General features: G+C 65.4%; 58 protein-coding genes and 4 tRNA genes (1 of these 62 running past the window's edge). 38 read left to right on the top strand and 24 right to left on the bottom strand.

What is annotated here, in order from left to right; translation table 11 throughout:
- Together E3T46_RS12490 and E3T46_RS12485 are read left to right on the top strand one after the other, a co-directional pair.
- Positions 1–929, top strand: partial view of a plasmid pRiA4b ORF-3 family protein gene (locus E3T46_RS12490; protein ID WP_134578773.1) — the 3' portion only. It extends 604 nt beyond the left edge of the window; only the last 929 of its 1533 coding nucleotides appear in the window; its start codon lies beyond the left edge, outside the window; the stop codon is at positions 927–929.
- A gap of 373 nt (positions 930–1302) precedes the next feature.
- Positions 1303–1872 carry a hypothetical protein gene (locus tag E3T46_RS12485; protein ID WP_134578772.1) on the top strand — a complete coding sequence of 190 codons (570 nt, stop codon included), beginning with the start codon at positions 1303–1305 and terminating at the stop codon, positions 1870–1872.
- Here E3T46_RS12485 and E3T46_RS12480 read toward each other — a convergent pair.
- Positions 1859–2257 (bottom strand): DUF1294 domain-containing protein, encoded by a 399-nt coding sequence (locus E3T46_RS12480; RefSeq protein WP_134578771.1) that lies wholly within the window; start codon positions 2255–2257, stop codon positions 1859–1861. The genes E3T46_RS12485 and E3T46_RS12480 overlap by 14 nt on opposite strands.
- A gap of 53 nt (positions 2258–2310) precedes the next feature.
- Complete coding sequence (locus tag E3T46_RS12475) at positions 2311–3048, bottom strand: flavodoxin family protein (RefSeq protein WP_166790272.1); 738 nt, start codon at positions 3046–3048, stop codon at positions 2311–2313.
- A gap of 150 nt (positions 3049–3198) precedes the next feature.
- Between E3T46_RS12475 and E3T46_RS12470 the strand changes: the two genes are divergently transcribed.
- Both E3T46_RS12470 and E3T46_RS12465 read left to right on the top strand, forming a co-directional pair.
- Positions 3199–3271: transfer RNA gene (locus E3T46_RS12470), tRNA-Arg, on the top strand.
- 589 nt (positions 3272–3860) lie between these two features.
- A complete protein-coding gene (locus E3T46_RS12465) occupies positions 3861–5324 on the top strand; it encodes a cryptochrome/photolyase family protein (RefSeq protein ID WP_134578769.1) in 1464 nt (487 codons plus the stop codon).
- A 3-nt stretch (positions 5325–5327) separates the two neighbouring features.
- Here E3T46_RS12465 and E3T46_RS12460 read toward each other — a convergent pair whose 3' ends face one another.
- From E3T46_RS12460 to upp, 4 genes are all read right to left on the bottom strand, one after another.
- Positions 5328–6026: an SDR family oxidoreductase gene (locus tag E3T46_RS12460; protein ID WP_134578768.1), complete on the bottom strand. Its 699-nt coding sequence runs from the start codon at positions 6024–6026 to the stop codon at positions 5328–5330.
- Between the two features lie 264 nt (positions 6027–6290).
- Positions 6291–6761, bottom strand: a complete 471-nt coding sequence (locus E3T46_RS12455) for a MarR family transcriptional regulator (protein WP_347232618.1) — start codon at positions 6759–6761, stop codon at positions 6291–6293.
- 312 nt (positions 6762–7073) lie between these two features.
- On the bottom strand, positions 7074–7775 hold the full coding sequence (locus E3T46_RS12450) for a winged helix-turn-helix domain-containing protein (RefSeq protein WP_092448442.1): 702 nt from the start codon (positions 7773–7775) through the stop codon (positions 7074–7076).
- Between the two features lie 493 nt (positions 7776–8268).
- Positions 8269–8901 (bottom strand): uracil phosphoribosyltransferase, encoded by a 633-nt coding sequence (gene upp / locus E3T46_RS12445; RefSeq protein ID WP_134444226.1) that lies wholly within the window; start codon positions 8899–8901, stop codon positions 8269–8271.
- Between the two features lie 44 nt (positions 8902–8945).
- Between upp and tadA the strand changes: the two genes are divergently transcribed.
- Entirely contained in the window at positions 8946–9422 is a 477-nt protein-coding gene (tadA, locus tag E3T46_RS12440) for a tRNA adenosine(34) deaminase TadA (protein ID WP_206751484.1), read from the top strand.
- A gap of 3 nt (positions 9423–9425) precedes the next feature.
- Here the strand turns inward: tadA and E3T46_RS12435 are convergent, their stop codons facing one another.
- The gene (locus E3T46_RS12435) at positions 9426–10388 is read right to left on the bottom strand and encodes a cation diffusion facilitator family transporter (protein WP_134578767.1); all 963 of its coding nucleotides are present in this window, start codon (positions 10386–10388) and stop codon (positions 9426–9428) included.
- 92 nt (positions 10389–10480) lie between these two features.
- Between E3T46_RS12435 and proC the strand changes: the two genes are divergently transcribed.
- A complete protein-coding gene (gene proC, locus E3T46_RS12430) occupies positions 10481–11329 on the top strand; it encodes a pyrroline-5-carboxylate reductase (RefSeq protein WP_134578766.1) in 849 nt (282 codons plus the stop codon).
- Positions 11330–11332: 3 nt separating this feature from the next.
- Here the strand turns inward: proC and E3T46_RS12425 are convergent, their stop codons facing one another.
- The 3 genes from E3T46_RS12425 to E3T46_RS12415 all read right to left on the bottom strand — a co-directional run bounded on the left by E3T46_RS12425 (position 11333) and on the right by E3T46_RS12415 (position 15379).
- Positions 11333–13021, bottom strand: a complete 1689-nt coding sequence (locus tag E3T46_RS12425) for a chromosome partitioning protein (RefSeq protein WP_134578765.1) — start codon at positions 13019–13021, stop codon at positions 11333–11335.
- Between the two features lie 156 nt (positions 13022–13177).
- A complete protein-coding gene (locus E3T46_RS12420; RefSeq protein WP_134472390.1) occupies positions 13178–13849 on the bottom strand; it encodes a TrkA family potassium uptake protein in 672 nt (223 codons plus the stop codon).
- Between the two features lie 210 nt (positions 13850–14059).
- Entirely contained in the window at positions 14060–15379 is a 1320-nt protein-coding gene (locus E3T46_RS12415; RefSeq protein ID WP_241980701.1) for a potassium transporter TrkG, read from the bottom strand.
- A gap of 413 nt (positions 15380–15792) precedes the next feature.
- On the opposite strand from E3T46_RS12415, the gene E3T46_RS12410 reads away from it, so the two are divergent.
- From E3T46_RS12410 to E3T46_RS12390, 5 genes are all read left to right on the top strand, one after another.
- Positions 15793–16248 (top strand): metalloregulator ArsR/SmtB family transcription factor, encoded by a 456-nt coding sequence (locus tag E3T46_RS12410; protein WP_092448435.1) that lies wholly within the window; start codon positions 15793–15795, stop codon positions 16246–16248.
- A 132-nt stretch (positions 16249–16380) separates the two neighbouring features.
- A complete protein-coding gene (locus E3T46_RS12405; protein ID WP_003792170.1) occupies positions 16381–16479 on the top strand; it encodes an AURKAIP1/COX24 domain-containing protein in 99 nt (32 codons plus the stop codon).
- Between the two features lie 372 nt (positions 16480–16851).
- On the top strand, positions 16852–18882 hold the full coding sequence (locus E3T46_RS12400) for an Ig-like domain-containing protein (protein ID WP_166790271.1): 2031 nt from the start codon (positions 16852–16854) through the stop codon (positions 18880–18882).
- Positions 18883–18928: 46 nt separating this feature from the next.
- A complete protein-coding gene (locus E3T46_RS12395; RefSeq protein WP_134578762.1) occupies positions 18929–19198 on the top strand; it encodes a glutaredoxin family protein in 270 nt (89 codons plus the stop codon).
- Entirely contained in the window at positions 19195–19494 is a 300-nt protein-coding gene (locus E3T46_RS12390) for a Dabb family protein (RefSeq protein WP_104131639.1), read from the top strand. The genes E3T46_RS12395 and E3T46_RS12390 overlap by 4 nt, the downstream gene beginning before the upstream one ends.
- A 7-nt stretch (positions 19495–19501) precedes the next feature.
- On the opposite strand, the gene aspS is transcribed toward E3T46_RS12390, so the two are convergent.
- Positions 19502–20830: an aspartate--tRNA(Asn) ligase gene (aspS, locus tag E3T46_RS12385; RefSeq protein ID WP_104131640.1), complete on the bottom strand. Its 1329-nt coding sequence runs from the start codon at positions 20828–20830 to the stop codon at positions 19502–19504.
- 167 nt (positions 20831–20997) lie between these two features.
- On the opposite strand from aspS, the gene E3T46_RS12380 reads away from it, so the two are divergent.
- The 5 genes from E3T46_RS12380 (at position 20998) to ccsB (ending at position 25772) form a co-directional block, all read left to right on the top strand.
- Positions 20998–21642 carry a histidine phosphatase family protein gene (locus tag E3T46_RS12380; protein ID WP_134578761.1) on the top strand — a complete coding sequence of 215 codons (645 nt, stop codon included), beginning with the start codon at positions 20998–21000 and terminating at the stop codon, positions 21640–21642.
- Positions 21639–22274: a TlpA disulfide reductase family protein gene (locus tag E3T46_RS12375; RefSeq protein ID WP_134472386.1), complete on the top strand. Its 636-nt coding sequence runs from the start codon at positions 21639–21641 to the stop codon at positions 22272–22274. The genes E3T46_RS12380 and E3T46_RS12375 overlap by 4 nt, the downstream gene beginning before the upstream one ends.
- The gene (locus E3T46_RS12370) at positions 22271–23032 is read left to right on the top strand and encodes a cytochrome c biogenesis protein CcdA (RefSeq protein ID WP_092448428.1); all 762 of its coding nucleotides are present in this window, start codon (positions 22271–22273) and stop codon (positions 23030–23032) included. The genes E3T46_RS12375 and E3T46_RS12370 overlap by 4 nt, the downstream gene beginning before the upstream one ends.
- Complete coding sequence (locus E3T46_RS12365) at positions 23016–24686, top strand: cytochrome c biogenesis protein ResB (RefSeq protein WP_134578802.1); 1671 nt, start codon at positions 23016–23018, stop codon at positions 24684–24686. Before E3T46_RS12370 ends, E3T46_RS12365 begins: the two co-directional genes overlap by 17 nt.
- A 69-nt stretch (positions 24687–24755) precedes the next feature.
- A complete protein-coding gene (ccsB, locus tag E3T46_RS12360) occupies positions 24756–25772 on the top strand; it encodes a c-type cytochrome biogenesis protein CcsB (RefSeq protein WP_092448486.1) in 1017 nt (338 codons plus the stop codon).
- A gap of 84 nt (positions 25773–25856) precedes the next feature.
- On the opposite strand, the gene E3T46_RS12355 is transcribed toward ccsB, so the two are convergent.
- The 4 genes from E3T46_RS12355 to E3T46_RS12340 are packed head-to-tail and all read right to left on the bottom strand — an operon-like array spanning position 25857 to position 28536.
- On the bottom strand, positions 25857–26864 hold the full coding sequence (locus tag E3T46_RS12355) for an o-succinylbenzoate synthase (protein ID WP_241980700.1): 1008 nt from the start codon (positions 26862–26864) through the stop codon (positions 25857–25859).
- Positions 26865–26899: 35 nt separating this feature from the next.
- A complete protein-coding gene (locus E3T46_RS12350; RefSeq protein WP_134444212.1) occupies positions 26900–27157 on the bottom strand; it encodes a hypothetical protein in 258 nt (85 codons plus the stop codon).
- Positions 27154–27486: an ATP-dependent DNA ligase gene (locus tag E3T46_RS12345; RefSeq protein ID WP_134578760.1), complete on the bottom strand. Its 333-nt coding sequence runs from the start codon at positions 27484–27486 to the stop codon at positions 27154–27156. Before E3T46_RS12345 ends, E3T46_RS12350 begins: the two co-directional genes overlap by 4 nt.
- Positions 27487–27528: 42 nt before the next feature.
- A complete protein-coding gene (locus E3T46_RS12340) occupies positions 27529–28536 on the bottom strand; it encodes a sigma-70 family RNA polymerase sigma factor (protein WP_134578759.1) in 1008 nt (335 codons plus the stop codon).
- A gap of 217 nt (positions 28537–28753) precedes the next feature.
- Here E3T46_RS12340 and E3T46_RS12335 point away from each other — a divergent pair, with 217 nt between their 5' ends.
- The 3 genes from E3T46_RS12335 to E3T46_RS12325 all read left to right on the top strand — a co-directional run bounded on the left by E3T46_RS12335 (position 28754) and on the right by E3T46_RS12325 (position 31897).
- Complete coding sequence (locus tag E3T46_RS12335) at positions 28754–29665, top strand: 1,4-dihydroxy-2-naphthoyl-CoA synthase (RefSeq protein ID WP_134578758.1); 912 nt, start codon at positions 28754–28756, stop codon at positions 29663–29665.
- Position 29666: 1 nt separating this feature from the next.
- A complete protein-coding gene (locus tag E3T46_RS12330) occupies positions 29667–30911 on the top strand; it encodes an AMP-binding protein (protein WP_241980699.1) in 1245 nt (414 codons plus the stop codon).
- 77 nt (positions 30912–30988) lie between these two features.
- A complete protein-coding gene (locus E3T46_RS12325) occupies positions 30989–31897 on the top strand; it encodes a 1,4-dihydroxy-2-naphthoate polyprenyltransferase (protein ID WP_241980715.1) in 909 nt (302 codons plus the stop codon).
- Here the strand turns inward: E3T46_RS12325 and E3T46_RS12320 are convergent.
- The gene (locus E3T46_RS12320) at positions 31871–32170 is read right to left on the bottom strand and encodes a DUF4229 domain-containing protein (protein ID WP_134444206.1); all 300 of its coding nucleotides are present in this window, start codon (positions 32168–32170) and stop codon (positions 31871–31873) included. The two genes, E3T46_RS12325 and E3T46_RS12320, sit on opposite strands and share 27 nt — an antisense overlap.
- Before the next feature lie 72 nt (positions 32171–32242).
- Between E3T46_RS12320 and E3T46_RS12315 the strand changes: the two genes are divergently transcribed.
- From E3T46_RS12315 to E3T46_RS12305, 3 genes are all read left to right on the top strand, one after another.
- Positions 32243–32698 (top strand): PLD nuclease N-terminal domain-containing protein, encoded by a 456-nt coding sequence (locus E3T46_RS12315; RefSeq protein WP_134444204.1) that lies wholly within the window; start codon positions 32243–32245, stop codon positions 32696–32698.
- Positions 32691–34394: a 2-succinyl-5-enolpyruvyl-6-hydroxy-3-cyclohexene-1-carboxylic-acid synthase gene (gene menD / locus E3T46_RS12310; RefSeq protein WP_134578757.1), complete on the top strand. Its 1704-nt coding sequence runs from the start codon at positions 32691–32693 to the stop codon at positions 34392–34394. Before E3T46_RS12315 ends, menD begins: the two co-directional genes overlap by 8 nt.
- 480 nt (positions 34395–34874) lie before the next feature.
- Positions 34875–35726, top strand: coding sequence for a hypothetical protein (locus E3T46_RS12305; RefSeq protein ID WP_134578756.1), 852 nt, complete (start codon positions 34875–34877; stop codon positions 35724–35726).
- A gap of 7 nt (positions 35727–35733) precedes the next feature.
- Here the strand turns inward: E3T46_RS12305 and E3T46_RS12300 are convergent, their stop codons facing one another.
- The gene (locus tag E3T46_RS12300; RefSeq protein WP_241980697.1) at positions 35734–36966 is read right to left on the bottom strand and encodes an isochorismate synthase; all 1233 of its coding nucleotides are present in this window, start codon (positions 36964–36966) and stop codon (positions 35734–35736) included.
- A 94-nt stretch (positions 36967–37060) separates the two neighbouring features.
- Here E3T46_RS12300 and ubiE point away from each other — a divergent pair, with 94 nt between their 5' ends.
- Genes ubiE through E3T46_RS12285 form a run of 3 tightly spaced genes read left to right on the top strand, consistent with a single transcriptional unit; the run spans position 37061 to position 40285 of the window.
- Positions 37061–37762: a bifunctional demethylmenaquinone methyltransferase/2-methoxy-6-polyprenyl-1,4-benzoquinol methylase UbiE gene (ubiE, locus tag E3T46_RS12295; RefSeq protein WP_134578755.1), complete on the top strand. Its 702-nt coding sequence runs from the start codon at positions 37061–37063 to the stop codon at positions 37760–37762.
- 22 nt (positions 37763–37784) lie between these two features.
- Complete coding sequence (locus E3T46_RS12290; RefSeq protein ID WP_241980695.1) at positions 37785–38855, top strand: polyprenyl synthetase family protein; 1071 nt, start codon at positions 37785–37787, stop codon at positions 38853–38855.
- Between the two features lie 47 nt (positions 38856–38902).
- Positions 38903–40285 carry an FAD-dependent oxidoreductase gene (locus E3T46_RS12285; RefSeq protein ID WP_092448418.1) on the top strand — a complete coding sequence of 461 codons (1383 nt, stop codon included), beginning with the start codon at positions 38903–38905 and terminating at the stop codon, positions 40283–40285.
- A gap of 292 nt (positions 40286–40577) precedes the next feature.
- Here the strand turns inward: E3T46_RS12285 and E3T46_RS12280 are convergent, their stop codons facing one another.
- On the bottom strand, positions 40578–41066 hold the full coding sequence (locus E3T46_RS12280) for a YajQ family cyclic di-GMP-binding protein (protein ID WP_092448417.1): 489 nt from the start codon (positions 41064–41066) through the stop codon (positions 40578–40580).
- Between the two features lie 181 nt (positions 41067–41247).
- On the opposite strand from E3T46_RS12280, the gene E3T46_RS18025 reads away from it, so the two are divergent.
- The 5 genes from E3T46_RS18025 to E3T46_RS18725 all read left to right on the top strand — a co-directional run bounded on the left by E3T46_RS18025 (position 41248) and on the right by E3T46_RS18725 (position 45511).
- Positions 41248–42402 carry a hypothetical protein gene (locus E3T46_RS18025; RefSeq protein WP_166790270.1) on the top strand — a complete coding sequence of 385 codons (1155 nt, stop codon included), beginning with the start codon at positions 41248–41250 and terminating at the stop codon, positions 42400–42402.
- A 218-nt stretch (positions 42403–42620) separates the two neighbouring features.
- Positions 42621–43064, top strand: coding sequence for a hypothetical protein (locus E3T46_RS18520; protein ID WP_241980693.1), 444 nt, complete (start codon positions 42621–42623; stop codon positions 43062–43064).
- Positions 43065–43167: 103 nt separating this feature from the next.
- Positions 43168–43252: transfer RNA gene (locus E3T46_RS12265), tRNA-Tyr, on the top strand.
- A 64-nt stretch (positions 43253–43316) separates the two neighbouring features.
- The gene (locus tag E3T46_RS12260) at positions 43317–44153 is read left to right on the top strand and encodes an inositol monophosphatase family protein (protein ID WP_134578752.1); all 837 of its coding nucleotides are present in this window, start codon (positions 43317–43319) and stop codon (positions 44151–44153) included.
- A 182-nt stretch (positions 44154–44335) separates the two neighbouring features.
- Positions 44336–45511 carry a M23 family metallopeptidase gene (locus tag E3T46_RS18725; RefSeq protein WP_134578751.1) on the top strand — a complete coding sequence of 392 codons (1176 nt, stop codon included), beginning with the start codon at positions 44336–44338 and terminating at the stop codon, positions 45509–45511.
- On the opposite strand, the gene E3T46_RS12250 is transcribed toward E3T46_RS18725, so the two are convergent.
- Both E3T46_RS12250 and E3T46_RS12245 read right to left on the bottom strand, forming a co-directional pair.
- The gene (locus tag E3T46_RS12250; RefSeq protein WP_198419207.1) at positions 45512–46291 is read right to left on the bottom strand and encodes a GTP pyrophosphokinase family protein; all 780 of its coding nucleotides are present in this window, start codon (positions 46289–46291) and stop codon (positions 45512–45514) included. It lies immediately after the preceding gene.
- Complete coding sequence (locus E3T46_RS12245; RefSeq protein ID WP_134444168.1) at positions 46288–47985, bottom strand: glycoside hydrolase family 13 protein; 1698 nt, start codon at positions 47983–47985, stop codon at positions 46288–46290. Before E3T46_RS12245 ends, E3T46_RS12250 begins: the two co-directional genes overlap by 4 nt.
- A gap of 126 nt (positions 47986–48111) precedes the next feature.
- On the opposite strand from E3T46_RS12245, the gene E3T46_RS12240 reads away from it, so the two are divergent.
- Both E3T46_RS12240 and E3T46_RS12235 read left to right on the top strand, forming a co-directional pair.
- A tRNA-Thr gene (locus E3T46_RS12240) sits at positions 48112–48183 on the top strand.
- A gap of 31 nt (positions 48184–48214) precedes the next feature.
- Positions 48215–48288 (top strand) — tRNA-Met (locus E3T46_RS12235).
- Positions 48289–48849: 561 nt separating this feature from the next.
- Here the strand turns inward: E3T46_RS12235 and E3T46_RS12230 are convergent.
- Positions 48850–49158, bottom strand: a complete 309-nt coding sequence (locus E3T46_RS12230) for a helix-turn-helix transcriptional regulator (protein WP_134578750.1) — start codon at positions 49156–49158, stop codon at positions 48850–48852.
- A 110-nt stretch (positions 49159–49268) separates the two neighbouring features.
- Here E3T46_RS12230 and E3T46_RS18015 point away from each other — a divergent pair, with 110 nt between their 5' ends.
- Both E3T46_RS18015 and E3T46_RS18010 read left to right on the top strand, forming a co-directional pair.
- Complete coding sequence (locus E3T46_RS18015; RefSeq protein WP_166790268.1) at positions 49269–49433, top strand: hypothetical protein; 165 nt, start codon at positions 49269–49271, stop codon at positions 49431–49433.
- Positions 49434–49554: 121 nt separating this feature from the next.
- On the top strand, positions 49555–49719 hold the full coding sequence (locus E3T46_RS18010; protein WP_166787509.1) for a hypothetical protein: 165 nt from the start codon (positions 49555–49557) through the stop codon (positions 49717–49719).
- Between the two features lie 86 nt (positions 49720–49805).
- On the opposite strand, the gene E3T46_RS12225 is transcribed toward E3T46_RS18010, so the two are convergent.
- On the bottom strand, positions 49806–50108 hold the full coding sequence (locus E3T46_RS12225) for an antibiotic biosynthesis monooxygenase (RefSeq protein WP_134578749.1): 303 nt from the start codon (positions 50106–50108) through the stop codon (positions 49806–49808).
- 239 nt (positions 50109–50347) lie between these two features.
- Between E3T46_RS12225 and E3T46_RS12220 the strand changes: the two genes are divergently transcribed.
- A complete protein-coding gene (locus tag E3T46_RS12220; RefSeq protein WP_241980691.1) occupies positions 50348–51244 on the top strand; it encodes a PfkB family carbohydrate kinase in 897 nt (298 codons plus the stop codon).
- A 53-nt stretch (positions 51245–51297) separates the two neighbouring features.
- Here E3T46_RS12220 and E3T46_RS12215 read toward each other — a convergent pair whose 3' ends face one another.
- Together E3T46_RS12215 and E3T46_RS12210 are read right to left on the bottom strand one after the other, a co-directional pair.
- Positions 51298–51918, bottom strand: a complete 621-nt coding sequence (locus E3T46_RS12215) for a HEAT repeat domain-containing protein (RefSeq protein WP_134578748.1) — start codon at positions 51916–51918, stop codon at positions 51298–51300.
- 163 nt (positions 51919–52081) lie between these two features.
- Positions 52082–52543, bottom strand: coding sequence for a GNAT family N-acetyltransferase (locus E3T46_RS12210; RefSeq protein ID WP_166790267.1), 462 nt, complete (start codon positions 52541–52543; stop codon positions 52082–52084).
- A 71-nt stretch (positions 52544–52614) separates the two neighbouring features.
- On the opposite strand from E3T46_RS12210, the gene E3T46_RS12205 reads away from it, so the two are divergent.
- The 3 genes from E3T46_RS12205 to E3T46_RS12195 are packed head-to-tail and all read left to right on the top strand — an operon-like array spanning position 52615 to position 54663.
- A complete protein-coding gene (locus E3T46_RS12205) occupies positions 52615–53061 on the top strand; it encodes a MaoC family dehydratase N-terminal domain-containing protein (protein ID WP_104132140.1) in 447 nt (148 codons plus the stop codon).
- Positions 53058–53495 carry a MaoC family dehydratase gene (locus tag E3T46_RS12200; protein WP_134578746.1) on the top strand — a complete coding sequence of 146 codons (438 nt, stop codon included), beginning with the start codon at positions 53058–53060 and terminating at the stop codon, positions 53493–53495. The genes E3T46_RS12205 and E3T46_RS12200 overlap by 4 nt, the downstream gene beginning before the upstream one ends.
- A 4-nt stretch (positions 53496–53499) precedes the next feature.
- Positions 53500–54663, top strand: coding sequence for a UDP-N-acetylmuramate dehydrogenase (locus tag E3T46_RS12195; protein WP_134578745.1), 1164 nt, complete (start codon positions 53500–53502; stop codon positions 54661–54663).
- Positions 54664–54696 lie beyond the last annotated feature (33 nt).

The raw sequence follows: 54696 nt of genomic DNA, 5'->3' as shown, positions 1-54696 counted from the left end.
GGGAACACCTTCTTGCCGTGGCTGCGGGAACGACGCCACCTGACTACCCGGAGCAACGGGAGATCGCCTTCGAGATGGGCTTGCACCGGTTCGTCGACGAGATCGATCTCGCCGAAATCAACCGGGGTCTGGAACGGCTAGCGGGGTCGGACGCCGCACTCGGCTGGCTGCGCCGCCACAATTCCTCGGGCGGCACGCCTTCCAAGCTGGACATCCTCTTCGCGGGAGTGAGTCCGGACGCGCAGCGTCACCTCGCTGGCTACCTCGCGTCCGCAGACGTGGTGGAGCCGACGCCGATCGATGAGGCCGAGGCCGCGACGGCCACCGCGGTGATCCGGACATTCCTGGGGAACGTGGGCGGCGGAATCCGTTTGACCAGTGCCGGGTATCTCCCTCCCGCGCGCGTCCGGGCGCTGATGGAAGAGCTCGACACGGAGAAGATCTGGCGGGGCGAGGCCAACCGGGAGTCGCAAACCTACCCGCTGCTGTTTCTGCGGGAGACGGCTGCGCAGCTCGGCTTGGTGCGCAAATTCCGGGGCGACCTGCTGCTGACCAAGCGGGGTGCGCAGCTGCGCGATGCTCCGGTGGAGCTGTGGCAATACCTCGCGGCCCGCCTTCCGCTCGAGCGCAGTGATGACGGCCGGGACAGCGCATTGCTCCTCCTGATGCTCGTGGCCGCCGGTGAAGCCGGCTCTTGGGATCGCCTCCGCGAGTCGCTCGATCTGCTCACCTCAATGGTGGGCTGGACTTTTGGCGGGCGAGGGCGCTACGGCAACGACTCCGCGCTGAGCGACGCGTCAGACACCCGACGGGTGCTCGGCTGGGCGGGAACGGGCAGCCTGCTTCCGCCGAGAGGGTCGGTCTCGCACGGACTCGAAACGGATGCCGCACGGCAGCTTGCGCGTGCCGCGCTCACCCGCTGGACGTGAGCCTGAGATTCTCGCGAATCGACCTGCTCAACACCGTCTGGAACGACCCAGCCCGGCCAGGAGGAGCGTTGCAAGGCTGAGGGCGACACTCATGCCTAACCGGATTCCCATGCGTTCACCGCACTCCTCGTACTCCACCGCACGCATCGCCCCTTCGTTCAGGGTGAATGACGGCCCCACCCATCGGGTTGCGGCTTATGTCAGCACCGAGGGCATCGACCAGATGGACGGCAGGACTCACACAATCCGCGCACGGCACGGACCAGTTCCTTCGATAAAATGAAAGTCACCTGCACGAGGAAGTGGTGGCGCAATCATTTGGAACCTGTCCCGGCGTCGTGCTGACGCTCACGCGAACGTCAGAGAACCCGACGTGAACGCTGAGCTGCCCGACCTCGAACGCACCGTCGATGAGGGCCTGCTGATCGCGGTGTCGGCCGTGCGCATGGCGGTGAAGAACGACATCATCGTTGGCGCGCTCCGCGAGCACGACGACTACGATGCCGCGCGGTACGCCGACGATGCCCGCAGTGAGCTGCGCCACCTGGCCCGGCAAAACGAGGAGTACGCACGGCGGGTCAGCCGGATGAGCAAGGACCTCGCGTCAATGAAATGGCGGCTGAGCCTGACCGACGACCAACGACACGACCTCAAGCAGTTCGCCCTGCGCTTGCGGGTGCACGAGCGGCTGGCTCTGGGCCTCGACGCCGTGGCCGATGATGACGACCAGGTGGGACGCATCGTTGCGAGTGCTCAACGGTCCGCGAGTGAAGAGGTCAGCTCGGCCGTCTCATCGAAGCTCATCGAACTGGCCGTCGATCAACGTGAACCCGACTACGCCGAGCATCGTAACGAGCGCCTGGAAGCGTTTGTGCTGATCAACCTGGCCATTTTGAAGGCCAAGCACGAGGCCGAAACCGGGGAAGAATTCAACGAATACTGAACAACTGGCCGAGCACTTCGTCGAATGCCGGTGAGCTCAGTGTGACGAACAGCCCAACGTTGACGACGACCGTGAGCCAGAACGCGCGGCGAAAACGCGTCTTCTGCGTCTTGTGCCGAACAATTTGCTGTGCCATGATTGCGCCCGGCCAACCGCCGACCAATCCCCAGAGCAGAAGCGTTCGCTCCGATACCCGCCGGCGTGCGGTGCGGGCCCGGCGTTTGTCCACGAGGTAGAGCACGAAGCAGACCAGGCTCGCCGCCAGATAGATGCCGGCCACCCACAGCGGCAGCGACCAGTACCAGCCGACGCCCAGACAGACCACCACGAAGCCGGCAATCGCGAGATAGCTGCCGCGGCCCCGGTGAGAGCGGGCGGCAACCATGATCCCATGTTACCTACCCGGTTTCCGGAACTATCGAGTTTCCGAATTGACGGCTACCGATATTCCGGGTTCGGCTCAAACCCGAAGCGTTCGCCGCGGTCCCAGTCCTGGCGCAGGTTGCCGTACGCCGGGATGCCGCCGTTCTGCTTCAGGATCGAGGCGAGGTGCATGAGGTTCCAGCTCATGAACGTTGTGTTGCGGTTGGTGAAGTCGTTCTGCGGACCGCCAGACCCCTCGTCGAGGTAACTCAGGCCTGGACCGATTTCGCCGATCCAGCCGGAATCGGCGGCGGGCGGAATCGAATAGCCAATGTGCTGCAGGCTGTAGAGCAGGTTCGACGTGCAGTGTTTCACACCGTCTTCGTTGCCGGTGATGATCGCGCCGCCGACCTTGCCATAGAAGATGTACTGGCCCTTCTCGTTGAATTCGCCCGAGTGGGCGTAGAGCCGCTCCACGATGCGTTTGGTCACCGAGCCGTTGTCGCCGAGCCAGATCGGCCCGGCCAGCACGAGGATGTCGGCGGCCTGCACCGCTTCGAACAGGGACGGCCAGGCATCCCTTGGCCAGCCGTGTTCGGTCATGTCCGGGTAAACGCCGGTGGCAATGTCATGGTCGATGGCGCGAATCAGGTCGACCTGCACGCCCTGCTCCCGCATGATTCGAGCGCTGAGATCGACGATGCCCTGGGTGTTGCTCACCTCGGGACTGCGTTTCAGGGTGCAATTGATGAAGACGGCGCGCAGGTCGGAGTAGTCAAAGGCTGCCGCATCGGCGCGGCTGGTTTCGTTCACCCGTTTAGTAAACCACTCGACCGGGGCCGACAATAGGGGTTGATTTTGCCGCCGATGGCGCGCCACACCCGGGCGGCGGCGCAGAGAGCTCCCGATAGCTGGTATAGTTTTCAAGTTGTCTCCGGTCGTTAAAGTTCGCGGGATTGACATGCGCTCGTAGCTCAACGGATAGAGCATCTGACTACGGATCAGAAGGTTGGGGGTTCGAATCCCTTCGGGCGCACAGATAAACCCCGTCTCATCAGGCTTTTAGCCTGTTGGGCGGGGTTTTCTCGTTGGGCAAGGTTCCGCTATTGTCCCGCTTTGAACAACGGAGCCAGCGCGTCACGACCCATTTCACGGACTCTGGCCGGGCAATTTAGGTCCGTTTGGTGAGGGCGTCACTGGTGTGCTCGAGCAATTCTGCCACCGTTTCTGATTGCGCGGCGGCGGAAGATGTCAACCTTTAGGAGTCAGTTTCTTGAGCCGGTCATTTCCTTCCTAGACAGAAATGTTTAGAACAGGTGCTTCCAAAACTCGCACAGGTAACTGGCAACTCGACGCTTCATGCGAAAAGGGCCACACCGTGTTCAAAGACCAAATGCACCCGCAAGGTCCCGACAAGTGCCCTTCTGCGGTCACGATGTCTACTAACGGCTGAGGCAGTCGCCCGCCTCTGCATGGATATTCGTATCGCTTCAGGCGCGCAGCATCAGTCCCGTTCGACCGTGCGTCGAGCGGGACTTTTCTTTTCAGGGTCGCCGGACGCCGTCTGCGCCGGACCCGAGCGGCTGGACCGGTAGCTCAAAGCCCATTTTCGGTAAGATCGCGCTATGACCCGGCCTCGCTTTCTTTTCGCTGATCAGCTCGGTCCGCACTACGACGACGGTGGGCCCATTGTGCTGGTCGAGGCGACTGCCGTGCTGGGGCGACGCACGTATCACCGGGCTAAAGCCCACCTCATCCTGAGCGCACTTCGCCACCGCGCGCGGGAGTTGGGTGATCGCGCAGAGTTTCTGCGAGCCGAGCACTACCGGGACGTGCTCAAGGGCCGTGACCTCGAGGTGATCAACCCCACCTCGTGGGGCGCACGCGCGCTGGTCGCAGAATTGGGCGCATCCGTTCTGCCGAGTCGAGGCTTCGTGACGAGCGAGCAGGACTTCGCAGGCTGGGCCGACGGCCGGCCCGCATCCCGGCTCGTGATGGAACAGTTCTACCGCCACGTGCGCACAACCACCGGCACACTCATGCGTGGCCCTGAGCCGGAGGGCGGGCGCTTCAACTTCGATCACGACAATCGACAGCCGCCCCCGAAGCGTGCGGCCAGTCTCGGCCTGCCCGAACCGTGGGCCCCGGTCGAAGACGACATCGACGAGGAGGTGCGCCGAGACCTTGACCGTCTCGTCGCCGAGGGCCGAGTGCACCTGATCGGAGCGGATGGCCCGCGCCGATTTGCGGCCACCCGCGCGGAAGCGCTTGCCGCGCTGGATGATTTCGTCGAAACGCGACTGTCGGACTTCGGGCCCTTCGAGGATGCCTCGCTGATCGGGGACAGCACGATGGCCCACTCGCGGTTGAGTGTCCCGCTCAACCTGGGCCTCCTGCATCCGCAAGAAGTCATCGACGCGGTCGTCCCGGCGTACCACTCCGGTCAGGTTCCGCTGCCCAGCGCCGAAGCCGTGGTGCGCCAAATCATGGGCTGGCGGGACTGGGTCTGGCACCTGTACTGGCACCTCGGCGAGAACTACGTCGCGGAGAGCAACTTTCTTGGAGCCCATGAGCCGCTTCCGCCGGCGTTTCTGGAATTGAACGGTGCAGCCGTCGAAGCGCGGTGCCTGAGTCACGTGCTCGATGAGGTTTCCCGCACCGGGTATGCGCATCATATCCAGCGCCTCATGATTCTGGGCAACTGGTCATTGCAGCGAGGCTACGAACCGTCGGCACTGTCGGATTGGTTTATCAATGCCTTCGTCGACGGAACACCGTGGGTCATGCCGGCCAACGTTGTCGGCATGTCGCAGCACGCCGACGGCGGCATTGTCGCGACGAAGCCCTACGCCGCCGGTGGCGCCTATATCTCGAAGATGACTGATTTCTGCGGGGGCTGTCGGTTCAATCCGAAAATTCGGCTGGGTCCGGAGGCCTGCCCGTTCACGGCCGGATATTGGGCATTCCTGGATCGCGTGGAGCCGCGCATCCGCGGTAATCACCGCATGGCCCAGCCGCTCGCCGGCCTGAGGCGTCTTGTGGACCGCGACGAGGTTGTGGCTCAGGAGCGCACGCGTACGGACTGGTAGGGCCTATCCGGCGAAGGCGGTGCTCGGCAGGTCGCGCTCGCCGGAGATGATCGCGTCGACGACGCGTCGGGCGACATCCGCTGGCTGATAGCCGGTAGGTAGTGGCGGAGCTGACCCCTGGATCGGTCGGGTGGCCAGTCCCGTTTCGGTATGGCCGGGTCGTGCATCAAGAAAGCGGATGCCGTCCCGTCGCATCTCCCGGCCCGCCGCTTGCGCGAAGGCCGCGAGGGCTGCCTTCGAGGCCGAGTATGCCGCCATGTTCGCGGTTGGGCGCTCGCTCACAATGCCGCTGAGCGTGACAAAGAACGGATCACGATGCCCGCCGGATGATTCGGTCAGAGCGGGAAGGGCTGCCCGGAGCAGGCGCATCGGTGCCGTCGCGTTCACCGCCATCAGGGTATCTATTGTTTCGTCAGCGACATCCGCTAAGGGGCCGAACGCTACGACTCCGGCGGCGTTGATGATTCCGTCGAGGCGGCCGTGTGCGGCTAGGGCGGCGGACACGAGCTGTGCGGCCGTGCTCGGATCACTCAGGTCGCCAGTGACCGTCGCTCCAAAGATGCCGAGTTCGGCGAGACGCTCAGCGCTGCGCCCGTGCAGGGTGAGCAGAGCGCCCTCTTCGCTCAGAAGCTGGGCAATTTCGCGGCCCAAGCCACCGGTAGCGCCGACGATGAGAACGGATGAACCGGAGAGGGAAGCCATGGCTTCATGATAAGGAGATGCTGAGTGCTTGCGCAAGATTAGGGTTTCCGTCCCCCAGCTGGGATAGCATCGACCGAAGCGAGCATTGCTCAACTGATCTGCGTTCGTTTTGTTCCCAGGGATCGGTACGTGGTTACACCCGATTTTCTCACCGGGCAATGTTCGGGCGCACGGTGAGGAAGGCATTCCTGCGAGGGACTGCCTCGGTGGGACGAGGGGTAGGGCCCTCGTTCCATCGCCCGACCTTTCGATGGCCGGCGTGGGTCAAGCGTCGAGTGTTGGGTCCTCGTCACGCTCGCCAGGGCAGTCGACGCGCAGCTTGTCGCACAGCGCGGCGAGCTGCAGCAGTTCGGCCTGAGTCAGGGACTCGCCAATGCGCTCGGTGATCGCGCCCATGTGTAGAACAGCGACCCGTCGAAACAGGGCCAGGCCCGCCTCGGTGAGCTCGATGATCGCGCCGCGCCCGTCGCTCGGGTCGCTGAGCTTGTGCAGATACCCGCGCGACACGAGCCGATCAACGAGGCGACTCACGCTCGGCTGAGTCAACAGCACGTGCTGATTGAGATCACGCAAGCGGATGCGCCGCTCCGGCTGCCGAGACAGGTTGAACATCACGTCGTACTCGTTGAGCGAAATCTCCTTGGACGGAAAATTCGCGGCCAGGCTGCGCATGATGGCCACCTGGGCACGAAACAGCGATTCCCACGCGCCCACCGCGATTGTTCGATCCACCACCTGCGGCTCCTAACCTCGTTCTATCAAGGATAGAGACTCGGCGGGGCAGGCTGGGCCAGGGTCGGTGGCTGGGCCGGTAGCATCCGCTTTTTGAGAAAAACGGATGCCGTGCATGAAACTCGCAGGTGATTTTCTGGCCCAAAGGTGGCGCCCGTTACCTATTCGTTATATGTTTTAGGTGCGTCAACCGTTTGCTGTGGCGGACGACGTGAAATGTGATTGCAGGACACTCTTGGTGCAAGGGAAGAGGGTCAGTCGTAGCCTCTGCGACTGGCCCTCAGTCCTTTTAACCGGCAGCACGTGAGCGGCCGTTCAGAACAGGTCGGGGCTCGGCGTGGTCGACTGGCGGATGGCGACGTCCGCGTGGCGGTCGAAGCGGTAGCCGACACCGCGCACCGTGCGCACGATGTCTTCGTAGCGGCCGAGCTTGGAGCGCAGACGGCGAACGTGCACGTCGATGGTGCGTTCGTTCGGGGTGTCTTCCTCGTCGGCGGAGTTCCACAGCGACGAAATGATTTCGGCCCGGTCAATGGTGCGGCCCTCACGCAGCACGAGGTACTGCAGCAGCTCGAACTCCTTGTAGGTCAGTGCTGCCGTCTCGTTATCGAGAATGACGCGCTTGCGGGAGATGTCGACGACGACACCGCTGCGGGCTCGGTCGAGTTCTTCGGGCTCGGCGCGGTGGGCGGCGAGTGCGGCCGGATCCTGCAGGGCCAGGCGCACGACGTCAACGTCGCGGCCGCCGGCGCCCTGGGGCGCCAAAGCGACGGCGGCGTAGGTCTCGGACGAGGGGGCGATGTCGGCGGCGAGGGCCTTGAGCGCCTCGACGATGCGGTTCAGGCTTGTGCCGGCCGCGGCCGCCTTGGCTTCATCGATGCCGACGTAGAGCACGAAGCCGCGAGCCTCGGTGCCGCTGGGCACGGCGCGAATGCGGGGGGTGGCCACCGGTGGGGCCAGGGTCAGGTCGGGGCGGTTGAACGTGGGGCGAGTGGCGTGGATGTGTGCGAGAGACATGGGAGAGGTCCTTGACTGTTCGATCGACGGGAGCCCGACGGATGCGCGAAGCGCTTTTTCCGTGCCTGAGACTCGAGGTGTGGCCCGTGGGGCCGGAAGGCGAATGCATCTAAAAGCATTCGGGGCGTCAGCCTGAACTGTCAGGCAGTGAACGCGAGGGGGAAAGTCGCGGTTAGCGGCACATTCGGCAACAGCGGATGGCGGGGGTGCCGGCCATCATCATGGCGGCAGTCCCGGGGGCCTCGAGGGAGGTCAGGGGGCGTGCGCTGGTTGTCATAACTGTGAGTAAAGCGGAATGTGACGCCGCGTGTCAATTTGGCGTCGCGGCAAGTCGCCGAATGACGTGCAACACGTTCGCAGCGTGCTGCCCGTTTAGGCGATTCCGTGCAAAATCACGTCTTTGTGAAATATTGCATGATGAAACGCGGATCGATCAAAGATTATTGATGTGACTTAGGCCTAGCGTGTCGTCGGTCGCAGGACCTGCATGAGATCAGACGAGGCCGTACAGGCGGTCGCCCGCATCACCGAGGCCGGGCACGATGTAGCCCAGCTCGTTCAGCTTCTCGTCGACGGCGCCCAGCACGATCGTGACTTCGCGGCCGGCCAGTGCCGCCTCGACGGCGGCGAGGCCTTCCGGGGCCGCCAGAATGCAAATGGCCGTCACGTCGACCGCGCCGCGGTCGAATAAAAAGTTGATCGCGGCGATGAGCGAGCCGCCGGTGGCGAGCATCGGGTCGAGTACGAAACACTGCCGATCCGACAGATCGTCGGGCAGGCGTTCGGCGTAGGTCGTCGGCTGCAGCGTCTCTTCGTTGCGGGCCATTCCGAGAAAACCGACCTCGGCGGTCGGCAGCAGCTTGACCATACCTTCCAGCATTCCCAGGCCGGCGCGCAGAATCGGCACGACGAGCGGCTTCGGATCGCTGATCCGCACGCCCTGCGCGGCCGATACGGGGGTCTGCACGGTCACGGCTTCCACCCGCACGCCGCGCGTACCTTCATAAGCGAGCAGTGTCATGAGCTCCTCGACCAGTGATCGAAACAGCGGTGACGGCGTGTTCTTATCGCGGAGCACGGTGAGCTTGTGCGTGATGAGCGGGTGGTCGGCAACGTGGACTCGCATAGGCTCGATTCTACTAGAGGCAGACTGACGCGATGAGGTGAGACATGGGTGCACGAGACCAACACGATGAGTGGATGCTGCTGGCCCTGACCGAGGCGCGCGCCGCCCTGGCTTCCGACGACGTGCCAGTCGGCGCCATCATCGTCGACAGCGCGGGCCAGGTGATCGGCCGGGGCCGCAACGAGCGCGAACTGCACCAGGACCCCACCCTGCACGCCGAGGTCGTCGCCATTCGCCAGGCCGCCGCGCACACCGGGGACTGGCACCTGACCGAATGCACACTGATCGTCACGCTCGAGCCCTGCGTCATGTGCGCCGGCGCCATCCTCGCCGCCCGGCTGCCCACGGTCGTCTTCGGCGCCTGGGATGAAAAAGCGGGAGCGGCCGGATCGGTCTACGACGTGCTGCGCGACCGCCGACTCAACCACCGGGTCGAGGTCTTCGCTGGCGTCAACGAGGTCGAGTGCGGCACCATTCTGCGGGAATTCTTCGAGGATCCGGCGCGCAGAAGCCGGCGCTGAGTCCTACTCGAGTCCCTTGATCACGAAGCTGTCGGTCGGCGGGTCGGCCAGGTTCGGGTCGAAGTAGATATCCGGCTCGAGATAGATGGTGCGGGCCAACGGCACGGCGGCTCGAATGCGGGTCTCCACGGCGTTGATATCCGCGGCGACGTCGGTAAAGCGGTGGTCGCCGTCAAAGGCGAGTTTGGCGCCGACCAGAATCTCGTCCGGGCCGAGATAGAGGGTCTTGAGGTGAATGATGCGCCTGGTCTCCGGGCCGTCGAGAATGGCCGCCTCGATGGCATCTAGGTCTCTCCTGCTGGCGCCTTCGCCGACCAGCAGGCTCTTGGTCTCAACGCCGAGAATGATCGCGACCAGCACGAGCAGCGCGCCAATGGCGAGCGTGCCGATCGCATCCCAGATCGGCTCGTCGGTGATGATGGTCAGGCCGACACCCACGACGGCGAAGGTCAGCCCGGTGAGCGCCGCGACATCTTCGAGCAGTACGACGGGCAGCTCGGGCGCCTTCGCGTGACGCACGAACTGCACCCAGCTCTGCTTCCCTCGCACATGGTTCGATTCCCGAATCGCGGTGCGCAGCGAATAGCCCTCGAGGACCATGGCGATAGTGAGCACCAGAATCGGCAGCCAGGCATTTTCGAGCGGATGCGGGTGCTGCAGCTTGTCGAAACCCTCATAGAGCGAGAACACACCGCCGATCGAGAACAGGATGATCGACACCACGAAGGCGTAGACGTAGCGTTCGCGCCCATAGCCGAACGGATGCTCCAGATCGGCCCGCTTCTTCGCCTTGCGGCCGCCGAGCAGCAGGAGCAACTGGTTGCCGGCATCCGCTACCGAGTGCACCGCCTCCGCCAGCATCGAGGAGGAGCCGGAAAAAGCCCAGGCCACGAACTTGGTGATGGCAATGCCCAGATTGGCCGCGAAGGCCGCCACGATTGCCTTGTTTCCGCCCGATGCGCTCATGGGATCATCTTAGAACCGGCGCCAGCTGGCGGAGGCTGCGCTCAGGTGGGGCGTTTTGGGCACCTCGATGACGGAAAAAGTAGACTGGTCGGATGACTTCTTCCCCGAATGTGACTCTGCCCACGATCGCCTTCCTCGGCGCCGGCTCCATGGCTCGCGCCATTCTGGCCGGCCTGCTGAAGCCCGGCGTCACCGTTGAGGGCGGCATTCGCGTAACCAACCGCACCGCGGTGAAGGCCGCCGAGCTGGCCGACACCGAGGGTGTCACCGCCTACGCGACCGAAATCGACGCTGACGCGAACCTCAAAGCCATCGACGGCGCCCAGATCGTCATTATCGCCGTCAAGCCGTACATGGTCGCCGATCTGCTGGCGGAAATCGGCACGTCGCTCGCTCCCGGCACGCTCGTGCTGAGCGTCGCGGCCGGCGTCACCATCGACACCTTCGAATCGCTCCTGCCGAGCACCGTGCACGTCATCCGCACCATGCCGAACACGCCCGCCGTCGTCGGCATGGCCGTCACCGGCATCAGCGCCGGCACCCGATCGAGCGACGCTGACCTCGAACTCACCCGTGCCCTGTTCGCGACCGTCGGCGACGTTCTGGTCGTTCCCGAGAGCAAGCTCGACGCCCTCAGTACCATCAGCGGCTCCGGCCCCGCGTACGTGTTCTACCTGATCGAGCAGCTCACCGAAACGGCCATCGCCAAGGGGTTCACGCCCGAAGAAGCGGCCATCATGGTCAACGGAACCTTCCTCGGTGCGAGCTCGCTGCTCGCCGTTTCGGACAAGTCGCCGAGCGAACTGCGCCGCCTAGTCACGAGTCCGGCCGGCACCACCGAGCGCGCCGTCTGGGAGCTCGAAAAGGGTGGCCTCAAGGAACTCTTCGACACCGCAACGGATGCCGCCCTGGCGCGTGCGAAGGAACTCGCCGCTTCCTAGCGCCTACAGCCCCTCGGCGATGGCGGCCGTCGCCTGCAGCCAGGCTGAGCGGGTGCGGGGCGCCAGCGCGTCGACGTTGAGCGGTCCGCCGCCGACCAGCGAAGCGTCGTAGGGAACGTCGACGACGGTGCGGGTGAGCTGGCGAAAGTGGTCGTGCAGGCGCGCGGACAACTGCTCATCCGCGGTCTTCGACGGTGAAGCGAGTACGGTCACCGCCTGGGCGACCTTGTCGGCGTGCCCCTTCTGGCGCAGGCCGTCGAGCAGCGAGGCTGCACCGTAACCGGTGTCCTCGCGGATGGTCGAGACGATCACGAGCTGGTCGGCGGTCTCCACGGCCGCCTCCCAGTTGCTGGCCCGCATATTGTTGCCGGTGTCGATGACGAGCACCCGGTAGAAGCGGCTGAGCGTTGTATGCAGTTTGCGGAATGCGACATCGTCGATGCTCGCCGCTCCGGCCGGATCGAGGTCGGAGGCGAGTGCATCGAACTGGGCGTCGCCCTGCGACCGTACATAGTTGTCTAGGTCGCCCACCCGGGAGCGAGCATCACCGAAGCGATCCAGGTCGCGCAACAGATCGACGGCCGTATTGGTGTGCCGAGCGGCCTGGGCGCGTACGCCTAGGGTTCCCATGGTCTCGTTGTTGTCCCAGGCGAGGGTATAGCCGCCGCGATAGATGCCGAACGTTGCCGCAATGAGCAGCGTTGCGGTTGTTTTGTGCGCCCCGCCCTTGGGGTTGAGGACCACGATCGTGCGGGGGCCGTTCAGGCTGCGCTGCACGGCGCTGATGGCGCTGCGCTGCATCTGCTCGGTGGGACTCGGCGCGAGCGAGACCAGCCCGCCGGTGAGGCGGCGCATGGCGCCCTGCCAGCCGTGCTCGGCCGGACCGGTCGGTGCCGGCGGCCGCGAGCTCAGAAAATCGGCGAGGTTGGGCGGGACGGTGGTCGATGTCGCGGCGGTCGCGGCAGCGGCAGCGGCAGCGGGCGAGGTGACGAATGGCGAGGTGGCTGGACGTGATGTGACCGGCACCGATGTGACCGGCACCGATGTGACCGGCACCGATGTGACCGGCACCGATGTGACCGGCACCGATGCGACCGGCATTGATATGACCGGCGCTGACGCGACTGGCAGCGACGGTGTCCGCTCTGCTCCGCCGACGGATGCCCGCGGCTCCGCGGCAACAGCCAGAGGAGCGAGCAGGGATTCGAACAGGCTGACGGGTTCATCGTCGGGTTCATCGGCGGCGGCGGCTTCTGCGGCGGGCGGCTGCAGCAGCGCAGCAAACGGGGTGCGCGCATCCGCTTCGATCGGCACGGCAGGCCGCGGCGAACTGTTCTGCACGGGGAGCGGCACGGTGTGCGCCGGCTTGGGATGCCGCCCGACGACGACCGGTCCGGCGGACTCGACGCGTCCGTTCGGGTGCACCGTCAGCGGCCAGTCGCCCTGCTCGTCGCTGACCTGCAGCAGCACAGACTGTCCGCGGGTGCGGGCAGTCTCGACGACGAGACCGATGATCTCCTCGCGCACGCCGGCTTCATCGTTGCCGGTCACCGTGCGCGTTGCGCCGTTGATGGTGACCTCGCCCGTCGTATCGGTTTGCACTTCGGCGATGATGTCAGCGGTGGTGTCAGGCGCCGTGAATCCGGCCTCGGGCGCAACGGTATCGGGGAGCGCGGGAACGTTTCGTGACATGGGTGAGCCTTTCCGTCCTCGGACATGACGCCACAGGCAGCCTCGCCGAGCTGCGACGAGTTATGTCCGTAGTAGGAGAATAGCCGGTCGCCGTCCACGAATTGGAGGATTATTCACCGAATCCGGGTGCATTCCGCCAGAACGGATGCTGATCGGCTAAGATCCGAGCGCCGCGAACCGCTCGATGTCGGCTTCGGCGCCCGACACGATGATGAGGTCGTGGTTGGAGACCACCGTCTCAGCGGTGGCATAGGTGAACGGCTTTCCCGGACTCTTCACGCCGACCACCGTGACGTTGTACTTGCGACGCACGCCGGAGTCCACCAGCTTGAGGCCGCGGATCTGCTTCGGCGGGTACATTTTCACGAGGGCGAAGTCATCATCAAACTCGATGAAGTCGAGCATGCGACCCGACACGAGGTGGGCAACGCGTTCCCCGGCCTCGGCCTCGGGGTAGATCACGTGGTTAGCGCCGATGCGTTCGAGGATCTTGCCGTGTGACTTGGAAATGGCCTTGGCCCAGATCTGCGGGATCTTCAGGTCAACCAGGTTCGCCACGATGAGCACGCTCGCTTCGACCGAGGCACCGGTTGCGCAGACGGCGATGGAGAAGTCCTGGGCGCCGATTTGCTGCAGCGCCTCGAGGGAGCGGGCATCCGCTTGCACAGCGTGGGTGACTCGCTCCGACCATTTCTGCACCAGCGCCTCACTCGTGTCGACCACGAGCACTTCGCGGCCGAGACGGTCGAGCTGGCCGGCTGTGGCAGCACCGAAACGCCCGAGCCCGACGATGAGTACGGGAGCGTCGTGTTTGATGCGATCAACCAACGATGGGCCTCTCTTCCGGGTGTTTGAACAGTTGCCTGCTCTGGCTTGCGGCCACTGCTGCCGCGAGAGTCACTGTACCAACCCGGCCCATGAACATCGTGGCCGCCATCACGTACACGCCTTCCGGTAAACCACCATGCCGAAAATCAACAGGGCGATCGAACGGTTCGACGGCCAGCGAGCCTGGCCAAAGTTGCCTGACTGAACGGACTACCCAACGATCGGGCGTTCTTCCGGGAGCGAGTAGAGAACATTGCGTTGTTTGAGCGCAAGGGCAGCAGCCAGACCGATCGGGCCAATCCGGCCGGCCAGCATGAGGAGGCTAAGCACGTATTTTCCCGCCGGGTGCAGCTCTTCGCTGAGCCCAACAGACAGGCCGCAGGTAGCGAAAGCGGAGATAACTTCGAAGAGGATGCGATCCAGCGGCTCATCGCTGACCATCATGATGAGCCCGGTCGCCACGAGCACGAGCGTGGCGCCAAGGAATGTGACACTGATGGCGAGCCGCAGGGTGCCGTCGGGAATCGTCCGGCCGCCGATCATGACGCGCCTATCGCCACGAGCTTCCGCGACGATGGCGAGGAAGAGGACCGCGAGCGTGACCACTTTGATGCCTCCCGCCGTCGATGCGGATCCGCCACCGACAAACATCAATGCGTCCGTCACGAGGAGGGTGATCGGGTTCGATTCGCTCGTGTCCGTGATGGCGAATCCGCCGGAACGCATCATGGTCGAGGCGAATAAGGCGTGGAAGAGCTTGTCCGGGATGCTGAGGCGTTCGATTGACCGTTCATTTCCCCATTCCATGGCTCCCCAGGCAACCGCTCCGGCGATGAGCAGAAGGGTGGTCGTGCCGAGGGTTAGCTTGGTGTGCAGGGTCCAGCGCTTTCGATTCCACTTGTGTTGGATCAAGGTCAGGTACACGGGGAAGCCGAAACTTCCAACGAATACTCCGATCATGATCGGGGTCAGAATCCAGTAGTCGCCATCGAACTGGCCGAGGCCGCCCGCATGCGAGACGAAGCCGGCGTTGTTGAACGAGGAGATTCCGTAGAAGAGTCCGTGCCAGACGCCGTCCCACCAGTTCTCTTCGATCATCACGAACCGTGGGATCAGAACTGCCACGAGTGCCGCTTCGATCGCTAGCGTGGTCAGCACCACGGTGCGAAGTAGACTGCCGACCTCACCGAGCCTCGACGTGCCGAGGCTCTGCTGAACGAAGACCTTGTCTCCGAGACCCAGGTGCCGAGTAACCGCCCGCGCCAGGAGCAGGGCAATCGTGACAATGCCGAGCCCGCCAATCTGGATAGCGAGCAGAATCACCGCCTGTCCGAAGAAAGACCAGTGAGTTGCTGTGTCCAGCGTCGTCAGGCCCGTCACTGTCACGGCCGAGACGGCGGTGAAGATGGCATCGGGCAGAGGCGTTCGGTTCCCATCTGCCGCAGCGATCGGAAGAGACAAGACGATAGCGAAGAAGAGAGCGGCCGCGACGAAGATGAGTGCTGCTGCCCGGGAGGGCGAACGTTTCACGAACTCGCGGATCAGGGACCGAGGCTCCCGCGTTTGACTTGGTTCGGAGTGGGCGTGGTGCATGGGGATTCTCCGCTCGACGATGAGGGTCGCTGACCAAACTCGCCGACACTCTAATGACTCAATTAAACCGCAGGTATCGATCCGGCCCGCCATTGGTCCGAGAGTCGTGACCTTGGCGCGCCGCTGCCATCGATATCGATCAGGGCACGCTCATTAAGACCGTGTGTGAAAAATCACGCCCTCACACGGTCCCGGATGCGCACCAAAATAGAGAGTGGGCGGGGGATGGGCGGCCCTGTCCCGGTTCTCGACAACACCTGGAACCCCCGATTGACCTGCGACCTGTGCAAGTTTGACATGGTACTACGCAGCGGTGGTTTTTACCCAGTACGAATGACTACCCTGAGGGTATGGCAGACATCTTCACCGTGGTGGCAGACTCGGCGCGACGCGACATTTTGCGCATCCTCTTGGAGCGGGCTGATCCCGCCGGCGAGCCCGGGAGCGCGGGGCGCAGCGAACTGAGCGTGTCCGACATCGTCGGTCATCTCGGGCTGAGCCAGCCGACTGTCTCCAAGCACCTCAAGGTGCTGCGTGAAGCCGGTCTGGTCACCGTGCGCGAAGACGGGCAACACCGCTTCTACCGACTGGAATATTCGCCGCTCGAGGAGATCGAGGATTGGCTGATCCCGTTCCTCAGCGTCGACTTCGATCAGGCCGTCAAGACCGCCGATCTGGAGGGTGAGGGGTTGAAAGACGAGCAGCGCGCCTTCGCCTCGGCCATCGGCAAGGCATTCGCCGACGCCTCGCAGATGTCCCAGGTGGTCAAGGATGCGACCGCGAAGAAGTGGCGCAGAAACGGTTGAAATCGGGCGTTTCGCGTTCCCGCGACCGGCCCGATCCGACGGTTGAGTAGTTGGAGAGCGTTTTGTCCGATAGAATGGTGTTTTCGTGTCAGTCGCGGGCCCCGCGACTAAACCAATACTTGTGAGGTCCGTGTGGGTTCTGTAATTAAGAAGCGACGCAAGCGTATGGCGAAGAAGAAGCATCGCAAGCTGCTTCGCAAGACTCGCCACCAGCGTCGTAATAAGAAGTAGAACGACTCCTCGTCGTTCTGTGAGCAAAGCGCTAGCCCTTCGGGACTGGCGCTTTTTGCTTGCCTGAGAGACGGCTGGGCGGAGTGGTGTTCCTGCGCGTTGCACCGGTAGCATAGCGTCGGTGTGCCATTACCCCGAATGGGGGTGGCGGTGCCATGGTGCGCGGCATCACTATTGATGGAATACGTGGGCGTTAGCGTCCGAGAGGCTACACCCGTGAACCACGCTCCCTCGGCGCTCTTGCGTCGATGTACTGCTGCCATAATCATCCCGCTGCTGGTGCTTGCTGGGATTGTACTGCCTACCAGCACTTTCACGGCACAAGCGGCTAGCCCGGCCGCCATGCTCGCAGCGAGCGCGCAAGGCGCTGCCATGGCTGCGGATCCTGCTGATCCCCGCCAATCAGTGATCGTGCAGGCGGCGTCATCCGCTGCCGGAGTCGCCCTCGCCGAGGCTCAGAGCCGGGCGGGCGTCAGGATTGACAACCGCTACCGCGCGGCATTCGCTGGTTTCTCGGCCGAGCTCACCGCGGCCCAAATCGCGCACTTGCGCAGCAGCCCCCTGGTCGAGCGGGTCGAGCTGGATACCGCAACTCACATCGACACGTTGCAGCCGGATGCCCCATGGGGACTAGACCGCATCGACCAGCATTCTTCCGCTCTTTCTGGCACCTACGACTATGGAACGTCAGGGGCTGGCGTGACGGTCTATGTGATCGACTCGGGAATCCGGCTTACCCACACCGAGTTCGGTGGTCGGGCGACGAGCGGCTATGACTTCGTCGATGATGACAGCGACGCCAGCGATTGCAACGGCCACGGCACGCATGTCAGCGGCACCATTGGCGGTACGACCTACGGTATTGCGAAGTCTGTGAGCATGGTCGCCCTCCGCGTCTTCGACTGCGGCGGGAGCGGCTACGTCTCGGACCTGATCGCTGCCGTTGACTGGGTCGTTACCTACCGGTCAGGCCCCTCGGTCATTAACATCAGCGGCGGCGGCGAGTCCAATGCTCTGCTGGACGAGGCAGTGGAAAACGCCTCGGCAGCCGGCGTGCCGGTCGTCGTCGCTGCGGGCAACAGGTCGCAGGACTCGTGCGGTACCGCCTCTCCGGCCGAGACGCCCGCGGCGATCACCGTCGGCGCAACCGACGCGGGCGACTACCGGGCGAGCTACTCCAATTTCGGGGAGTGCGTCGACCTGTTTGCCCCCGGTAGCGGGGTTCGCTCCAGCTTCATCGGGTCGGATACTGACAATACGCTGATGAGCGGTACATCCATGGCAGCGCCCCATGTTACCGGTGCCGTAGCGCGGTACCTACAGGTCAACGCGTCGTCAACTCCCGCACAAATCGACGACTTTCTTTCCGCACAGGCAACGCAGGGGGTGGTCTTCGACGCTCGGTCAACGAGCAACTATCTGCTCTACGTCTCGCCGGGGAACAGCGACGTCTCGCTGGGGAACAGCGACGTCACCCCGCCGACCGTGACTAGCCGGGTGCCGGTCGTCAATGCACGGTCGATCAGCCAGACGGCGAACATCTCGGCGACGTTTAGCGAACCGGTCATCAATGTGACGGCGAGCTCGTTCTCACTGCGCTCCAAAACGGCAACGGTAGCTGCGGCCGTGACCTACGCCTCGGGGACAAACGTCGCCACACTCAACCCGTCGTCGACCCTCGCAGCGGACACGCTCTATACCGTGACCGTGACCGGTGTGCGTGACATTGCCGGCAACGTGATCGCCGGCACGAGCTGGTCGTTTCAGTCGGGTCCGGCACCCACGATCATCGCGGCGGTCCCCAGAACGGATGCCCGCGCAATCAGCCGGACCGCCAACGTCACGGTCACCTTCAGCGAGCCGGTGACGAAGGTTTCGACGACCACGATCACGATGAAGACGGGAACGACGCTCGTGCCAGCGGCCGTCACGTATGACGCGACAACCCGCACGGCGACGCTCAACCCCACAGCCACCCTCGGCGCCGACAGACTCTTCTCGGTCAACGTGGCTGGCCTGCTGGACGCCGTCGGCAACCCGTTAGTGCCCACCTCCTGGTCGTTCACGTCGGGGCCGGTACCCACTATTACCAGTGTCAGCCCGGCATCGGGGGCGACATCCGTTCGCCGTGCCGCCAACGCGACGGCGACCTTCAGCGAAGCGATCATCGGAGTGAGTGCGTCAACGGTGAAATTGACGAATGCTTCGACCGGCACGGTGATTACGGCGGTGAGGAGCTTCAATTCGACGACGAAAGTTCTCACGATCAATCCCTCCGTGACGCTCGCGTCCAACACGCTGTACCGGGTGACGATTACGGGCGGTACCAGTGCGGTGCGGGATGCGGCCGGCAATCCCCTTGCAACGAAAACCTGGACGTTCCGAACCGGCAGCTCCATCTAGCAGAGCATGGTCTAGTCGAGTAACCGCGGCCTCGTAGGCTAGACCCATGCCCACCGCACACCTCACCCTGATCGGCAAGCCCGGTTGTCACCTCTGTGACGACGCACGCGACGTGGTCGGCAGGGTTGTGGCCAAGCTCGCCGATGACGCATCGGCCCTCAGCATCACGCTCGAGGAACGTTCCATTCTCGATGACGCCGAGTTGCACGAGCGCTACCTGGAGGACATCCCGGTGCTCCTCATTAACGGCCAGGTGCACAATTACTGGCGCATCGATCCGGTGCGCCTGCGCACCGCCCTACTGGAGGTCTCATGACCATTCGTCACATCGTCTGCTGGAAACTCAGCGCTCTCACCCCGCGCAAGAAGGCCGACGACGCGGCCCAGATCGCTGCTGGCCTGAACGCCCTCGTCGGGGTTGTGCCCGAGATTCGCGCGTTGACGGTGGGGCCGGATGTTGCCGGTAACGAAAACTGGGACGTCGCCCTGATCGCCGACTTCGACGACCTCGAGGCCCTCGACCGCTACCAGAAGCACCCGGAGCACAAGAAGGCTGGCGCGTTCATCCGTACCGTCGTCGCCGACCGCCTGGCGGTCGACCTCGAGGTCTAGTTGATCCTTACGGCTCGAGGCGGGTCGGGCCGCGGAACAGGTAGGTGACCTCGCGAATCGATGCCTGGTGCAGCATGAGCATCAGTACGCGCGCGAGGCCCATGCCGAACCCTCCGTGCGAGGGCACGCCGTAGCGGAAGAAGTCCAGGTAGCCCTCAATCTCCTTCGGGTCGAGGCCCTTCTCGATCGCCTGCGCTTCGAGTACCTCGATGCGGTGCTCGCGCTGGGCTCCGGTCGAGATCTCGGTGCCGTTGAAGATGAGGTCGTAGCTCTTGGTAATCGACGCGTCGCCCTCGTGACGCATGTGATAAAACGGGCGAATGCTCGAGGCGTAGTCGGTGAGGAACACGAATTCGTGTCCGTACTTCTCGGCCACGTAGGCGGCGATCTGGCGCTCGCCCTCCGGGTCCATGTCGTCGTCGTCGCGGGGAACCTCGTAGCCGCGGCTCTTCACGATCTCCTTGGCCTCGGCCAGCGGGATGCGCGGGAACGGCGTGCTCGGAACGGTCACCTCGACGTCGAACAGGGCTTTGACCTCGTCGCCGTGCCGGGCCTTGACGGCGGTGAAGCCGGCGACCATGAGGTCTTCGTGCAGCTGCATGACGTCGTCGTGGCTGTTGATCCAGCTGATCTCGGAGTCAACACTGGTGAACTCGGTGGCGTGGCGGCTCGTGAACGAGGGGTCGGCGCGGAATGCCGGGCCGACCTCGAAGATCTTGCCGAAGCCGGCCGACTGCGCCATCTGCTTGAAGAACTGCGGGCTCTGCGCGAGGTATGCCTTCGTCTCGAAGTAGCCCACCTCGAACAGTTCGGCGCGGCTCTCGCTCGCGCTGGCCATGAGCTTGGGGGTGTGCAGCTCGATGAAGTCGTGCTCTATCCAGTACGTGCGCAGCGCGTGCTCGAACGTGGTCTGAATGCGGAAGATGAGGTTCTGCTTCGGGTTGCGCAGGTCGAGGAAGCGCCAGTCCATGCGCTTGTCGAGGCTCGAGTCGGCCGCGATCGGCGTCTCGGGGATGGCGGCCGACACGACGGTGAGGGTGGCCAGCTTGATTTCGATGCCGCCGAGCTTGACCCGCTCGTCGTGCTTGAGCGCACCGGTCACCGTCACGAAGGTGCCCTGGGCGAGACCCGAGATACTGGTCGCCGGCTCGTCGGCGACGACCTGGCCATCGGCATCAGTTGTGCGGGGATTGACCAGCTGCACGGCGCCGGATTCGTCGCGCAGTACGACGAATTGCACTTTTTTCTGGTCTCGAACGGTATCGACCCAACCGGACACCGATACGGGGCCGTCGTCGAGAGCGGACAGGTTCTTGATTAATACGCGCGAAGTCACTATTCGAGCTTAGCCGGAGCCGCCCAAGGTCCCCGCCGAGGGGAGCCCGGTGTACAGGTATTGAAGTTGTTGCCGATCTTGGATGACCTCGCCCGGAGCATCAGCATCGTTCACGTCTGAGCGCTCTCACGGCGGTTTCAAGGCTGGGGCCTCCGTAGACTGGTCGGGTGGTAGCCAGTCAAGTGCATCTCGTGCGTCACGGTGAGGTCTTTAACCCCGAACGCGTGCTCTACGGACGGCTGCCGAACTACCGGTTGTCCGAGCAGGGTGTGCTCATGGCCGCCACCGCCGCCGCCGAACTGATCGAGCGCGGCCGCCCGGTCGTGCGCGTGATCGCCTCGCCGCTGCAGCGTGCGCAGGAATCGGCCGCACCGATCGCCGCCGCCTTTGGGCTGCCGGTCGACAGCGAGGAACGCATTATCGAACCGACCAACGCATTCGAAGGCAAGCGGATGCGCGGTCCAGACGGCGCGCTGCGCGACCCCCGCAACTGGCCGGCTCTGGTCAACCCGCTCCGGCCGAGCTGGGGCGAACCGTTTCGGGCTGTCTCGAAGCGGATGCTCGCGGCGATCGATGACGCCTGGAACTCGGTCGACGAGGGCGACGTTGTGCTGGTCAGCCACCAGCTGCCGATCTGGATGGTGCACCGCTCCCTCGCCCATGAACGACTCGCCCACGACCCGCGCAACCGGCGGTGCGATCTGTCGAGCATCACGACGCTGTCCTGGCGCGGCGACCACTTCGCTGAAACCGGTTATGCCAGCCCGGCCGCAGAACTTCTCGATCCGAGCAACGACGTGGGTGCCGTATGAGCCGCGTGAAGAGTCGCCGGGTCGCCCCGCTGTTGGCCGGTCTCGCCGCAGCCGCATTGTTGCTCGCCGGCTGCTCCTCTGACCCGCTCGCCGAGCAGTACCGCGAGGGCTCGAGCAAGGGCTTCATCGCCGGCGACGGCAGCGTCACCGAGATCCCCCTCGAAAGCCGCGGCGAGGCCATCGAGTTCTCCGGCGTGACCGAGACCGGTGAAACAGTCACCAGCGCCGACAAGCTTGGCGAGGTTCTGGTCGTCAATTTCTGGTACGCGAGCTGCGCGCCGTGCCGGGCCGAGGCATCCGATCTGCAAAGCATCAACGCGCAATTCGAGAATGAGGGCGCGAGTTTTCTCGGCGTCAACGTGCGTGACCAGGCGCCGAACGCGATCGCGTTCAACGAGACCTACAGCGTGACGTACCCCTCGGTGCTCGACGTCGACACCGGCGCCATGCAGCTCGCCTTCAGCGGCAGCATCCCGCCGAACGCGGTGCCCACCACACTCGTGCTCGACGCCGAAGGCCGGGTTGCCGCCCGCATTCTCGGCCAGGTCACCTCGCCCTCCATTCTGGAAACCCTGATTCGCGACACGATCGCGGAGACTGGCCCGATCATTGACAGCGGCACCGGCGAGTGAACAATCCCTTCGGAGAGATCGTCTTCAGCGGGCAGCTGCTCTTCGCTATTCCCATCGCGCTCCTGGCCGGGCTGGTGTCGTTCGCCTCCCCGTGCATTTTGCCGCTCGTACCCGGCTACCTCGCCTACATCGGCGGCTTCACCGACGGGCGCACCGGAACCTCCAAACGGGATCGGCGCGGCCGCAACCGGCTGCTGGCCGGGGTCGGCCTGTTCGTGCTCGGCTTCACCGTGGTGTTCGTGCTCACCGGCGTCGTTTTCGGCGCGGCCGGATTCTGGCTCAACTCCTACCGCGACCTGATCACCCGGATCGCCGGCGTCGTGGTCATTCTGCTCGGCCTGGTCTTCGTCGGCCAGTTCGGCGCGATGCAGCGGACCATCAAAACCAGTTGGCGCCCCAAGATGGGCCTGGCCGGAGCGCCCCTGCTCGGCGCGGTGTTCGCGGTCGGCTGGACGCCGTGCACCGGCCCGACCCTCACCGCCATCAACTCCCTCAGCCTTGGCACCGGCTCACCCTGGCAGGGCGGTCTGCTCGCGTTGTTCTATTCCCTCGGCCTCGGTATTCCGTTCCTGTTGATCGCCCTCGGCCTCAACTGGGCCACCGGATCGGTCGCATTCCTGAAACGGCATATACGTGCCATCAACCTGTTCGGCGGCGTTTTGCTCGTCGTTATCGGAGTCCTCATGGTGACCGGCATCTGGAACGCCTGGCTCCTCGACCTGCAAGGGGTGATTGGCAGCTTTGTCCCGGCCATCTGACCACTACGATTCCCGCCCGCAGACACCGGGGGTCGTGCAGCCCAAGCTCGGCCTGACCGGCTGGCTGCGCTGGTTCTGGCGTCAGCTCACGAGCATGCGCACCGCCCTGTTTCTGCTGCTGATGCTCGCCATCGCCGCCATTCCCGGATCGTTAGTGCCGCAGCGCAGCTCAGACCCGAACGGCGTCACCCAGTACTTTGCCGACAACCCCGACCTGGCACCGGTCCTCGACCAGCTGCAAGCCTTCGACGTGTACACCTCGGCCTGGTTCTCGGCGATCTACCTATTGCTGTTCATCTCGCTCATCGGCTGCGTCATTCCGCGCACCAAACACCATTTTCTGGCCCTGCGCGCGAAGCCGCCGACCACTCCGGCCCGGCTCTCCCGCCTGTCGGGTTTCATCGAGCATGACGCGCCGGCTGAAACGGATGCCTCCGCCGCCATCACCCACGCCCGCACCCTCCTGAAATCCAGCGGCTACCGCGTCGCCCGGTTCGAGGCTGAGGGGGAGTCATCGGTCTCGGCCGAACGTGGCTACCTGCGCGAGACCGGGAACCTGATCTTTCACGGCGCCCTGGTGGGCGTTCTGGTCACCGTCGGATTCGGCGGCGGCTACGGCTTCAGCGGCCAGCGCGTGCTGGTCGAAGGCCAGACTTTCGTGAACACCCTGCTCGCCTACGACTCCTTCAACCCTGGACGTTTCTTCGACGACGGAACCCTCGACCCCTACACCCTGAGCCTCGACGACTTCGCGGTGGCCTACGAGCAGCTCAACCTGCAGGCCTACGGCCAGCCGATCGACTTCACCGCCGACGTGACCGTCACCCCCAAGGGCGCTGAAGCCGAGCCCGGCGTGGTTAAGGTCAATGGGCCGCTGCGCACGAATGGCACGAGCATCTACCTGCTCGGCAACGGCTACGCACCGACCATTCAGGTCACGGCCCCCGACGGCACCGTGGTGTTCTCCGATTCGGTGCCGTTTCTGCCGCAGGACGCCAACCTCACCTCGCTCGGCATCGTCAAGGTGCCAGACGGTTTGGCCGAACAGCTCGGCATGATCGGTTTCTTCTATCCCACTCAGGACAAGGCCGAGTCCGGGGCGAACTTCTCCAGCTACCCCGACCTCGAGTATCCGCTGCTCACCCTGAACGTGTACACCGGCGACCTCGGTCTCGATGACGGCGTGCCGACATCCGTTTATGCCCTCGTCACCGACGATCTGACCCAGCAGAACGGCGGCACCACCGGTGTCGACTCGATCGAACTCAAGCCGGGCGAGTCCACCGAGCTGCCGAATGACCTCGGCACGGTCAGCTTCATCGACAACGACCCGGCCGCCTCGGCTGCCGGCGATCTCAAGCAGTCGGTTCCGCGCTTTGCCAGCTTCGACATTCACCACGATCCGACCCAGATCTGGCTGATCTCCTTCTCCGCACTCGTGCTGTTCGGCCTGTTCACCGGACTGCTCGTGCCGCGTCGCCGAGTCTGGGTGAAGGCGACCACGCGTGCCGATGGAACGGTTCACCTCGAATATGCCGGCCTCGCCCGTGGTGACGACCCAGCCCTCGGCAGCGCCGTCACGGCCCTGGCCGACCGACATCTGAAACTGCTCAAGTCCCGCCAACCCATCGTCGCCACCCCCGAAACGACTTAGGCTTAGATCGTGAATCTGACTGACCCCGCACTGCTCAACTCGTACTCGCTCTACGCGCTGTATTCGGCGATGGGCGTCTACGCCCTCGCTTTCATCGCCTTCGCGATCGACCTCGCCCGCCGCTCGAGCGCGGTCGGCGTGATCGAGGCGGCCGACCTGGTGGAAACGGATGCCGCTGCTTCGGCCGGCGCCGCAGCATCCGCTGGCGGTACCCGCACCCTTGAGCGACCGGCCCTGAAACGGCCGGTGCTGTCCCGTCTCAGCGCGCGGATGGACAACGATGCGGCCATGCCCTACGGCCGCTCGTCGAGCCTGCGGGTGGGCGTCTCGCTCACCGTGCTTGCCTGGGCACTGCACCTCGTGGCAACCGTTATGCGCGGTTTCGCCGCCGACCGGGTGCCGTGGGCGAACATGTACGAATTCGCGATGACCGGAACCCTGCTCATCATGACGGTGTTTCTGCTCGTGCTGGTGCGCTCGGACCTGCGTTTTCTCGGAACCTTCGTCACCGGCCTCGTGCTCGTGCTGCTCGGAATTGCCGCCCTGCAGTTTTACGTCGAGGTCGCCCCGCTGCCGCCGGCGCTGCAGTCGGCCTGGTTGGTGATCCACGTTTTCGTGGCGTCCCTCGGCACCGGAATGTTCGCGCTCGGCTTCGCCCTGTCGACCGTTCAGCTGTTGCAGTCGCGGCGGGAGAACCACGTGCTGGAGGGAGCTGCCGCGCCGCGGGGGGCGATCGCATCCGCTCTGCGCCTGCGTTTTCTGGCCACGCTGCCGTCGTCAGTGACACTGGAGAATCTGTCCTACCGCATCAATATCGTCGGCTTCATTTTGTGGACCTTCACCCTGATGGCCGGCTCGATCTGGGCCGAACAGGCCTGGGGCCGCTACTGGGGCTGGGACACCAAAGAGGTCTGGACTTTCATTATCTGGGTCATCTACGCCGGCTACATCCACGCCCGTGCGACCCGCGGCTGGCGCGGATCACGCTCGGCCTGGCTGTCGATCATCGGCTTCAGCGCCGTCATGTTCAACTTCGGCATCGTCAACGTGTTCTTCAAGGGCCTGCACGCCTACTCTGGCCTGTAGCCCGCAGTCACTCGAAAGCGGGTGAAAGGTTGCTTCAGCCCGTTTGAATCGGCCTTTCACCCGCTTTCGCGATTAGGTTGCGCGCTACTCGGCGGCGGCGAGGAGCGCGTGGGTGCGCGCGAGGCGCGCCAGCCACCAGTCGCGGCGCTCCGGACTGGCCGCGTGCTGCGTGAGCAGAGCACGGTCGGGGGTGACCCGGCGCAGCGGAATCGCGCCGTCGACCGGGAGTAGCGGGTGGGTCGTGACGTCCTCGGCCAGCAGCGAGGCCGTGCCCAGCCCGCAGTCGAAGTACAGGCCGGGAACGGATGCGGCCAGGTGGGCGCCCATGGACAGCCCGACCGAGGTGTCGAGGGCGCTGGAGACGACGACCGGAAGGCCGGTCTGGCCGATGATCGACAGGGCGGCGCGAATGCCGCCGAGTGGCTGCGCTTTGATCACCAGGATGTCGGCGGCGCCGGCCCTCGCCACGGCGAGTGGGTCGCTGCTCTTGCGCACGCTCTCGTCGGCGGCGATCGGCACGCTCAGGTAGGTCGTGCGCTGGCGAATCTCGGCCAGTTCCGGCACGGTCAGGCAGGGCTGCTCGACGTATTCGAGATCAAAGGCGCTCAGGGCGTGAATGGCATGCTCCGCCTCATCCACATTCCACAGTCCGTTCGCATCGATTCGGATGCGTCCCTCGGGGCCGAGCACGCGGCGCACCTCGGCGACCCGGGCGACATCGTCGGCCAGAGTCTGATCGGGGCTGGCCACCTTCACCTTGGCTGTGCGGCAGCCGGGAAAACGGGCGAGCACTTCGGCGACCTTGTCGGCGGAGACGGCGGGCACGGTGGCGTTGACCGGAATGCTTGTGCGCAGCGGGTGCGGCGAGTCCTGCCAGCCGAAATCAATCGCGGCCCGCAGCCAGTTGACTGCCTCAGCGTCGTCGTATTCGACGAAGGGAGAAAACTCCGTCCAGCCCTGCGGCCCCTCGAACAGCATTGCTTCCCGGCTGTCCAGACCTCGAAACCGGTCGAACAGTTTCAGGGAGACGACGTGCGCGGAACCGAGAAGCTCTTCCAAGGGGGGGACCGTGGCATCCAGTGAGGTCATCATGGATCCAGTCTGGCAGTCTCCGGCTGGGTAGTTGGTCAGAGCGAATCCTGATCGAGGTCATCGCCCTCATGATCGTGGTCGATGCCGTTCGGCCTGACATTGACCAGGGCGACCGCGATTCCGGGGGCGATGAGCAGATAGGCGTCTTCGAATCGGCCCTCCCCGCTGTTTACCCGCAACCAGTACGGCAGCCCGGCAGCGATGGCGCCGTCGATCTCTACCTGGATCGACTCGACCGAACGGCCGCCGAGGGAATAGGGCTTGCCGCCATAGACGATGTCGATGCGGTTCATGGTTCGTCCTTCGAGCTCAATGGCGCGAACGGGGAGCGGGGTTCTGGAACGATTTGCAGGCCGCCGGAGGAGTTGGCCGTGGCCATGAGCGCCTCGATCCACTCGCGGTTCAGGGTGGGAGAGCGGCTGCCGAAATACTTGTATGCGATTGGGATGCCGGGGTGCAGCCAGATGGTGGTCCGCCCGTTGCCCGCCTGCGGGTCATTGCGCCAGGTGAAATAGAACGATTCGCCGCGCCGAAGCTTGGCTCCGACTACGACCTGGATATGCGCCAGAACTCGGTCGTCGAAGTCCGCGGTGAGGGTCGAGTCGTAGGTCAGCTTTCCCATGTCTCGCTCCAGCTCGCGTGCATTCGGTTGATCCTGACCTCGCTAGTCGCGCAGGTAGTGCTCCAGCCGGGGCACGTGCAGAAGAGCCAGGGCGCGTTTCTCGATCTGCCGCACGCGTTCCCGGGTGACGCCCTCGATGTGGGCGATCTGGTCGAGGGTACGGGGCTCGTTGCCGTCGAGGCCGAACCGGGCCCGCAGAATGGAGCGTTCTCGGGGCGGCAGTGTTTCCAGAAAGAAGCGGATGTCCGCGGCACGCAGGGTCAGGGTGGCGTGTTCGTCGGGCTGGGGCAGGTCGTCGTCGATGATGAGTTCAGCCATGTCGCCGGCGCCATCGCCGACCGGGGTGTGCAGGGAGATCGGTTCGTTGTCGTACTGCAGCAGCCGCAGCACATCGCGCACTGGAAGCTGCGCGGCCTCACCGATCTCGCGTGCTGTCGGGTCGCGGTCGAGCACGCTCGTGAGATCACGACGGATCCGCTTGATCTTATTCAGCTTCTCGGCCGTGTGCACCGGGATGCGGATCATGCGCGATTTGTCGGCCATGCCGCGGTGGATGGCCTGGCGGATCCACCAGGTGGCGTAGGTGGAGAACTTGTAGCCGGTCATGAAGTCATACTTTTCGACCGCACGCACCAGGCCCATATTGCCGTCCTGAACGAGGTCCATGATGGGCACCCCGCGACCGGAATAGTGTTTGGCGATGCTGACGACCAAGCGCAGGTTGGCCTCGATGAACTGGTTCTTGGCGCGGCGCCCGTCTTGCCCGAGCCAGGCCAGGTCCCGCTGCTCCACCGAATCGCGCGGGAGGGCATCGCCGTCCCGCAGTAGTCGAGCCTCAGCGAACAGACCCACCTCGATGCGGCGCGCCAGATCAACCTCCTGCTCGGCGTTGAGCAGGGTCCCCTTGCCGATGCGGCGCAGGTAATCGCCGAAGGCATCCGTTGATGCGGCGCTGTAGCTGGCCGATGATGCGGCGCGGCGCGGCGCGGTATTCGCTGCCGGGCGTGGCAGCGAAGCGGTGTTGGTGTTTCTCTCAACAGTCGTCGTCATGAGCGCTTGCCCCCGCACTGGCTGCTGCTGTCTGTGATATTCATGGCCACCTCCCCGTGTATTCCAAGTCATTAGTACACCCCCGAAGGGGGGTGGCGATCAAGGGCTTGACATATTGTTTGGTACAGGTTACCTGAGGTTATTTCGTCTTTACAACCGTGGGTATTACGAGTTGGTGAAGCCGCAAGCTGCGCGTCTGCCCCCGTAGGCTGACAGCATGAGCGAACAGGTATCCGAAATCTTCGATGCGAGCCAATGGAAGGCCGTTGCCGGCTTTGAAGACCTCACCGATCTGACCTACCACCAGGATCTGAGCGGCCGAATCGCCCGCATCGCCTTTGACCGGCCCGAGGTGCGCAACGCCTTTCGCCCCCGCACGGTCGACGAGTTGTTCAGCGCACTGGAAGACGCTCGGCTGAACTCGAAAATCGGCGTCGTTCTGCTCACCGGCAATGGCCCGAGTGCCAAGGACGGCGGCTGGGCCTTCTGCTCCGGTGGCGATCAGCGCATCCGCGGCCGGGACGGCTACAAGTACGCCGAGGGCGAGACGGCAGCGGGCATCGACCGCGGACGCGCCGGACGCCTGCATATTCTGGAAGTGCAGCGTCTCATCCGTTTCATGCCCAAGGTCGTCATCGCGGTCATACCCGGCTGGGCGGCCGGCGGCGGGCACTCCCTGCACGTGGTCTGCGACCTGAGTATCGCCAGCGCCGAACACGGCAAATTCAAGCAGACGGATGCCGATGTCGGCTCCTTCGACGCCGGTTATGGCAGCGCCTACTTCGCCCGCCAGGTCGGCCAGAAAGCCGCCCGCGAGGTGTTCTTTCTGGCTCGCGAATACTCGGCCCAGCGTGCGCTCGAGATGGGCGCGATCAACGCCGTCGTGCCGCACGCCGAACTGGAAACCGTGGCACTGGACTGGGCTCGAGAGATTCTGACCAAGTCGCCCACCGCGATTCGCATGCTCAAGTTCGCCTTCAACGCCGTCGACGACGGGCTGGTCGGCCAGCAGGTGTTCGCCGGCGAGGCCACCCGCCTCGCTTATGGCACCGATGAAGCCGTCGAGGGCCGGGACTCCTTCCTGGAGAAGCGTGAACCGGACTGGTCGCCGTACCCGTGGCAGTACTGACGTGAGGCCGCTGCTCGCGGTCGCGCCGGAGCATCCGCTCGACTTTTTGGCCGTGCTGCGAAACGCGCTCGCCGGCAGCGGGCCGGCCGTGCTGCCGCTGTCGACCGATCGGGCGGCCGGAATGCCGGTCCTCGGCGACGTGCCGAAGCGGGTCGCCGTGGTGATCGAGACCTCCGGGTCGACGGGGGCGCCGAAACGGGCCATGCTCGCCACCAATGCGCTGCTGGCCGGTGCCGCGGCGTCGGCGGTCGCCCTCGGTGGACCGGGGCAGTGGCTGCTGGCCCTTCCGGTGCACTACATCGCCGGGGTGCAGGTGCTGGTGCGCTCGATCGCCGCCGAGACCACCCCGATCGTGCTACCGCCTGGCCACTTCGATCCGCAGAATTTTCTTCGTCTGGCCGAGACCATGACCGAGCCGCTGCGCTACACCGCGCTGGTTCCGGTGCAGTTGGCCCGGCTGCTCGACGCAGCGGATGACCCGGCCCTGCTGGCCGTGCTGCGGCGCTTCACCGCGATTTTGGTCGGCGGGCAGGCCATCCGACCCGAGCTCATTGCGCGGGCGGCCGAACTGGAGGTGCGGGTCGTGCGCACCTATGGATCGTCGGAGACGGCCGGTGGGTGCGTCTACGACGGGGTCCCGATCGGGGACACCCTCGTGCGTCTCGTCGACGGGCAGCTCGAGCTGTCGGGCGCGGTGCTCGCCGAGGGGTACCTCGACGATGCACCGCGCACCGCTGACCGGTTCATCGTGGAGCAGGGGGTGCGCTGGTATCGCACCGGCGACCTCGGCGAGGTCGATCCCCTGAGCGGTCGCGTCACGGTGCTCGGCCGGGCCGACAACGTGATCATCTCCGGCGGCGAGAAGGTGTCCCTCGACGCCGTCGAACGGATCGTGCGGTCCTGTGTGGGCTTCGAGACGGCGGTTGTGCTCGGTGGCGATGATGCCCAATGGGGCCAGGTGCCGGTTCTGGTGGTGGCCGGGCCGGAAGGCGCGGCGGCGGATCTGGCTGTCGTGGGGGCATCCGTTGTGGCGCTGCTGGGACGTGCCGCCAGGCCCGCGCGCGTCGTGCGAGTGGAGCAGATCCCGCTGCTGGCCTCGGGTAAGCCCGACCGGGTGGCGTTGGCCAGTATTGTGTTGGCCGGTCCTGTGTTGGCCAGTACCGTGTTGGCCGGTCCTGGGCCAACAAGTAGCATGGTGGCGTGGCACAAGGAGCTCGGCCGGTCAGGCCCAAACAACAAAGACTGAACCCTGCGGCGACGCTGGCGGGTGCCGCTTCCGGTGGCAAGACCAACGGCAAGTCAGGCCATCCAGCCTTCAAAAACGTGCCGCGCAAGGGGCCCGCCGCGGTCAAGCCGGCCACGGCCGCAGACTGGATCGCCGGTGCGCGCCTGCGCACCCTGCCGCTCGCCATCGCTCCTGTGCTGCTCGGCACCGGAGCCGCCATCGTCGCGGCCGGCCCCGGCGTCTACCACCCGGTGCGCGCGCTGCTCGCCCTCGCGGTGGCCCTGCTGCTGCAGATCGGCGTCAACTACGCCAACGACTATTCCGACGGCATTCGCGGCACCGACGCTTTTCGGGTCGGCCCGGCCCGGCTGACCGGCGGCGGCGTTGCCAACCCCCGTACCGTGCTGCGCGTCGCCCTGGTCTTCTTCGGCCTCGCCGCCGTGGCCGGCCTGACCCTCGTCATTCTGACCCAGTACTGGTGGCTGCTGCTCGTCGGCGTCGTCGCCCTGTTGGCGGCCTGGTTCTACACCGGTGGCAGAAAGCCCTATGGCTACCTCGGCCTCGGCGAACTGTTCGTGTTCGTCTTCTTCGGGCTCGTCGCCACCGCCGGCACCACCTACGTGCAGGTCGGCGACTTCACGACCGAGAGCGTGCTCGGCGGTGTGGCGATGGGACTGATCGCCTGTGCCGTGCTCATGGTCAACAACCTGCGGGACATTGTGCCCGACCAGGCCGCCGGCAAGCGCACCCTCGCGGTGCGCATCGGCCGCACGGCTTCCCGGGTCGTCTTCTGCGTCTTCCTGCTGCTGCCGTTCGTGATCGCCGGACTGTTCAGCCTGGTTTATCCGCTCGGGATCTTCACGTTCTTCGTGCTGCTGCTGGCGCTGCCGGCCTGCCTCATTACGGTCACCGCGACGTCGGCCAGGGAACTCATCCTTGCGCTGAAGCTGACCAGCCTCGCGGCGCTGGCCTACGGGCTGCTACTGGGACTTGCTTTCGCGTTCTGAGTTGGTGGTTTCTTCGGCATTCAGCGCCTGGTCCTCGACCTCAGAATCCGGGTTTACCGGCTCCTTGCCGGGGTGCCGCGCCCGGTACAGGTCACGCGCCACGCTCTCGCGGGACTTGCCGAGAAACAGGTAGGACAGGCACAGGCCGAGCATGGCAGCGATGACGGCCGCAGCCCAGGGCCAGAAACCGAGGGAGAGCAGGATCGCCAGCGGTACGGCAAACATCAGCACGCGCATCACGGAGTAGTACAGCCAGGGGGCCACGAATTTCATGAGCCAAGTTTAGAACGCCGCGCCTGAGCATCCGCACATGTCTCTCACGGCCAAGCGCCATACAATCAAGACATGCCCAAGCTCTTGATCGGACTAGGACTGGCCCTGGTCATTCTCACGGTCTACACCCTCGTAGACTGCGCCGTCTTCGACCGCAAACGCATTCGAGGTTTGCCGCGCTGGGTGTGGATTTTCGTCATCGTCCTGGTGCCGCTGATCGGCCCGCTGCTCTGGCTGCTGGTCGGCCACGGACGCTCCACCCCCACCACCCGGTCGTACCGATCGGTCGCTCCCGATGATGACCTCGATTTTCTGCGCGGCCTGAACGGCGGCGGCGTTGCCACAGCAACCGGCGAAAACCGGCCATTCAACGAGAAAGACCAGCAGGAGCGCATCCGTCGGATGGAGCAGGACCTCGCCGATCTCGACAAGAACGATCCGACACCGGGCAATGGTACCGGCGTAGACCCGAAGAAGAAGAAAAAGGAACCGGGCGAAGGCGAGCAGCCTGGCCGTCGGGATGCCTGAGCCGTTCAACGGTAGCCCGGCGACCGATTTTAGTTTCTCCCTTCTAAACGAATTTATACGTCTCGGGCTGCGCGACCTCGTGCTCTGTCCCGGTGCGCGTTCGCAGGCGCTCGCGCTGGCCGCGGCCGAGCTGGAACGGGCCGGCGGTATCCGCTTGCATGTGCGCACCGATGAACGCAGCGCCGGCTTTCTCGCGCTCGGCCTTGCGCTCGAGACCGGTCGGCCCGCCCTTGTCGTCGTGACGTCGGGCACGGCCGTGGCCAATTTGCACCCGGCCGTGCTCGAAGCGCACCACGCCGGGGTGCCGATGATCCTGCTGACGGCCGATCGTCCGGCCGAGCTGCGCGGCATCCGTTCGAACCAAACCACCGTGCAGCCCGGCATCTTCGGCGTCGCCACCCGACTGTGCCTTGACGTTCCGGCGCCGGTCGGCGAACCCGACGAGACCGGCATTGCCCAAGCGTTGGCCCGCCAGGCGACGGATGCCGCCACCGGCGAAGGCACCGCCGCACCCGGCCCGGTGCAACTGAATCTGGCGTTTCGGGAGCCGTTGTCGGCCGCGCTTCCTGCTGGATTGCCGAGGGTGACTCCGGCTGCCCCCGTTGCGCCTGCCGTCTCGACCGACGGCCCGACCATGCTGCTCGCCCCCGGACCACGCACGGTTGTCGTTGCCGGCGATGGCGCCGGTCCGGAGGCCGAAGAACTCGCCCACGCCGGGGGCTGGCCGCTGCTGGCCGAAGTGTCCAGCGGGGCTCGGTTCGGCCCGAACCTGATTGTGCACTATCGCGAGCTGCTTGGCGCCGTGGATCTGGGCGGCGAGGTCGAGCGCGTGATCGTGTTCGGCCACCCCACGCTCAGCCGAGAAATTCCCGCCCTCATTGAACGCCCCGGTGTGGAGACAATCGTGGTCGCCCCGACCGGACTCGAATGGTACAACCCCGGCCGCTCCGCGCGCGCCTTCACCCGCTCGATTGGACCGGATGCTTCGTGCGCTGCGGCCGCGCGCACCCCGGCCGGCCGGGCGTGGCTGGGGCGCTGGGTGATGACCAGCCGGGCCCTGGCTGAGGCGGCGGCCGATGAGGGCCGGGCCCCGATCGACAAACGCGGCATCACCCGCGCCGAACTGGCCGTGCTGCGGGCACCGCTGACCCGGGCGCTGCTCGTCGACGCGGTGTGGCGGGCGTCGTGGCCGCACGACCGGCTCGTACTCGGCGCCTCCCGGCTCATTCGGGAGGCGGACAAGCGCGTTCCCGGCAAGAAGATCACCGTGCTAGCGAACCGCGGACTGGCCGGAATCGACGGCACCATTGCGACGGCGCTCGGAGTGGCGCTGGCCAGCCAGGCCGAACCGGAACCGCGCTCGGTCGGAGTGACACGGGTGCTAATGGGCGACCTGACGTTTCTGCACGACGTTGGCTCGCTGCTGCTCGCTCCCGGTGAACCGCGGCCGCGGCTGCAGGTCATTGTCGGAGTCGACGGCGGCGGCAGCATCTTCGACGGCCTCGAGGTCGCGGCAACGGCTAGGGCCGAGGCGATGGAACGGGTGCTGTACACGCCGCGCAGCGTCGACCTTCAAGCCCTCGCTGCTGCCTATGGCTGGGAGTACGAGGTCGCAGCCACGCGGGCCGACCTGGAGCGCGCCCTCACCGGTGCCCCGACCGGTCCGGCCATCCTCGAGGTTCCGCTCGTTCGCTGAGTCTGCGTCGCGAGCGCGAGCGCGGGGGCTGAGGGGGTGCAAATCGCTCTTCCGGCGCGGGTCTAGGTCGATTTGCGACCCCTCGCGCGGTGGGCGCTGCGCCGCCACGCGGGTTCAACGAGTGTGCGGGACGTGCGCGGCCACACTCGCCGCGCGGGAGTGCTGGCATGGACGCAGCTCCCGCGCCGCGCGGGACCTCCGCCGGTGCGCGGGGGTTCGACGTTAGTTCCCGCGCAGCGGCGCAACTCCCGGGTAGCGAGTGTGGCACCGGTCGAGGGTTAGCTGAAGGCCTCCACGATCGGCCGAAACTTCATCTTCGTCTCGGCGAGCTCGCGATCGGGCTTGGACCGACACCGCTCGCACAATATGAGAAATGGTGAATTGAGGCCGGAAATTGAGTTATCCACAGGTTTGCCGTAGGCGGTATTGCAAACCGGCGGCTTGCTACTTTGTGAGGCACACGGATGCCGGGAGGCCAAGATGACCACAGACTCGCACCAGGACAACGCTCAGCCGGGCGGCTCTTCTGAAGAAGCGCTCCAACAGGATCCCCGACCAAATTCCAATCGGCCAGGCGGCATTGCCCTCGCAGCGCTCATCGTGGGGATCGGCGCCTTCGTCACCGGCTGGATTCCAGTTTTGGGTCTGATCCTGGGCATCAACGGGATCGTCCTCGGTGTCCTCGCCATGCGCAGACCGGCCGGTAAATCCTTCGGGCGAGCGGGCCTGATCGGTTCAGCGCTGGCCGGGGTCACCAACGTGCTGGTGACCATGGTGATCGTGATCTCGCTGGCGAGTTCGGGAATCGGCGCGGTGATCATGGCCGAGGGCCAACCCATTGTCACCCCTTGTTACTCCTTCACTGGGCCCCGCGACTACACCAATTCTTTTGGGAACACGCGGGCCTGCGTCACGGCGCTGGAACTGTTGGGCGAACGCGACGCGGACGGTGTCATCCACAAGACGGGGTTTGGCAGCGTCTTAGGTCGCGTAATGGTGACACCGGACGCGATGATGATCACCGACGCAGGGGTGAGGAACGGCAGCCTCGACGACGTGGTCGAGTTTGTGATCGAGACCTACTATCCCGAAGCCGGTGAGGTCACGAGCCCGAAAGAGGCCGTCAGCCTCGACGGCGTCGACGCCAACCTCACGCGCCTGAACGGCACCGCCGAAAACACCCGGACAAGGGCCTTCCTCACCGTCCTCGCGCCGAAGGCTTACCAATTCGCCGCCGATCCGGTGAAGTTCTTCGTGATCTCCTTCGTCATTCCCGAGGACAACGGTGAGGAAATCATTGCCGCCGCGATCGATTCCTGGCGCTGGAAATAGCCGCGAGCTAGCCGAAGGCCTCGACGATCGGGCGAAACTTCATCTTCGTCTCGGCCAACTCGCGGTCGGGGTCGGAGTCCAGCACGATGCCGCAGCCGGCGTAGGCGGTAATGCCGCCCTCGGGGGCGACCTGGGCGCAGCGCAGGGCGATCGCCCATTCACCGTCGCCGTCGGCGCCGACCCAGCCGACCGGCCCGGCGTAGCGGCCGCGGTCGAACGGTTCGAGCTCGCGAATGAGGCTCAGGGCTTCGAGGGTCGGCGTTCCGGCGACCGCGGCCGTCGGATGCAACGCAGCGATCAGGTCGAGCGAGGTTGACCCGTCGCTCAGCGTGCCCTCGAGGTCGGTCGCGAGATGCCACAGGTTCGGCAGCTTCACCGTGAACGGAATCTCACTGGTCGCGAGCACAGAGGTGTGCGGGCGCAGCGACTTGAGCACGCTCTGCACGGCGAACTCGTGCTCGTCGCCGTCCTTCGACGAGGTCGCCAGGGTCAGGGCCGCCTCGCGGTCGTCTTCGGCATCCGCTCCCCGCGAGATCGTGCCGGCCAGCACCCGGGCATTGACCGAGCCGTGGTCGGCGCGAATGAGGGTTTCCGGGCTCGACCCGATGAGGCCGTCGACGGCGTAGGTCCAGCAGTCCGGGTAGCCGAGCGCGAGCTTGCTGATGGCGCGGCGCAGGTCGGACTCGGCCGGCACCCGCCCGACCAGGTCGCGGGCGAGCACGACCTTGTTGACCTGTTGCGCGCGAATGCGTTCGATGCCGGAGCTGACCGCGGTGCGAAAGTCTGCGGGGGGTAACGCTCCCGGGAGCAGCGCGATGCGATACTCGTCGCCGAGCGGATGCAGCGCGAGCGGGTTCGCGCCGGCGCTCTGACCGGTCACGTGAATGCGCGTCACCCAGCACTGGCCGTCTTCGCGGCCGACGATGATTTCGGGCACGATCAGCACGCTGGTCTGCGCGGAGGACTCGTCGAAGGCGAACGCACCGAAGGCCAGCAGCCCGGTGCCGGTGCGGGCCAGCGGGTCGGTCACGGTGGCCAGCGCGACGACTTGTTTCCACGCCGCCGCAGCATCCGTCATGCGGGTCGGGCCGGAGAATTCGAGCCGCAGCGCGCAGCCGATGCCGGCCAGACCCTGGTTGCGACGCATCCAGAGCAGGGGCGTGCGGCCATCGAGCAGCAGGATCAGTTGGCGGATATCGGCTATCGGGGAGGTTTCGACCGTCAAGGCCTGCACATTCACTTCTGTAGCCTACGCCCGCGCCGCTGCTCCTATACGAACGCGTACCCCGGCAACCATGCAGTTTCGCCCCGCCCGCGCGACCTAGAATGATGGGGTGAATAGAGCAGACCTGAACAAACGGCCCGCGCAGGTGGCTGCCATGTTCGACGAGGTGGCCGCCCACTATGACCGCACAAATGCGTTGCTGTCGGTCGGCAACGCGTCGCTCTGGCGCCTCGCCACCACCAAGGCCGTCAACCCGCAGGCGGGGGAGCGCATTCTGGACATCGCTGCCGGCACCGGAACCTCCAGCGCAGCCCTCGCCCACAGTGGCGCCCACGTCGTCGCCGCCGACTTCTCGGCCGGCATGATCGAGGTCGGCAAGACCCGTCACGCGCACAACCCGAACATCGAATTCGTGCAGGCCGACGCCACGGCGCTTCCCTTCAAAGACAACGAATTCGACGCCGTCACCATCTCCTTCGGGCTGCGAAACGTGGTCGAACCGAAGAAGGCGCTCGCCGAGTTCTACCGGGTGACCAAGCCCGGCGGCCGCGTCGTCATCTGCGAGTTCTCGACCCCGCCGCTCACGCTCGTGCGTCAGAGCTATTTCGCCTACCTCAACCACGTGATGCCGCGGGTCGTGCGGCTCGCCTCGTCGAACGCCGAGGCCTACGACTACCTCGGCGAGTCCATCGAGGCCTGGCCGACCCAGCCGGTATTGAGCGGATGGCTGCGCTCGGCCGGCTACTCCAGCGTCGCCTACCGCAATCTCACGCTCGGCATCGTGGCGCTGCACCGTGGAACCAAATCCTGATCAACTCGATAGGCTGACTTACGTGAAATCCAGAGCCCCCGTGATCCGACGCAGCGCGTCGGTGACTAGCCAGGCGGGCCTCGGCGATCGTATCTTCTCGACTTCCGCCGATCGTGGCCTGGCCGCGAACATCGATTCCGGCATTGAACAGGTCGAAGCCGCCCTGCTCGCCGAACTGGTCTACGCCAACGAAATCGCCACGGTCACCAGCCGCTACCTGCTCAACGCGGGCGGCAAACGGGTGCGTCCCATGCTCGCGCTGCTCACCGCGCACCTGGGCGAGGGCATTCTGCCCGACGTGGTCACCGCGGCGACGGCCATCGAGCTGACCCACCTCGCCTCGCTCTACCACGACGACGTAATGGACGATGCCGACAAGCGTCGCGGCGTACCGAGCGCCCAAACGGTGTGGGGCAACTCCATCGCAATCCTCACCGGGGACCTGTTGTTTGCCCGTGCCAGTCAGCTGATGGCCCGGCTCGGTGAGCGCGCCATCAAGCTGCAGGCGACCACCTTCGAGCGCCTCGTGATGGGCCAGTTTCAGGAGACGGTCGGCCCGCGCGCCGGCGACGACCCGGTCGAGCATTACATTCAGGTGCTAGCCGGCAAAACCGGCTCGCTCATCGCGGCAGCCGCGCAGGGCGGGGTGGTGTTCTCCAACGCTCCGGCCGAGTTCGAGCAGCCCGTCGTCGACTTCGGCGAGAAGATCGGCGTGGCCTTTCAGCTCATCGACGATGTGCTCGACCTGTCGCCGCAGCCGCAGGAGACCGGCAAGGTGCCGGGAACGGACCTCCGGGCGGGAGTGGTGACGTTGCCGCTGCTTCGGTTGCGGGAACGCGCCGTGAGCGATGGGGCATCCGCTGATCTGCTGCAGCGACTCGAACGCGACGTCATGTCGGCCGGCGCTGAACAGGGTGAGGCTGCCGATGCGGCGATCACCGCGCTGCGCGAGCACGCCGTCACCGCCGAAACCCTTGCCGAGGCGCACGGCTGGGCCCGCGACGCGGTAGCTGCCCTCGCCCCGCTGCCGAAGGGCTCGGTTAAGAAAGCTCTCACCCGATTCGCCGAGACCATCGTCGAGCGCTCCAGCTAGAGCGTGTTGGGGCTTGCCCCGACTGCTCGCGCAGTAAGGAAACTTCCGTGACCAAATTGAGACTGGCTATCGTCGGCGCAGGCCCGGCCGGCATCTACGCCGCCGATATTCTGCTCAAGGCTGAGCGCAACTTTGAGGTCTCGATCGACCTGTTCGACCACCTTCCCGCGCCGTATGGGCTGGTGCGCTACGGCGTCGCGCCCGACCACCCGCGCATCAAGGGCATCATCACCGCCCTGCGCGGGGTGCTCGACAGCGGCGATATTCGCGTGTTCGGCAACGTGCGGTTCGGTGTCGATATCACCCTCGACGACCTCAAGAAGCACTACAACGCGGTCATCTTCGCGACCGGGGCCGTGCAGGACGCCGACCTCAACATTCCGGGTGCCTCGCTCGACGGCTCCTACGGCGCAGCCGACTTCGTCAGCTGGTTCGACGGTCACCCCGATGTGCCGCGCACCTGGCCGCTCGAGGCGCGCGAGATCGCCGTGATCGGCAACGGCAACGTGGCCCTCGACGTGTCCCGCATGCTGATCAAGCACGCCGAGGACCTGCTTCCGACCGAGATTCCCGGAAACGTGTACGACGGGCTCGCGGCGTCACCGGTGACCGACGTGCACGTGTTTGGGCGCCGCGGGCCGACATCCGTTAAATTCACGCCGCTTGAGCTGCGCGAGATCGGCGAGCTGAACGACGTCGACATGATCGTCTACGACGAGGACTTCGACTACGACGAAGCCGCCAAGGATGCCGTCGCGAGCAACAAGCAGGTTTTCGTGATCGACAAGACGCTGAACGCGTGGCGCGCCCGAGAGACCGGCACGGCCAGCCGCCGCCTGCACCTGCACTTCTTCGCCAAGCCGGTCGAGGTCGTCGATGACGGCACCGGCCGGGTGGCTGCGTTTCGCTGGGAACGCACCATAACGGATGCCGCCGGCGGCGTCGTCGGCACCGGTGAGATTCGCGAGATCCCGGTTCAGGCCGTGTACCGGGCGGTCGGCTACTTCGGGTCCGAGCTGGCCGACGTGCCGTTCGACAAGAAGCGCGGTGTGATTCCCAACCGCGAGGGTCAGGTGCTGCGGCGTGACCCCTCGGCCGGGACCGGCGGGCTGTTCAACCAGCAGATGTACGGCGTCTACGCGACCGGCTGGATCAAGCGCGGGCCGGTCGGCCTGATCGGCCATACCAAAAGCGACGCGATGGAAACCATCAAGCACCTGATCAATGACCTCGGGAACTGGTGGCGGCCCGAGTCGCCGTCGGAGGAGAGCATCGTGGCGCTGCTCTCCGATCGCGGCGTGCGCTACACCGGACTTGACGGCTGGCACAACCTGGACCAGCACGAGCTCGCGCTCGGTGAGGCGGCCGGCCGCATCCGCATAAAGGTCGTCGATCGCGACGAAATGGTCGCGGTCTCCCGCGCGGAGTAGCCCGCGCCGCCCCTCTCTTCTGACCGGGCCCGGGCCCGGAAACCGGGCCCATGATCCATCATGGGCCCGCTTCCATAAGGTGGGCCCGGCTACGGTCTTCCACGAGGGGGGTTCGCTAACGCCGGGTGGCACAGAATGCCCGGTGTCTCGCGCCGAGCAAGACTCCTATTCTGACCGGGCCCGGGCCCGGAAACCGGGCCCATGATCCATCATGGGCCCGCTTCCATAAGGTGGGCCCGGCGACCAAAATGGTGCGGGAGGTGCGGGAGGTGCGGGAGGTGCGGGCGTGCGGCTAGCGGAAGTTCGTGAACTGCAGGGCCACGTCGAGGTCCTTGCCCTTGAGTAGGGCCATGACCGCCTGCAGGTCGTCGCGGCTCTTCGAGCTGACCCGCAGTTCGTCGCCCTGAATCTGACTCTTGACGCCCTTGGGCCCCTCATCGCGAATGATCTTGCTGATCTTCTTCGCGTTCTCCTGGTCGATCCCGGCCTTCATCGAGGTCTCGATGCGGTACTCCTTGCCGGAGGCGAACGGCTCGCCGGCATCGAGGCTGCGCAGGGAGATGCCGCGCTTGATCAGCTTGGACTCGAACACCTCGAGGATCGCCTTGACGCGCTCCTCGGTGTTCGCCTTCATGAGCACCTTCTCGCCGCTCATCGCGATCGAGGCCCCCACGTTCTTGAAGTCGTAGCGCTGCGCGACTTCCTTGTGCGCCTGGTTGAGGGCGTTGTCGACCTCCATCGGGTCGACCTTGCTGACGATGTCGAACGTTGAATCTGCCATTCCCCCATGGTATCTGACCCGCGAGAGCGCACGAAGTGCGCGATTAAGCACTCCAAACGCGCTCTCGCGTTACTGATAGGCGTTTGATAGGCCACGGATGCCTCGGGCATAGACAGCGTCCTGAGGTTCGTTGTAGCGGCACAAGGAACAACGTGCCGAAGGTGAATATCTGAGGAGAACGATGAAGCTGCGCACACGCATCCGTCAAATGAAAGCCCGGTGGTGGGTGCTCAGCGGCGGCGTCATTGTGCTCGCCCTGATCGGCGGCGGGGCCTGGTGGTTCATTGCCGCCCAGCCGACCAGTGCCGAGGCCACCCCGGCCACCCAGACCGTTGCCGCGAGTCTCGAGACCATGCAACAGAGCGTCACGACGAGCGGCACCCTCACCCCGACCGTGCAGGAGGAGGTGTCCTTCGCGGCATCCGGAAACGTCACCGGGGTGAACGTGGCCGTCGGAACGGCGGAAACCGGAGCCGGCGCGACGACCACCGCCAGCAGCGCCGCCTTCACCATCGTGGGCACTGACTCCTGGACCGTCGACTTCACCGTCGGTGAAACGGATGCCGCCCTCATCGCGGCCGATAACCAGGTCGAATTGGCGCTCGATGACGGCACTGAGTTTTTCGGCACCGTCTCCGAGGTCTGCCTGCTGCCCTCAACGAGCACCGGTGTGGCCGCCTACCCGGCCGTCGTCCTGGTCACCGGATCCACTGAGGGCCTCTATGACGGCGTCGCGGTGACCGCGGACATCGTGTACGAAAGCGGCACCGACGTGCTGACGGTGGTCAGCGGCGCTGTGACCAGCGTGGATGGGGCATCCGTTGTGACCGTACTGGACGCTGACGGTAACGAGGCCGACGACACCGGAAGCTTTGCAGCTAGTGCTGTCGCACTCTCGGTGACCGGTGACGACGGCTGCGTGAGCGCCCTGGCCGGCACCGGCGGCCGACTGGGTGGCGACGCAAATGAGTACGCGCACCGCGACCAACACGAGCGCGGCGGCATCCGCTGTGGAGAACCAGCCATCCGCGAAGAAGCTGCGGGCAGCCCGGCAGAAGCACCGGCGGTTGCTCGCTGTGGGAACGGTCACGGCCGTGCTCGTCGCCTCCGGCGGCGGCGTCGCCTACGCCCTGACCCGTGCCGAGGGCGGCGACTGCCGAACGGTCGCAGCCGCGCTCGGTTCGGTCAGCGAATCGCTCGACCTGGTCGGGACCCTGGCCTCAGCCAGCCGCAGCGATGCATCGTTTTCGGTCGCCGGCACGGTGAGCAGCGTGGCCGTGAGCCTGCGGGATACGGTGACCGCCGGGCAGACCCTCGCCACCCTCGACGTTGCTAGCCTGAACGACGCGATCGCCGAGGCAGAGGCCAATGTCGCGAGCGCCCAGCTCACTCTCGAGAGTGACCTCGACTCGCAGACGGCGACGAGCACGACGAGCACAGTGACAACGGATGCTGTGGCCACCTCGACGACGTCTGCTGCGTCGGGTGCCGGCGCTACCTCGGGGGGCCTTTTCTGCTTCGACCTCTGCTTCGACCGGCGAGGTCTCGGCCGCTATGGCGGAAGCCGTCAGGGCGGTCGGCGCCGCGCAAGCCGCCCTGCTTGCCCAGTACGACGTGGCCGTGACCGCGCTCGCCGCGACCGACCCCGCCCTGTTGAACGGCGGCTCGGTCGCGGTCGCCGTTGCGGTGGCGAGCCTCGACGAGGTGTTTACCGTGCCGACTTCGGCCGTGCACTTGGCCGATGCGATTTACACGGTCGATCTGCTCGAGAATGGTGTTTCGATGAGTACCGAGGTGACGGTGGGTGCGGTCGGTTCCGAACTGACCGAGATCAGGTCGGGAATCGACATCGGTGACACGGTGATTCTGGCCGATCTGAATGCCGCCATCGCCAGCTCCGAGACCGAGACCGAGAGCGGACCGCCGGGTCTCGGTGGCGACACGTCGACCGAACCCCGCACGCCGCCGGCCGGTATGGTTGGGCCGCCCGCCGGGTAGCGGATGCGCCTCGTTGAGAAGCTGATTTCTCGGTGAGGCGTTTCGTCTTGTATTGTTAACCCCGCGTCTCCGGTCAAGTGATTACACCTGGTCGGGAGCGTCTGGCGAGTTACCCAAGCGGCCAAAGGGATCTGACTGTAAATCAGACGGCGTAGCCTTCGTGAGTTCGAACCTCGCACTCGCCACCAGCAGAACAGGCAGGCCCCAGGGCCTGCCTGTTCTCGTTAACACAGCTACCTGTAGCGTGAGGGCATGACGTATCCTGCCCCGACCGAGCTGCTGGACCTCGCACGCACCATCGCCCTCACCGCAGGCGCGCTCGCCCACCGGCGCCGCGCCGAGGGGGTCGAGATCGCCGCCTCCAAGTCATCGCCGGAGGACATCGTCACCGCGGCCGACCGCGAGGTCGAAGTGCACATTCGTGAATTGCTGGCCGACGCCCGGCCGAACGACGGGTTTTACGGTGAAGAGTCCGACGCGACCGGCGGTACGAGCGGGCTCACCTGGGTGGTCGACCCCATCGACGGCACCGTCAACTACCTCTACGGCATCCCGTTCTACGCCGTCAGCATCGCCGTGGTGCAGGGCGATCCCGATCCGGCCAGTTGGAACACCCTCGCCGGAGCGGTCGTCAACCCGGCCCTCGGCGAGGTGTTCACCGCCTCTGAAGGGTCGGGCGCCTGGCTCGGCGACCAGCGCCTGCACGTGAACCAGGACGTTCCGCTCTCCCTTGCCCTTGCGGGTACGGGCTTCGGCTACGAGGCTGCGCGTCGGGTGTGGCAGGCGAACGTCGTGGGCGGTCTCATCGGCCAGGTGCGGGACATCCGTCGCATCGGGTCGGCCGCACTCGACCTGTGTTCGGTCGCCTGCGGGCGGCTCGACCTCTATTTCGAACGCGGCCTCAACCCTTGGGATCACGCCGCCGGCGCCCTGATCGCCCGCGAGGCTGGTGCCCGGGTCGGCGCCCTGCAAGCGGATGCCGAGGGTCGCGACCTGCTCATCGCCGCTGCTCCCCGCCTTTACGGTCAGTTCGAACCCGTGCTGGCCGAGCTATTCGACCGTTTTCCGGCTCCCGCGCAGGAAGCTTGACTCTTTACCCACTTGCCCAAATCGGGGTGTGATCCGTCGCGTTCCTCTGCTATTCTCAGGTTTGCGCGCTATCCTTAATCAATTCGTTATATTGGCCAGTCGTTGTTTGGCGTTGTCCAGTACGAGCACCAGTTCCCGTCCGCCTCGCCGAAAGCTGCACTTTGTCACGTCACACTCCATCCTTGGATACCTCCGTGTCCGGCGAGAGTGACGACGCTGTCTTTCCCCCCGTGGAACCTGCGGCCCTGACCCGGCGTCAGCTGCGGGAGCGCGAGCGCGTGGCATTCGCCACCGCAGCGCCGGTCGACGAAAACGTCGCAGAGGTCGTGCGGCTTAGCCCTGCCGCCGATTTGATCGTCGCTGCGGACCTGACCGAACCCGACCTCGAATCACCCGTTGTGACCGAGACCGACCGCATCGTCGCGGCCGTCGCGGTCGCCGATGCCGAGCCCACCGACTACGAAAAGTTGCTGGTTCTCGGTGCCACCCAGTCGATTCCGACCGTAATTCCCCCGGCCGGCGCTCGGCCTCGCCGCCGCCAGCGCACCGAGCAGCCGGCGAGGGAGTCCTTCGCGCCAGCCCGCGATTTCGTTCCGGCCGGCACTCTGCCGCGTCGCGCGGCCCCGTCGCGCCCGCTCGGCAGCAGCATGCGCAAGCGCGCCGCCAAGGGTGCGTCGATCCTCGCGATGTCCTTCGTCGCCCTGATGGCCGTCGCCACGTCCCTTCCGGCTGAGGCGCTGCTCTCGGCGCAGGACGTGCAGGCCTCAGCTCTGCAAGCCCAGCGCGTTCTGCCGGCCGAAGACGCTCAGAGCATGGACCTGGCCGACGGCGACACTCTCACCGTCGAACGTGACGGGTATGAGTCAAGCTCGATCGCCGAGGTGGCCGCGGCCAGCGGCATCCGTTTGGAAGATACCTTTACCAACAACCCGAATGGCACCATTCAATGGCCGTTTGCCGTCGGCGTCCACATCGGCGACCAGATCGGCCCGCGCAACTGCGCCGGCTGCTCCTCCAACCACGGCGGCCAGGACTTCAACCCGGGGGTCGGCGCACCGATCCAGTCCATCGCCGACGGCGTGGTCAGCTACGCCGAAGACGGCGAAGCCAGCCTCGGCGTGCACATGATGATCGATCACATGATCAACGGCGAGCTCGTCACGAGCGTCTACGCGCATATGATCCACGGATCGATGTTGTTCAAGGAGGGCGACCTGGTCAAGGTCGGCCAGGTCATCGGCAAGACCGGCAGCACCGGAATGTCGACCGGCCCGCACCTGCACTTCGAGATTCGTCAGGGCGGCATTACGGGTACCAAGATCGACCCCCTCGAGTGGCTTTACGCCAACACGAACTAGCTATTCCGGTTCCGTGCGCCCGCGCATGAAGGATTCGAGCAGGCCCTTTGGCAGCGGAAACGGCGGCAGGCCGTCGAAGCTGAACAGGTCGGCGTCATCGGCAGCGGGCCCCCGCGGCACGACCTGGTCGTGCAGCAGCTCCATCTTCACGTCGAGGCGATTGGCGGCATCCGCTGCCTGCCGCAGGTCCTCGACGAGCGTGTCGGGCACGGCGCCATTGTACTTATAGAAGATCTTGTGCTCGAGGCTGGCCCAAAAGTCCATCGCAATCGTGCGAATTTGAATCTCGACCGTGACCGGCTGCACCCGATCCGACATGAACACTGGAATCGCCACGATCAGGTGCAGGCTCTGGTAGCCGTTCGCTTTCGGCTCCCGGATGTAGTCCTTCTCCTGCAGCACCGTGACATCCCGTTGCCCGGCGAGCAGGTCGCGAATGCGATAAGTGTCGGAGATGAAGCTGCAGGTGATGCGAATTCCCGCAATGTCCTGGATATTGTCACGAATACCGTCGAGCTCGAGCGGATGCCCCTTACGGATGGCCTTCTTGAGAATGCCCTCCGGCGACTTGAGCCGCGAGCTGACATGCTCGATCGGGCTGTAGTCGTGAATCGAGCTGAATTCTTCCTTCAAAATGTTGATCTTGGTCAGCATTTCGTCGGTCGCGAACTTGTAGGACATCATGAATCGGGTCAGTTCGAGCTTGAGCTCGCGCATGGCGGCGATGGTCCCCAGCGCGGTGTTTGCAGCATCGTCTGGCTGGTCGAGCGCGTCGGTCATGCTGTTACGGCGCGCAACCAGGCGGTCGCGTCACCGGGCAGGGTGCGGCCGACGAGGTCTTCGCTCGCGAGCAACACGTCGCCGGCGGGCAGTTGAACGGATGCCGCGCCCGTGTTCGCCACGATCGTCACGTCGCCGTTGCGGTAGGCCACGACGTCCGGCCCGAAGCCGTCGATCCATTCCACCGTGCCGGAGGCGAGGGAGTGCTCCCGGCGCAGGTTGAGCGCGTGCTTGTACAGCTCGAGGGTGGATCCGGCTACACCGTTTTGTTGGTCGCGGGCCAGTCCGGCCCACTCAGCCGGTTGTGGCAGCCAGCTCTTCGCGCCGGTGCTGAAGCCGAACGACGCGCTCGCACCTTCCCACGGAATCGGCACGCGGCATCCGTCTCGCCCGTACCGCTCACCGTTGGTGCGAAACCAGGTGGGGTCTTCGCGGGCGTGGTCGGGCAGGTCGACGGCCTCGGGCAGCCCGAGTTCCTCGCCCTGGTAGAGGTAGCTCGAGCCCGGCAGCGACAGCATCAAAGCGGATGCTGCCCGCGCGCGTTGCAGCCCCACCGCAGTGTCCGGCAGTCCAACGGTCTTGGGCCCAATGCCGTGCCCCTGCAGGTTTTCGCCGGTGAGGGCGAGCCGGGAAGCGTGCCGCACCACGTCGTGATTCGAGAGCACCCAGGTGCTCGGGGCTCCCACGTTGCCGAAGGCTTCGATCGACTCGTCGATGACGCTCCTGAGCTTTGCTGCGTTCCAAGGCGTCTCAAGGTAGGCGAAGTTGAAGGCCTGGTGCATCTCGTCCGGGCGCACCCACTTGGCCATCTGGCTCAGCGGGTCGACCCAGGCTTCGGCCGCGAGGACGCGGTCGCCGGGGTAGGCGGCGAGCACCTTGTGCCAGTCGCGGTAGATCTCGTGCACGCCGTCCTGCGCCCAGTAGGGCGCGGTCACGGGCGATTCGGCGCTGATGCCGGGCTCGAGGGTGGCCGGGGCGCCGCCCATGCTGCCGCCCTCGGCGGGTGGCGTGTAATCGGGGAGGCCGGGAGCCTTGATCATGCCGTGCGCGACGTCCACTCGAAAACCATCGACGCCGCGGTCGAGCCAGAAGCGCAGCACCGCGCGAAACTGTTCGCGCACCCATTCGCTGTCCCAGTCGAAGTCGGGCTGGCTGGTGTCGAACAGGTGCAGGTACCACTGGCCGGGGGTGCCGTCGGGGTCGGTCGTGCGGGTCCAGGCGAGGCCGCCGAAGACGGACTCCCAGTTGTTCGGCGGCAGGTCGCCGTTCTCGCCCTTGCCATCGCGAAAGGTGTAACGGGCGCGCTCTGCGCTGCCCGGGCCGGCGGCGAGGGCCGCCTGAAACCAGCCGTGGTCGCTCGAGGAGTGGTTCGGCACGATGTCGACGATGACGCGAATGCCCAGGTCGTGGGCGGTGCGCTGCAGCACCTCGAAGTCGTCCAGGGTGCCGAACAGCGGGTCGACGTCGCAGTAGTCGGAGACGTCGTAGCCGGCGTCGCGTTGCGGCGACGTATAGAAGGGAGAGAGCCAGATGGCGTCGATGCCAAGCTCTTTGAGTTGGGGCAGTCGCGAGCTGATGCCGGCGAGGTCGCCCATGCCGTCACCGTTTGCGTCGGCGAAGGACCGCGGATAGATCTGATAGATAACGGCCGTGCGCCACCATTCGGTGCCGGAAGTCAGTTTGGTGCCAGTCATATTTAAATGCTACGGCATCGGTAGTGGATGCTCGGTGTGGGCTAAGTGGTCTCGATCGCCTTGCTGGGGTGATAAAGTTTCTAGGTTGCCAAAAACGCGGCATTGCTACTGTTTTTTGGTTGCTCTGCCCCCTTAGCTCATTGGTAGAGCACTTCCTTGGTAAGGAAGAGGTAGTGGGTCCGATTCCCACAGGGGGCTCAGGCTTGGAAGCGAACAGCCGACAAGTCGCGGCGGGGTAGCTCAGTTGGTTAGAGCACACGGCTCATAATCGTGGTGTCGCGGGTTCAATTCCCGCTCCCGCTACACGGTATTCACTAAAATCGCCCCGGACTTCTGCGGAAGTCCGGGGTATTTTCTTGCCTCCTGCCGATTGAAATTGCGGTGAAGTCTAGTGAAGTGTGGCCTAGAGTCAGCGTTCGGCCTGATCGCGACTCATGCGTTCCTCCGGCGATCAGTGCGCCCACGAGCCGTCAGTGGCCACGTTGACTTTTGTTACCCGCCGTTTCCGGGGATCTTTCTACATGCCGGCCTGCTTCATGACTTTCACTTTCCGGTCTGCGGCTGTGACGCCTGCGACGATGACGTCAAAGACCTCATGGATGACCTGGAGTGGATAGTTCGGACCGTCGTGTCCGGGGGCTACTCCGAGCGGTTGGATCTCTGGCCGGGCCAGTGGGTCGAGAATAAACTCAACGAGCCCGGGGTTCGGATGCGCTCCGGCCACAGTCGGATCGGAGAGATATCCCCGGCGCGGGTGAAATTTACACGCAAAGGGCTACCTCCTGCCGGGATACGGTCACCGTGGCCATTGCGTCCGCAAGGCACCGATGTGGCCGACTCAGCGTCGGAGCATGCACCCGCCGGTCAGCGAACCGGTGTGAGCGTAATTTTCTGACCGAGGGCCGCGGCCAGACGGCTGAGCGTGTCCGCCGTTGGGTTGCCGATGCCGCGTTCGATTCGGCTGATTTCTGCCTGCTGAATCCCGGTGACACTCGATAAGGCTGGTTGGGTGAGGTCCTGGGCCTTGCGTGCTGCGGCGAGCAGTGCGCCCAGTTCAACGCGGCTCGCGAGCTCGGCGTCAAAGGAGACGCTGGCGGCCTCGTACGCCGCTCGTGTCCCCTCAGACCACTCGGCTTTCGCACGGGTGGCGAGGTCTTTGAAATCTTTCGACATGCTGCCTCCGTTCACCTTCAGTATGTGCTTTACCACATACGCAGTCAAGGCTGTGAGGATTGATTTGGCGCGTGGTGACCGCGATATGGTTACCCCAAGCTAATCGTGGTGTGGCGGGTTCAATTCCCGCTCCCGCTACGCTGCGGGTCACCGACCGCGCCTACGTGATTGAGAGCGGAGTCACCACGGTCGAGGGTCAGAGTGCTGACCTGCTGAACGACCCCCGCATCATCGACGCACATCATCGACGCGTAGTGACGGCGGGCTCGATCTGAGCACGACGAGCCAATGCGACAAGGACGCGGATGCCGCGTGCGGTATCCGCGTTTGAACCCCATTCGGGGGTACGATCGGGGCAATCGGGAATTGCCCGCGCATGAAGGGAAAGGTCGGATCATGAATCCGCTTCTAATTATTGTGGCCATCGTTGCGGTCGTGCTGCTCATTACCGGTGGTTTGGTGCAGTCTCTGCAGTTTCTCCTCTGGGTCGGTATCGTGCTCGCGATCCTCGCGGTGATCATGTTCCTGATGCGGTCGATGTCGGGGCGCAAGGGCGCCTGACCAGCAGGATCGACGACAGCCGACAGCCGACAGCAGGAGCCTGACTCCTTCTGTCGGCTGTTTTTGTGTGACGCCCGGGCCGGGATTCAGACCAGTGGGGCCAGAAGGGTCAGGGTCGAGCCGTCGCCCGCGATGATCGGTCCGAGCGCGCGGTTGAACTCGGCGCCATAGGCGGCGGCACGGTGGGCGTCGAACGCGGCGAGGTCGCGGTATTCCTCATAGACGAAGAACGCCGCCGGATTGGTTTCCAGCTGGTGCGGGTCGAAGCGGACGCAACCGGCTTCCCGGCGCACGTGCGCGGTGAGCTCGCGTAGCAAATGAGCGACTTCCGCTTCATGACCGGGCAGGGCTGTGAACTCGGCGTAGAGGGCGATCACGGCACCGCTCATGCCGCGCTCGCTTCGGTCACTGTCGTCGCGGCATCCGTTGTGAGAATCATGGGTGTAACTTTCCAGGGGGTTAGCGGTGTGAGCGGCCCGGACCTGCCTCGGCCGCCACTCAATCAATCAGGGCAGAACTTTTACTATAGAGTCAAGGCACGCAAAATCACGGTGGATTGCCCCTGACAATCGGTGCGACCACCTCCCCGTGCGCTCGCCGTCTGCGGCGTGCGACAAGATTGGACCTCGTGCCTGGACTGAACGCTCCCACCCGTGTCGTCGTCGTTGGCGACGCGCTGATCGACGTGCTGCGTGATTCGGAGGCGAGCCGCGAGTTTGCCGGGGGCGCCGCTCTCAATGTGGCGGTCGGGCTGGCCGTGCTCGGCGTGCCCACGACTCTGATCGCGATGGTCGGTGAGGATGCCGATGGCGCCGTGATCCGGGCGTTTTTGGAACAGCATGGGGTGCAACTGATCGCAACACCGGGCCCGCTCGGATCGTCCCGGGCGGTTTCGGACCGCACCGACGGCGAACCTCGTTACTTCTTCAACGACGCCGCGAAAGCGCGCCGCATCGAGTTCGGGGCTGCCGAGCGGGCCGCGCTCGACGCCGCCGAGTTGGTCGTCGTGAGCTGTTTTCCGTTCGACGATACCGATCAGACCGAGGCGTTCGCGGCCTGTGTGAGCGACCCGGAGAAGCGCCTCGTGATCGACCCCAATCCCCGCGCCGGCATGCTGCGCGACGGGCCGCGGTTTGTGCGTAACTTCGAGGCACTCGCTGCTCGCAGCCTGCTCGTGAAGGTGGGCGACGAAGACGCCGACCTGCTCTACGACAGCAGCCTCGAGGAGCTGCGGGCCCGCCTGGTTGACGCCGGGGCGGGTACCGTGCTCGCGACGGCCGGGCGCCTCGGCGCGTCGGTGGCCGTCGGCCAACATGAGCTGGTCAGTGTGCCGATCGCTGAGCTTGACGGCCCGATCGTCGACACGATGGGTGCCGGGGACGCGACGCTCGCGGCATCCGTTTGCACCATCGTCCACGACGGTGTGCCACAGGATGCCGCCGGCTGGCAGGCGCTGCTGACCGACGCCATGTTCACCGCCGCGGCGACCTGCCGGCAGGAGGGCGCCCTGCTCCGACGCCCGTGACCTCCGGCAGAGCGGATGCTGCGACGGACTGCTCGTCGGGCGCCGCGCCGCGCTTACGCCTCGGTGCTTGTTTCAGGCGCACTCGTGTCAGGCGCGCTCGTGTCGGTGCTCGTCTCAGGAACCGGATCGGTGAACTTCAGCCGGGTGCGAATCGCGTCGCGGGCCTGCTGGGCCGCGCGGCGCACCTCCTTGTCGGGGTCGCGCAGGCGCACCTCGATCGTGGCAATGTTGGCGGTGGTGCCCTGGTCGGCGAGGGCGTGCAGGGCGGCGGCGCGCACGCGGGGGTGCTCGTCGGTCGTGAGACGCACGAGCTTGGGCACGACCTGCAGGCCGCGCAGCAGCACGACTTTGGCGCACATTTCGCGCACCCGCCAGGCCTGGTTGTTGAGTCCGACGACGATGTACGGCGCCGCCTGCTCGCCCCAGACGTGCAGCAGAGCGCGGGCGCCCCACAGCTCGGGCCAGTACAGGGCCGGAGCGCCTTCGAGGATGCCGAGGGCGTGGCGCCCGCCGGCGTAGAGCAGAAAGTCTTTTCCGGCGTTCTTGGCGCGCAGCAGGGCCACGGAATTGTCGATGACGACGCTCTCGCCGTAGTGCGCGACGGCGGCGCGAATGCGTTCCTCGGTCGGGCTGTCGATCGGAAGGTCGGGGTGCGGAGTCAATTTGTTTTGCATAGCCCTCTAACGCTACCTCCCCGGCGCGCCCTGAGCCATCGAAACCGCTCCCTGACGGCGATCTACCGGCGAATCGTGCGAAACCGGCGTCGGTGGTGGGCGGTCCTCGTCGACAAGCACAGGATTCCGCGGGCGAACTTCTGTCGGCCCGCGACGTTGGGCGCTACGACGCCGGTTCGGGGCAAAGGTCGATCTCGAAGCCGGAAGCGTGCTCGTAGATGCCGTAGTTGCCGATCTCGGTGAAGCCGAGGCCGCGGTAGAGGGCGAGCGCTTCGGGCTGGGCGTAGCCGGTTTCCAGGCGCATCCGCTCATAGCCGAGGCCGCGCGCCAGAATCGCGAGTTCGCGCAGAATTGTTTTCGCGTGGCCCTGGCGGCGAAAGGAGGGGTTGGTCCACATGCGCTTGACCTCGGCGGTCGTGGCGTTGAACCGGTGCAGGCCGCCGCCGGCGACGGTCGTGTCGCCGTCGACCAGCACAAGGAAGCCGCCGAAGGGTGGATCAAATTCGGTGCCGTCGACGTCGTGCACGGAATCGCCCGTGCCGTATCGGGTTTCATATTCACGGTGCAGGTCAAGCAGAAGGGGGGCAACCTCGGGATCACCGAGGCGCACGGATACACATTTCACGGTTATAAGTGTGCGCCCTGGCGAGGCGTGCTCGTGACCGGCCGCGGGAGTGTACTTAGTAGACTCGACGGGTGTCAGTGAACCCAGAGTTGCAGGGGCGGGTCTTTCCGCCGGTCGCACCGTATCTTGTCGGCCGCGAAAAGGTGCGCGAGTTCTCCCGCGCCGTGTTCGCGACCAACCCGATCAACCACGATCCCGAAGCGGCCCGCGCGGCCGGCCACGCCGACGTCGTCGCCCCGCCCACGTTCGCTGTGGTCCTGCAGGAGGCCACCCTGGCCCAGCTTTTGGCCGAACCGGATGGCGGCATCGACTTCACCCGGGTCGTGCACGGCGATCAGCGATTCAGCTACACCCGACCGATCGTGGCCGGTGATGAGCTCACGGCGACCCTCGCGGTCACGAGCATCAAGTCGCTGGGCGGTCATTCGATGGTGACGGCCGAGTCCACCATCGTCGATGCGACCGGCGGCCACGTTGTGACCGCCACCTCCACCCTCGTCGTCAGGGGAGACGAATGATCCCCGCCTCATCTATCAGGTCAGTGGTCGACCTCGAGGTCGGCAGCGTCGTCGCCGAGGCGAGTTTCTCGCTGACGCGCGATTCGCTCGTGCATTACGCCGGGGCATCCGGCGATTTCAACCCCATTCATTACCGCGACGATGTGGCGCAGTCGGTGGGTCTGTCTGGCGTGCTCGCCCACGGCATGCTCACCATGGGTCTGGCCGTGCAGCCCGTCGTCGACTGGGCTGGCGACCCGGCCCGCGTCGTCGATTATCAGGTGCGATTCACCCGTCCGGTCTTCGTTGACGCCACCGTCGGCGCCGTCGTGATGGTGGTCGCCAAGGTCGGCGCGCTCGATGTCGAGGCGAGTGTGGCCCGTATCGACCTGACCGTGACTTTCAACGGCGCGACCGTTCTCGGCAAGGCGCAGGCGCGCGTCAACCTGGCCTGAACGCATGATTGAACCCGTTGCCCTGAGCACGCTCACCACCTTTCGTGTCGGCGGCCCGCCCGCAGCACGGGTGGCACCGGTCACCGAGCAGGACCTCATCAACGAAACCCTCGTTGTTTGGGGCATGGACGAAAACTGGCTGCTGCTCGGTGGCGGATCCAACACCGTCGTCGCCGACGACGGTTTCGACGGCATCGTCATTCACGTGGTGACCCGCGGCATCCAGGTGCTCGATGATTCCAGCGAAGCGGATGCCGCTGGCGCCGGTCCTGCAGACCGCGTGCGGCTGCGCGTGCAGGCCGGCGAGCCCTGGGACGAGCTGGTCGCCTATGCCGTCCAGCACGGCTGGGCCGGTATTGAGGCGCTCTCCGGCATTCCCGGATCGTGTGGTGCCGCGCCGGTGCAGAACATCGGTGCCTACGGGCAGGAAATCTCGGACAGCCTCGTCGCGATTGACTTTCTCTCCTATGAAACCGGCGAGGTCGAACGCCTCGAACGGGCCGAGCTCGGCCTCGGCTACCGCACCTCGGTGCTCAAACAGGGCTTGCGCGGAGTCGTCCTGGCGATCGAACTGGAGCTGCACGATACCGCCGCCGAGGCATCCGTTTTGGGCAGTACGCTCGGTCAGCCGCTGAAATATGCCCAACTCGCCGGTGCGCTCGGGGTGCAGCTCGGCGATCGCGTGCCGCTGCAGACCGTGCGCGACACGGTGCTGGCCCTGCGGGCCGGCAAGGGTATGGTTCTCGACCCGAGCGACCCCGACACGTATAGCGCCGGATCCTTTTTCACCAACCCGATCGTGACCGAGGCGTTTGCGCGTTCCCTGCCGGCAACGGCGCCCCAGTGGCCGATGACGACGGAGCTGCCGGACCGAGTTATTCCCATTGAGGAATATCTGGGTGTCGGGCCGATTCCCGGCGCGGAACCGGTACGCCTGGTCAAGCTCAGTGCCGCCTGGCTGATCGAGCAGTCCGGCGTTTCCCGCGGGTTCCGGCTGCCCGGGTCGAAGGCGGCCGTGTCGAGCAAACACACCCTCGCCTTGACGAACACGGGCGGCGCGACCGCCGAAGAGGTGGCCCAACTGGCCCGCTACGTACTCGGCCGCGTGCAGGCCGAATTCGGCGTGAATCTGCAGCCCGAACCGGTTCTGGTCGGCCTGACGCTCTAGCTTCGAGTCGACCAGGGGCGGCCGCCCCTTCTT

Origin of the sequence: Cryobacterium sp. Hh11, assembly GCF_004404045.1 — a bacterium.
Classification (GTDB): domain Bacteria; phylum Actinomycetota; class Actinomycetes; order Actinomycetales; family Microbacteriaceae; genus Cryobacterium; species Cryobacterium levicorallinum.
Note: the sequence above shows the minus strand (reverse complement) of the source record. Positions and strands in the feature narration are given on the sequence as shown.

What these genes read in the sequence shown, in the direction of transcription:
- E3T46_RS12435 (WP_134578767.1), bottom strand. Translation starts at nt 10,388, where the DNA reads ATGAGCGCATCGGGCGGAAACAAGGCAATCGTGGCGGCCTTCGCGGCC.
- upp (WP_134444226.1), bottom strand. Translation starts at nt 8,901, where the DNA reads ATGCGAGTCCACGTTGCCGACCACCCGCTCATCACGCACAAGCTCACC.
- E3T46_RS12460 (WP_134578768.1), bottom strand. Translation starts at nt 6,026, where the DNA reads ATGGCTTCCCTCTCCGGTTCATCCGTTCTCATCGTCGGCGCTACCGGT.
- E3T46_RS12450 (WP_092448442.1), bottom strand. Translation starts at nt 7,775, where the DNA reads ATGTCTCTCGCACACATCCACGCCACTCGCCCCACGTTCAACCGCCCC.
- E3T46_RS12425 (WP_134578765.1), bottom strand. Translation starts at nt 13,021, where the DNA reads ATGTCACGAAACGTTCCCGCGCTCCCCGATACCGTTGCGCCCGAGGCC.
- E3T46_RS12350 (WP_134444212.1), bottom strand. Translation starts at nt 27,157, where the DNA reads ATGAACCGCATCGACATCGTCTATGGCGGCAAGCCCTATTCCCTCGGC.
- E3T46_RS12410 (WP_092448435.1), top strand. Translation starts at nt 15,793, where the DNA reads ATGGCAGACATCTTCACCGTGGTGGCAGACTCGGCGCGACGCGACATT.
- E3T46_RS18025 (WP_166790270.1), top strand. Translation starts at nt 41,248, where the DNA reads ATGAAGCTGCGCACACGCATCCGTCAAATGAAAGCCCGGTGGTGGGTG.
- E3T46_RS12345 (WP_134578760.1), bottom strand. Translation starts at nt 27,486, where the DNA reads ATGGGAAAGCTGACCTACGACTCGACCCTCACCGCGGACTTCGACGAC.
- E3T46_RS12230 (WP_134578750.1), bottom strand. Translation starts at nt 49,158, where the DNA reads ATGTCGAAAGATTTCAAAGACCTCGCCACCCGTGCGAAAGCCGAGTGG.
- E3T46_RS12315 (WP_134444204.1), top strand. Translation starts at nt 32,243, where the DNA reads ATGCCCAAGCTCTTGATCGGACTAGGACTGGCCCTGGTCATTCTCACG.
- E3T46_RS12465 (WP_134578769.1), top strand. Translation starts at nt 3,861, where the DNA reads ATGACCCGGCCTCGCTTTCTTTTCGCTGATCAGCTCGGTCCGCACTAC.
- E3T46_RS12250 (WP_198419207.1), bottom strand. Translation starts at nt 46,291, where the DNA reads ATGACCGACGCGCTCGACCAGCCAGACGATGCTGCAAACACCGCGCTG.
- E3T46_RS12200 (WP_134578746.1), top strand. Translation starts at nt 53,058, where the DNA reads ATGATCCCCGCCTCATCTATCAGGTCAGTGGTCGACCTCGAGGTCGGC.
- E3T46_RS12195 (WP_134578745.1), top strand. Translation starts at nt 53,500, where the DNA reads ATGATTGAACCCGTTGCCCTGAGCACGCTCACCACCTTTCGTGTCGGC.
- E3T46_RS12395 (WP_134578762.1), top strand. Translation starts at nt 18,929, where the DNA reads ATGCCCACCGCACACCTCACCCTGATCGGCAAGCCCGGTTGTCACCTC.
- tadA (WP_206751484.1), top strand. Translation starts at nt 8,946, where the DNA reads ATGGGTGCACGAGACCAACACGATGAGTGGATGCTGCTGGCCCTGACC.
- E3T46_RS12335 (WP_134578758.1), top strand. Translation starts at nt 28,754, where the DNA reads ATGAGCGAACAGGTATCCGAAATCTTCGATGCGAGCCAATGGAAGGCC.
- E3T46_RS12225 (WP_134578749.1), bottom strand. Translation starts at nt 50,108, where the DNA reads ATGAGCGGTGCCGTGATCGCCCTCTACGCCGAGTTCACAGCCCTGCCC.
- E3T46_RS12480 (WP_134578771.1), bottom strand. Translation starts at nt 2,257, where the DNA reads ATGGTTGCCGCCCGCTCTCACCGGGGCCGCGGCAGCTATCTCGCGATT.
- E3T46_RS12355 (WP_241980700.1), bottom strand. Translation starts at nt 26,864, where the DNA reads ATGATGACCTCACTGGATGCCACGGTCCCCCCCTTGGAAGAGCTTCTC.
- E3T46_RS12305 (WP_134578756.1), top strand. Translation starts at nt 34,875, where the DNA reads ATGACCACAGACTCGCACCAGGACAACGCTCAGCCGGGCGGCTCTTCT.
- E3T46_RS12260 (WP_134578752.1), top strand. Translation starts at nt 43,317, where the DNA reads ATGACGTATCCTGCCCCGACCGAGCTGCTGGACCTCGCACGCACCATC.
- ccsB (WP_092448486.1), top strand. Translation starts at nt 24,756, where the DNA reads ATGGGCGTCTACGCCCTCGCTTTCATCGCCTTCGCGATCGACCTCGCC.
- E3T46_RS12245 (WP_134444168.1), bottom strand. Translation starts at nt 47,985, where the DNA reads ATGACTGGCACCAAACTGACTTCCGGCACCGAATGGTGGCGCACGGCC.
- E3T46_RS12215 (WP_134578748.1), bottom strand. Translation starts at nt 51,918, where the DNA reads ATGCAAAACAAATTGACTCCGCACCCCGACCTTCCGATCGACAGCCCG.
- proC (WP_134578766.1), top strand. Translation starts at nt 10,481, where the DNA reads ATGACTTCTTCCCCGAATGTGACTCTGCCCACGATCGCCTTCCTCGGC.
- E3T46_RS18010 (WP_166787509.1), top strand. Translation starts at nt 49,555, where the DNA reads ATGAATCCGCTTCTAATTATTGTGGCCATCGTTGCGGTCGTGCTGCTC.
- E3T46_RS12400 (WP_166790271.1), top strand. Translation starts at nt 16,852, where the DNA reads ATGGCTGCGGATCCTGCTGATCCCCGCCAATCAGTGATCGTGCAGGCG.
- E3T46_RS12375 (WP_134472386.1), top strand. Translation starts at nt 21,639, where the DNA reads ATGAGCCGCGTGAAGAGTCGCCGGGTCGCCCCGCTGTTGGCCGGTCTC.
- E3T46_RS12340 (WP_134578759.1), bottom strand. Translation starts at nt 28,536, where the DNA reads ATGACGACGACTGTTGAGAGAAACACCAACACCGCTTCGCTGCCACGC.
- menD (WP_134578757.1), top strand. Translation starts at nt 32,691, where the DNA reads ATGCCTGAGCCGTTCAACGGTAGCCCGGCGACCGATTTTAGTTTCTCC.
- E3T46_RS18520 (WP_241980693.1), top strand. Translation starts at nt 42,621, where the DNA reads ATGGCGGAAGCCGTCAGGGCGGTCGGCGCCGCGCAAGCCGCCCTGCTT.
- E3T46_RS12390 (WP_104131639.1), top strand. Translation starts at nt 19,195, where the DNA reads ATGACCATTCGTCACATCGTCTGCTGGAAACTCAGCGCTCTCACCCCG.
- E3T46_RS12280 (WP_092448417.1), bottom strand. Translation starts at nt 41,066, where the DNA reads ATGGCAGATTCAACGTTCGACATCGTCAGCAAGGTCGACCCGATGGAG.
- E3T46_RS12320 (WP_134444206.1), bottom strand. Translation starts at nt 32,170, where the DNA reads ATGAAATTCGTGGCCCCCTGGCTGTACTACTCCGTGATGCGCGTGCTG.